We start from the raw sequence: 56313 nt of genomic DNA on the forward strand, positions 1-56313 counted from the left end.
GTCCGGCCAGACTGGAGGCACGCCCATGACGTGGCCATCGATCTTGCTGGCCATTCGCAAGGCCATCCCCGCAATCGTCTTCGGTACCTGCTATGTCAGCCTGTTCGCCATCATTCTGCTGTCCTGACGACTCCGAAAGGAACGCCACATGTATCCCTGTTGCGCATATGATCCGGGACTTCTTCTGTTCGCCATGAGCGAAGACGGGATCGAACACATATCCGAACACGACGCGTTGACCAATGCCGTTGCCTTGCTGGCATCGGTAAGCGCTTTCGTCCTGCTGGCGCTGGTGTCCTGATGGACGGGGCCCCGCAACCGGGCATGGGTCCGCGACCGCATGTCGTGATCATCGGCGGCGGCGCGAGCGGCGTCCTCATGGCCGCGCATCTGCTATGCCTGCCCCCCGGCGATATCCACGTCACCATCATCGAACGCGCGAAACTGCTGGGTTGTGGCATCGCCTACGGCACGGACGATCCCGACCATCTGCTGAACACCCGTGTCTCGCAGATGAGTGCCTTTCCGGACGATCCTTCACATTTCGAGCGCTGGCTGAATGGCAACGATATACTGGTCACGGGTAAGGGCTTCGTCGATCGCCGGACCTATGGGCGCTACCTTGCCAGCCTGTTGGCGCCCTGGTCCAGCGACGCCGAAAACAATCGGCTCCACTGCATTCGGGGCGAATGTCTTCGCCTGATTGAAACGGCGCATGGTGTCGTCGCCGAACTGGATACCGGTCAGACCATCTCGGCGGACCGGGCCGTTCTTGCGACGGGCCATGCGGTTCCCGCCGCGCCAGTGCCGCCACTGCGGGGCGCCTGGGATTTCAGACCACCGCATAACGCCGATGCGACCGTTGCCATCATTGGCACCGGGCTCAGCATGGTGGACCATGTGGCGACGCTACTCAGCGCCGGACATCGTGGCCCGATCTGGTGCCTGTCCCGACGCGGGCTGCTGCCGCGCGAGCACGCGGCCTCGCAGCCGCTGGTTCTGGAGCCGCGCGACATCCCCTTCGGCGTTCCCGTCAGCAAAACGATGCGCTGGCTTCGCGCGCTGGTCCGTCTTGCCGAGGCGCAAGGCGGGACCTGGCGGGACGCAATCGACGGTATTCGCCCTTACGTGGCAGATATCTGGCGGAACTGGTCCCGGGAGGAACGCGCGCGTTTTCTGCGCCATGCCGTCGCCTGGTGGGAGGTCCATCGCCACCGTATGCCGCCGGTTTCGGCGGGGCGCATCTCCCGGGCCGTTGCCAGCGGCCAGCTTCGCATTCTTCGCGGCAACTTTCAGGGCGTGGAGGAGCAAGCCGATGGACGGATCGTGCTGAATATCACTCCCCGGACCGGCGGCAGCACGGAAGAGCTTGTTGCCGATCACGTCATCGACTGCCGCGGAATCCGCAGAGATCCGACCGAACATGCCGCTCCGATGATCCGGGATCTCCTTGCGCGTGGCACAGCGCGGCTCGATCCGCTCGGGCTGGGCCTCGATACCACCACGACCGCCCGGGTGATCGACGCCAGGGGGGTGGCTTCGCAACGCCTTCATGCAATCGGCCCGTCGGCCCGTGGCGCATTGTGGGAGATCACGGCGATTCCCGACATTCGAAAGCAAACCAATGCTCTGGCCCGGACCCTCTTCGGATCAGCCGGGGTGAGCATGCCCACCGAGGTCTGACGTTCTCCAAGGGGTGCCAAAGACACATAATTTCACCTCTTTAACCGCGAATCTTTGGAATGGAGTGAAGCCCCCGATCGCCTTAAATTAAATCTCGATAGAGTTAATCGTGATAGGAATGGATATGACCGGAATCATCGGCTTCGCGGGGAGCCTGAACGCCCCCTCCCGCACCAGGACACTGGTGGAAACGGCAGTACAACGGAGCGCAGCCTTGTCGGAGAGGGCGAGCGCCATTGTCGATCTGGCGGATCTCGGGCAGGGGTTCGGAACCGCAAGGAAGCTGTCCGACCTCACCCCTCAAGCGCGACAATCCGTAGATCGCCTGATCGCGGCCGATGCCCTCGTCATCGGCAGTCCGGTCTACAAGGGCAGCTATACCGGCCTTTTCAAGCATCTGTTCGACATGATCGAACCCGAGGCGCTGAAGGGCAAGCCGGTGCTGCTCACGGCGACAGGCGGCGGGCATCGCCATGCGCTTGTCATCGAGCACCAGTTGCGCCCGCTCTTTGGCTTCTTCGAGGCTGCCGTGGTGGCGACTGGCGTCTATGCCGCAGCAGAGGATTTCGCGGATGGCCAACCAGCCTCGGCGGCGCTGCTGAGCAGGCTGGACGACGCGGCGGCGCAACTGGCCTCAGCCGTTAATGAAGCGGGGCGCCGCAGGCCCCCTGACCTGGCCGCCAGCGCCGCCTGAGGCCGAACAACATTCACCCCCAATTCGTCTTGCACCGGTCCCGCGATGGCCCGGCAACGGCGGAGCCATGCCCGGAGACAGGGCGAACCCATCACCCGACCAACTGTAACAGGACAGGAACCAGACCCATGACCAGACAGACCAAACCCAGGCAGATCAAGCTCGGGGCCTTTCTGCCCGGCGGCGGCCAGCATGTCGCCGCATGGCGCCACCCGGACCACCCCGTGGACGGGGCCACCAGTTTCGAATTCCACAAGCAACTGGCCCAGACGGCGGAGCGCGGGCTTTTCGACGCCTATTTCCTTGCTGACGGGCTGGCCGTTTCCTTCGGCGGCGGGACAGAAGGCGGCAATGCCAAAGTGGCGGGGTTCGAGCCGGTGACGCTGTTCTCGGCGCTTGCTCCGCTGACGAAGAACCTGGGCTTTATCGCTACCGCCTCGACCACCTACGAGGAGCCTTACAACACCGCGCGCAAATTCGCCTCGCTCGACCTGATTTCCGGCGGCCGGGCCGGGTGGAACGTGGTGACGACCGCCACCGAGGCCGCCGCGCAGAACTTCAATCTCGATCAGCAACTTCCCCATGCGGCGAGATACCGCCGCGCACAGGAGCATGTCGAGGTGGTCAAGGCCCTGTGGGACAGTTTCGAGGACGACGCCTTTATCCGCGACAAGGAAAGCGGCGTGTTCTACGACACGGCGAAAGTGCACGATACGGATCACGTGGGCGAGCATTTCAAGGTCAAGGGGCCGCTGAATGTCCCTCGCTCATCGCAGGGTCATCCGGTCATCGTCCAAGCGGGCCAGTCCGAGGACGGGCGCAGGCTGGCGGCGGCAACGGCCGAGGTCATCTTTACCGCGCATCAGCACCTGGACACCGCGCAGGAATTCTATCGCGATATCAAAGCCCGTGCGGTCGCCGCCGGACGGAACCCCGATCATGTGCTCGTCATGCCCGGTGTCTCGCCCTTCGTGGGGCGGACCGAAGCGGAGGCACGCGAGAAATACGATCGCATTACCTCCTACATCCTGGAAGAGGATGGCATCGCGCTCCTGAACGGGCTGACCGGCGGTACGCTGGACCTGAGGGGCCATGACCTCGACGGGCCCTTGCCGCCTGTGCCGGCGACCGAGGGCATGAAATCCCGCCAGGCGCTGATCCGCCAGATTGCGGACGAGAACGGATTCACTATCCGGCAGCTCTATCAATGGGTCGCCTCGGCGCGTGGGCATTACACGGTCATCGGCACGCCTGTGCAGATCGCCGACACGTTGCAGGAGTGGTTCGAGAACGAGGCTGCGGACGGTTTCAACATCCTGCCGCCCTGGTTCCCCACGGCGTTGGACGATTTCGTCGACCTGGTGATCCCCGAGCTTCAGCACCGCGGCCTGTTCCGCACCGCCTACGAAGGGACAACCCTGCGTGACAATCTCGGCCTGCCCGTCCCGGTCAATCGCCATTCGGCGGGTCATCGCACGGTCCAGGCCGCGGAATGACCGGAGGATACATCAATGACCTATCAACTGACTGACACCGCAGAGCAGGCACCTTCGAAGCGCATCGCGGGTATCGTCAATACTCCCCGGCTGCGGCTTTTCCTCGGCAATGCCGTGGCCGACTACGGACTGCTTTTCGCCTTCTTCGCGGGCTGGCAGGTTGCCAGTAGCGCGGGCTGGCTCAACCCGGCGGTGTTTCCACCTCTCGACCACGTGGCGGCGGCGCTCTGGACGGGCATCGTCTCGGGCGCGCTGCTCGACGACATCGCCGTTTCGCTGCAACGCGCCGGCATCACCTTCCTCGCGGCGGTCGGTCTCGGCATCCCGCTGGGCCTCTTCATGGGGCAAATCCGGGCGGTGGAGCGCGCTCTCGACCCGATCCTGCAACTGTTCCGGCAGACCTCGGCGTTGGCGCTCTATCCGGTTTTCATCCTGCTGCTTGGCCTCGGCGAAGCCTCCAAGGTCTTCGTGATCTTCTGGGCGACGCTGTTTCCGATCCTGCTGGCCACGATCGGCGGGGTAAAGGAGGTGGATGCGAAGCTGGTCGAGATGGCGCGCAGTTTCGGTGCCTCACGCACGACGATCTTCCGCCGCGTGATCCTGCCAGCCTCGGTGCCGCCGATCTTCGTCGGGCTGCGCCTTTCGGCGACCACCGCGCTGCTGCTGCTGATCGCCGCCGAGATGATCGGCGCCAACAAGGGCGTCGGCTTCCAGGTGATGAACGCTCAGTACAATTTCCAGATCCCGCTGATGTTCGCCGCGATCTTCCTGCTGGCCTTTCTCGGTCTTGCCGCGAACCGGGTTCTGGTCCTGCTTCAGCGGCGCCTGTGCCGCTGGAGCCTTACCGAACACTGATCCCCAATCAACCCTGAGACAGGAAAAGAAGATGACCTACAGATTCAAGACACTCCTCACCGCAGCGGCCACGACGCTTGCCCTGACCGGCATGGCGCGGGCCGAGACCGTCACCTTGCGTTACCTTGCAAACCACGGCAGCGTTTCGGCGCATGAACTGGCCCAGGAACTGGGATATTTCGAGGGCACCGGCGTGGCGATCGAAACCGTCGGCTTTGCCAGCGGCGGGCCCGAATCCCTTTTCGCGCTGGCCTCGGGCAGCGTCGATATCGGCTCGGCTGCGACCTCGGCGGTGATCAACTCCATCGCCAGCGGCAACGATTTCGTGGCCGCTTACCCCACCAATGGCATCAATGACGACACGCAATCCATCTTCCACGTGCTCGAGGACAGCCCGATCCGGTCAATCGAGGATATCGCGGGCAAGACCATCGCGGTCAACACGCTGGGGGCGCACCTGGACTATACCGTGCGCGAGGCGCTGCATTCCGTCGACCTGCCGCAGGATGCCGCGAACCTTGTTGTGGTGCCGGGGCCGCAGCTTGAACAGGTGCTGCGGTCGGGCCAGGTGGACATTTCGGCCTTCGGTTACTGGCAGACCACGTTCGAGGGCGTTGCACGGGCCAATGGCGGCCTCCGGGCCGTGTTCGACGACACCGACGTGCTGGGTGAGATCGCCGGCGGCTTTACCGTGCTGCGGCGCGACTGGGTCACGGCACATCCGCAGGCGGCCCGCGTCTTCGTCGAACGATCTGCCCGGGCGCTCGACTATGCGCGCGAGCATCCCGACGAGACCCGTGGGATCTTTGCCCGTCTTCTGGAAAAGCGCGGCGAGAATCCCGAGGTCGCGCGGTATTTCGCGGGCTACGGCGTGCGCGAGGGCGGGTTGCCGGTGGAGCGTGACATCCAGTTCTGGATCGACGTCCTGATCCGCGAGGGAGCGCTGGCCGAGGGGCAGTTGACCGCATCCGACATCCTTCTGGTCACCGGCGACCAGAACGTCGGCAACTGAGGGCCGGATCATGAGTGTTGCACAAGTATCCGCCAAGGGAGAGGTCACGGTCCGTGACCTCTCCAAGTCCTTTACCCTCGACGGAGAAACCCTGACGGTCCTGAAGAACCTCGATCTCGACATCGCCGGGGGTGAAAGCCTTGCCATCGTCGGCGCCAGCGGTTCGGGCAAGACGACCTTGCTCAGGGTTCTCGCGGGGCTGGAGGAACCGGACTCGGGCGGCGTGCTGATCGACGGGGCGCCGGTTCACGGCCTCGGCAAGGAGCGTGCGGTAATCTTCCAGGAGCCGCGGCTCCTTCCCTGGCTGACCGTGCTCGGCAACGTGTCCTTTGGCCTCGAAGTTCAGGGGATCTCGCGCAGCGAGGCCGAGGATAAGGCCCGGCATTATATCCGGCTCGTGGGCCTCGGTGAGTTCGAGACGGCATGGCCGCGCCAGCTATCGGGTGGCATGGCGCAGCGCGTGGGGATTGCCCGCGCCCTGACCGTGCAGCCCGAAATCCTGCTGCTTGACGAACCTCTGGGCGCGCTGGACGCGATGACCAAGCTGACCATGCAGGAAGAGCTGACCCGCATCTGGACCGAGGAAAAGGTGACGATGGCGCTAGTCACCCACGACCTGGAAGAGGCGATCTTCCTGGCGGATCGGGTGCTGATCCTGCCGAGGGAGAAGGGCGCTCACCCGCGTCTGATCGACATCGACCTCCCGCGCCCACGCGATCGCAGCGAGACCCGCTTCGTCCGGTTCCGCCAACAGCTCATGGCCGAGTTCGGGCTGCACTGAATCGTACCCGGTTGGCAAACCGCCAGCCGGGCATCTGTTCAGAACGGGAAGAACAGGGGAATGACCAGCACCGCGAGCGCCGCGAAAATGATGTTCAAGGGCAGCCCGACCTTGAGGAAGTCGCGGAACCTGTAGCCACCGGCGCTATAGACGAAAGTATTCGTCTGATAGCCGATGGGCGTTGCGAAACTCGCCGAGGCTGCGAACATCACCGCGATGATGAAGGGCCGCGGATCGAAGCCAAGTTCGAGCGCCAAAGCGATGACGATAGGGCCGATCAGGACCGCAACCGCGTTGTTCGAGATCATTTCGGTCAGCACGCTGGTCAGGACATAAACCGCCGCCAATATGGCCAATGGTCCGATCCCGCCCACGGCACCTACCACGGTTTCCACGATAACCCGCGCGGTGCCGGTCTGTTCCATCCCCATGCTCAGGCCGAGCATCCCGAAAATCAGGAACAGAATGCGCCAGTCTATGGCATCGAACGCCTCTTCCGGATCGACGCAGCGTGTGATCATCACCACGACCGCCCCGATGACAGCAAGCCCGGCAATCGGAAGCACATTCAGTGCAGCAAGCCCCATCACACCGAAGATCGTGGCAATCGCGATTGGAGCCTTCGCCCGGCGCATGGGGCGTTCCGAAGGAGCGGACAGGTTGATGATCCCGCCGTCTTCCATCAGCCGCTGGATGCCCTCGGGCGGTCCCTCCAGCAGCAGCGTATCGGCGAATTGCAGTCGCAGATCGTCGATCCGGTCGGAAATGTTGCGATCGTTGCGGTGCACCGCCATGACGTAGACCCCGTATTTCCGCCGCAGCCGCAGATTGCCCAGTTCCTGCCCGCGCAGATGCGATTTTGGCCCGACACTGGCCTCCATCAGCACCGTCTGTTCGGCGGTCACGGGTTCATAGCCGCGGTCGGCGATATCGCGAAACTCGATCCCGCCATCTTCCTTGAAGCCCAGAATCTCTCCGGTGTCGGTCTTGATGACCACGCGGTCGCCGGCGCGGAGTTCGAGCGTTTTAAGCTCTCGCCGCATCGAGACCTCGCCCCGGATAACGTCGAGCACACGCGACTGCGCGGTGTTGAACGGCAGATCGGCCAGCTTCATGCCGACATAGCGCGACTCGGCCGGGATCAGCAGCCGCGCCATGAATTTCCGCTTGCCCTCCTGTCCCAGAAGGCTCGACAGCGAGGCGCGGTCCGGCAGCAGGAAGCGCCCGGCAAACACCATATAGAGCATGCCGACGGTGGCGAAGATCAGCCCCGGCAAGGTCATCTCGAACATCGAGATCGGTGGCTGGCCGGTATCGCGGGCGACCCCGCTCATCAGGATGTTGGTCGAGGTGCCGACCAGCGTCAGCGTACCGCCGAAGATCGCCGAAAAGGACAGCGGGATCAGCAGCCGCGAGGGCGCCACCCCCACCGAGGCCGCCACGGAAATCATGATCGGGGCGAGCAGAATCACGACCGGCGTGTTGTTCATGAAGGCCGAGGCCGCCATCGTGCCGAACATCATCAGCAGGATGGTCCTGAGATACGATCCCCGCGCCTGCCGTCGCAGGAAATCCCCCAGGATCGTAAGCACCCCGGTGCGTTCAAGCGCGGCGGATATGATGAACATCATCGCGATGGTGATCGGTGCCGAAGAACTGAAGACCGTCAGAAAATCACTGGTGTCGATGATTCCGGTCGCCAAAAGCGCCGCGGACGCCGCGAGCGCAGTCACTTCGGGAGGGTAGACCTCCTTGAAAAAGCTCAGGAACACCGCTCCGAGAAGCACAAGAACGAAGATTTGATCGAGACTCATTGACAGACTTCCAGTTGCGCAGAAGATATTCCGCAATAAACGATAATATTAATCGTGTTTTCAACCGGGAACTGCATTTGAAGCCGGAATAGACATACACCGGACCATTCCGCTCGGAAAATGCGGGGATTCATACCACATACTCCCGATGCGATCTACGGCCGGACGTTGGTTAACCGCGTCTTTGACGTCATTGGATGCGGGTTTGACCGCTTAGAGGCATTCCGGCTCAGCAATAAAACATCCAGCCTGTGCGCATCGGTGGATTGTCATCATGCAGGTATTCGCCTGCCCTTGACATGCAGGTTATTGCCTGCCTATTATCAAGTATGACAGATGACCCATTTGATGACGATAAGGTGTTCAAGGCCCTGGGCGACCCCGCGCGCAGGCGGCTGCTGGACCGGCTGCACCGGAAGAACGGCCAGACCCTGACCGGGCTTTGCGCATCCATGGACATGACGCGCCAGTCCGTGACCCAGCATCTTGGCCTGCTCGAAGACGCCAACCTGATCAGCACCGCGCGCCAGGGACGGGAAAAACTTCATTACATCAACCCGGTCCCGCTGCACGATGTCTATGAAAGATGGGTTCGCAAGTTCGAGACGGATCGTCTCGCACTGCTGCATGACCTGAAACACCATCTCGAAAGGAAAGAGGACATGACCGACAAGTCAGCAAGCTTCGTCTATGTGACCTATATCCGCACGACTCCCGAAAAGGTTTACGAAGCGATCACCACACCCGAAATCGCCCGTCGCTACTGGGGCCATGAAAATGTCTCTGACTGGACGCCCGGAGCGAAATGGGAACATATTCGCGCCAACGACGAAAGGCCGGTCGAACTCGTCGGCAAGGTCGTTGAGACCGAGCCACCCCACCGCCTGATCATCACATGGTCCGCCGCATCCAAGGCGGACGACCCGGATGAGGAAAGCCGCGTCACCTTCGATATCGAAGAGCACGAGAACGGCATGGTCAAACTCACCGTCACGCACGATCAACTCCAGCCGGGCAGCAGCATGGCAAAGGGGATCGGCAAGGGATGGCCGCTGGTTCTGTCCAGCATGAAATCCTACCTCGAAACCGGAACGGGCATGGACCTTTGAACCCCACCTTGCCGACCGGGCAAGGAAACCGCCATGAGCCTGAGGTTCGAGCAGTTCGTACCGGCAGTCGCCACCAAGGCGAGTCCGCACAGAACATATGGCGCCGACCCGCACGTGACCGTCCGCTCAGCGCCGCTCATGGCATCACGCAGCCACACCCCGATCGCGTAATTCCGTCAACACATCGGCAGCGATCCCGAACGAGCGGACCCGCGCGCTGTGGTCGTGGATCATGCCCGTGATCATCAATTCATCTGGCCGGAACGTGTCGATCAGCGTGCCGAGTTGCTCCCTCACGGTCGCGGCCGATCCGGTGGCAGAGCATGACAAGGCCTGCCGCACCTGCTCCATGACCGGCGCGGGAATTTCCTCATCGACGTCATGGGTCGGGTAAGGCAATTTTCCGGGCCGTCCCGTTCTCAGCCGCGCGAAGGCAAGCAGTTGCGAGGAGCGCAGGAATTCCGCCTCGGCATCGCTGTCCGCCGCACAGACCCCGGCGGCCATCATGACATAGGGTTCTTCCAAGTGCTCCGATGGCTGGAAGCTGCGGCGGTAGACCTCCAGCGCCTGCTCCAGCATCGCCGGAGCGAAATGCGAGGCAAAGGCATAGGGCAGGCCCAGATACGCCGCCAGTTGCGCGCCATGGAGGCTGGACCCGAGAATCCAGACCGGGACATGGGTGCCGGTTCCGGGAATGGCGCGCACAGGCGACGTGCCGGTGTCATCGCCGAGATAGCCGATCAGTTCCTGCACGTCCTGCGGAAAGCTGTCTTCGGGCGCCATGTGACGGCGCAGCGCCCGTGCGGTGGCCATATCGGTGCCGGGCGCGCGGCCCAGCCCCAGGTCGATCCGTCCCGGATACAGCGTTGCAAGGGTGCCGAACTGTTCCGCAATGACAAGCGGCGCGTGGTTGGGCAGCATGATGCCCCCGGCCCCGATCCGCATGGTTTCGGTCGCACCGGCCACATGGCCGATCAGCACGGCGGTAGCCGCACTGGCGATCCCCGGCATGTTGTGATGCTCGGCCATCCAATAGCGATGATACCCCGCCCGCTCGGCGGCTTGGGCTAGATCGACGGTTCCCGCCAGGGCATCGGCGGCGGTTTTCCCCTCGGGAACAGGGGACAGATCGAGAAGTGAAAAATGCTGCATTACGGCCTCCGTTGGAACACAGCTAGGCACCACGGACGGCCAGGCCAAGGTTGTATCGGATTTTTCAATGGCCTGGTATTGGCGAGTCCGGGCCATCCGAGGTTTTGGATGTTGTTTGTCTCTGCACGCTGCGAGCCTTTTTGACGTAGCAAGCAAAGAACAGTAACACTCCGCCGTTCCCCATCAGGCCGTCGCTATAGAAACGTCAGCTAGGGCACTTGCTGTTGAGCGACAAATGAACAGGGAGCCACAATGATAAAGAACCTTATCAATATACAAAGCTCACCAGATTTATTAACCGGCAACAGGCCAGTTCGCCACTCTGACCCAAATGGCCGGGCGGCGAACGCAGTTATCTCCTGAACGCCGAAACCAGCAGCATCATGGGGCGCTCCAATTCTTCGGCGAGTTCCGGCATGGCTTGGATCTGCTCGGGCGTTGGTGCGAATTCCTCGATCCGGCGCAAGGTGAAGCCCGCACCGACCAGGGTGTTGAGCGTGGTCGCCAATGTCCGGTGATGTTTCAACACGCCCTTGACGAACCAATCGGTGCGGCGTTCGCCCTCCCTCGAATAGCCGTTGACGGGCCATGTCTTGCGCCCGTCCTCGTCCTGGGTCCAGTGCGGGTGGGCGGCGGCCATGAAGATCGGATGTTCGATGGTGAAAACCAGGTCTCCGCCCGGCGCCAGCGCTCTGTGGATCATACGGATCAGCCGCCCGAAATCCGCGACATAGTGGAAGGTCAGCGCGCTGTAGACCAGATCGAAGGTGGCTTCCGGTAGATCAAGCGTGTCCAGATCGGCGATGCGGTAGGTGATGGCAGCATCTCGGGTATCCGCCTGCGCCCGGTCGATCATGTTCTGTGACAGATCAAGCCCCAGAACCGTTTCCGCCCCCTGTTCACGGAACCAGCGGGATGCCCAGCCGAAGCCGCAACCCAGATCAACCACGCGCTTGCCCGTCATATCAGGCAACAGGGCGCGGATGGCGGGCCATTCGGGTGCACCGTCCAGACCTTGCACTTGCCGGGGAAGCTGGCTGTAGCCTGCGAAGAAATCGGGATTGTCGTAGATATTCTGTGTCATGGTTACTTTCAGCGAAAAAAGTCGAGCTATCGAAGTCCTGTTTCGATGACGTGGCCCTATGTGTCCATAGCTCGATAACATTATCCTTCTTCGCCTGCTCTACGCGCGTTCGTGCATCCGCATGAACCGATATCCCAATTCCGGCCCACCCTTGCCGCCATAGGCAAGGACCGAGACCGCCAGCCCGAACGGCTCCATGTAGCGGGCGGTCCGCAGGTCCCCGAGATCAACCGGGTTGAATCCGCTGTCGCGGATCAATCCGGCCGCGGTGACCTTGGCCTGTGCATCGTCCCCGGCATAGATCAGGTCGGGTCTCTGCCAGTCGCTGCTGCGCCGCTCGAAGACCGGGAACAGGATTTCGCCGGGCACCGTGTTGTAGGCAGCCACCACCTTGGCGCCGGGCAGCTTTTCCGTCAGCGCCTCGGGGCCGGAGGAGGTATGGCCGATGACCAGATGGCTGTCATCCGCGCTCATCGCCAGCGAACAGGTCAGCACCACCTTGCCCGAAAGATCGCCCGCCTGCGCCAGCACGTCGTCCACCCGTGTCCAGTGGACGGCGAGCAGCACGACGTCCGCGTCCCGCACCGCTTCCTCCGGGTTGCCCGCGCGGGCGCCGTTCCCGGCCTCGCGCGCAAGTTCGTCCAGCTTGGCCTGCGTGCGGGCATAGCTGAACACCACCTCATGGCCCGCCTGGGCGTAGATCTTGCCCAACCGGCCGCCCATCAATCCCGATCCGAGTATGCCGATACGCATGGGTTCCCTCCGTCAAATTGCAAAGATCAGAAGCGATCCGGGCCGACTGGCGGCCCGGACGCCCTTTCATGGTCGGTTCTCAGGCAAGATGGTCCTTCAGGAACGGCACCACCCTGTCGAGGGCCAGCTCGACCGGCTCGTCCTTGTCGTAGAGGTCGTAATGCGACCAGTCCTCCAGCGAGACCAGTTGCCGGTCCTTCGAGGCCGTGGCCCGGCCATGAATCTCCAGCCCGTCGCGATAGGCGCCGAACGCGCCGACCTTCTGACCGATCACCACCATCATGGGCTGCGTCATCAACGTCTCGGCGAAGTTGAATGCATCCCAGGCCAACGTCTTCTGGGCATGGCTGAACAGCATCCGCGTCGCCCCGCCCGGCTGCTGGCCGCGCGGCGTCTTGTAGTAATCCGTCGCCTCGAACACATCGCGCTCGGTCAGCCCGTTCGCGCGCGCGACCTCGGGGCAGGGCGGCAGCAGTTCGTTGACCTGCCCCTCACCGCCACGCGCCTCTGCCGTGCGCTGCGCCGCCATCGCGTCCAATGCGCCGCGCGGGTCGAAATTGCTGAAGCCTTCGCGGAACAGGCGGCCGATATTGACCGGCGTGATACCGACCACCGCCTTGATGCGTTTCTCGGTCAGCGCCGCGTTCAGGATATAGCCGCCACCGCCGCAGATCCCGATCCCGCCGATCCGGTCGGCATCGACATATGGCAGGGTTACCGCATAGTCGATGACATGGCTGATATCCTCGACCCGCTGCGCCGGGCTCTCGATCCAGCGGGGCGCGCCGCCGCTTTCACCCTGATAGCTGGCGTCGAAGGCGATCACGACAAAGCCCTGTTCGGCCAGAGCCTTGCCATAGACCGCGCTGGAGGTTTGTTCCTTGCAACTGCCGAAAGGATGGACGGCGATGATGGTCGGCCAGGTCTTGTTTTCGTCAAAACCGGGCGGCGTCAGGATCAGCGCAGCGATGTCCCAGGCCATGTCGGCATTGCGGAATGATACGGGTTTCATATCGGTCTCCTCGATACTCTGTGGGCATCCCGCCCGGACGGGCGGGATGCATTGGGGGGCGGTTTCCAGCAAGGCGCGGCTTACGCGGCCAGCTTGTCCTTGAAGAAGGGGCTGAGGACCGAGACCGCCTCGGCGACGTATGTCTCGCCGTCATAGAGCTCCATGTGATTGGCGCCCTCGACCACGTGCAGGGTCTTGTCGGCGCTGGCGGCCCGCGCGATCAGATCGTCGCTCATCCACTTGCTGCCCGCTTCACTGCCCGCCACGGCCAGCAGCGGCTGGGTCAGGAAGGCTTCGGCCTTGTGATAGGCGTCGTAGGTGATGATCTGGTTCAGGCTGCGGGCCGTGGCGAAGCCCGGCGCGGTGGCGCATTCGGCGCGTGGTGTGTGGTAGTATTCCCAGGCCTGACGCAGTTCCTCGTTCGGGGCCTCTTCCTCTTTCATCGGGGCCAGCGGCATCGGCGCCTTCTCATCGCTGGCCGCATCCGCGGTGCGCGCGCCCGAGCCCATCTCGATCATCGGCAGCGCATCGGCGTCCTTGACGGTGTTTTCCCAGCCGTTGCGGAACATCTGGCCGATATTGACCGCGCTGACCGTGCCCACGGCCCTGATGCGATGGTCCTGGATCGCTGCATTCGCGGTGTAGCCGCCACCCGCGCAGATCCCCATCGCGCCGATCCGGTCGGCATCGACATAAGGCAACGTGGTCAGATAATCGAGTACGGCGCTGACATCTTCGGTCCGCACATGCGGGTTTTCGAGCTGGCGCGGCTCGCCCCCGGATTCACCCTGATACGAGGCATCATAGGCGATGGTGACGAAGCCTGCCTTGGCCAGTTCGCGCGCATAGGTGCCCGCCGTCTGCTCCTTAACGCCGCCGCCGGGATGCGAGACGATGATCGCCGGATATGTTTGGCCCTCGTCGAAGTCCTCGGGGAAGTTGATGACCGCCGACATGGTGATGGTCGGGTTGTTGGTATTGGTAAAACTTATCTTGCCCATGGTCGTTCTCCTTGGTTTGCCGATGCGGCCGCAGGGGCCTGCGGTTCGACTTGGAAGATACGGCGCGGGCGGCTATCATTCTATGGATGATAAATTCTTGCGCTTATAAGCAGGCAGCTTAATGAACCGGGAAGACATGGCAGACCTGACGGCCTTCGTGGCCGTGGCGGAGGAGCGCAACTTCACCCGTGCCGCCACCAGGATCGGGGTGTCACAATCGGCGCTCAGCCAGATCGTGCGGCGGCTGGAAGAGCGTCTGGGTGTTCGTCTGCTCGACCGCACCACCCGCAGCGTCGCGCCGACCCCTGCCGGAGAGCGGCTGGTCGAGCGTATGGCACCCATGCTGCGCGAGCTCGACGAAAGCCTGACCGAACTGGGCGAGTTCCGCGACAAGCCCGCGGGCACCATCCGCATCACCTCGGTCGAACACGCCGCGCGGAAATACATCCGCCCCGCGCTGACGCAGCTTCTGGAGGATAATCCCGACATCACCGTCGAGATCATCATCGACTACGGGCTGTCGGATGTGGTCTCTGATCGCTTCGACGCCGGGGTTCGGCTGGGCGAGCATGTGGCGAAGGACATGATCGGGGTGCGGATTTCGCCCGAGATCCAGATGGCCATTGTTGGGGCACCGGACTATTTCCGGCGGCATCCGGCCCCGGCCGAGCCGCGTGGGCTGGTCGATCACCGCTGCATCAACCTGCGACTACCAACGTCGGATACCTTGAACGCTTGGCGGCTGTTGGAAAACGGCGAGGAGATCAGGATACGCAGCGACGGGCCGCTGATCTTCAATTCCATCGAGCTGATCATCGACGCCGCGCTCGATGGAACCGGCCTGGCCTATCTGCCGCTCGACCAGGTCGTACCGCATCTGGAGGCAGGGCGTCTGACCCGCATCTTCGCCGAGCAGACCCCGCCACTGCCGCCCTATCACCTCTACTATCCCAACCGGCGTCATAGTGCACCGGCCTTCCGGCTGTTCGTCGATGCGCTGCGGCGTCAGGTCAGGCGGCTGTCAATAACAGGCTGAAGCCTGCCGATGGTGCGGGCGGTGCATTTGTCGCCCGCCTCCGCCGATGGCACAAGAGATGCAAACGAAGGAATTGAACCATGAGAACCAACCTGAAAACATCCATCCTCGCGATCTGTACTGCCGGTGCCCTCACTGGCTGCGTCACCGACGAAAACAACACGGAGCAAGGCATGTGCAATCCCGAAAGCATCGAAAAGCTAATTGGGCTCGTCAACCCTACTGACCAGCAGATTATGGAGATCACAGGTGCCACCGCCGTGCGCCGCGCGAACGAAGGTCAGCCGATGACCATGGAGCTGCTTCCCTATCGCGCCACCGTCATCATGGACGCGGAGAGCGGCGAGGTCACGCAGGCGAATTGCAGCTAGGCGCCGTGTTCCGGAAACAATGTTGAGAATGGCTTACCGATGACAATACGGGATGAAGCCCCGGGCGACGAAGCCGCAATCCGTGCATTGACGGAGGCGGCCTTCGCGCCGGTTGAGATGAGCGACGGCAGCGAAGCGCAGATCGTCGATGGGCTTCGCCTGAATGGCGATCTCACCGTGTCGCTTGTCGCCGTCGAGGACGACCAGATTGTCGGCCACGTCGCTTTCTCTCCGGTGACCGTATCGAATTCGGATGGGCGATGGTTCGGCCTCGGGCCGATCTCGGTGCATCCGGACCGCCAGCGATCGGGCATTGGGCGGCAGTTGATTGAGGAAGGTCTGGAACGGCTACGGTCCCTCGACGCCGTCGGCTGCGTTCTTCTGGGTGACCCCGCCTACTACGGGCGCTTCGGTTTCACCTCGTCTGGCGATCTCACATATGGCAATGTCCCGACACAATACGTGCAGGCACTCTCCTTTGGCGGTAGAGATGTCAAAGGCGAAATCCGGTATAGTTCCACCTTTGGGAGCTAGGTGTCTCAGGCTGTATTTCTGGAAGCTCAGCCGAGATTGTCTCAATTCATGGGCGGGCAGTCGGTCGAATGCCAGAAGGTTTCATGCGTCTTGGCTCGATCCTTTGCCCTCGCTTTTGCCAGAGAGGTGCTGTCCACCGCCCCGATCGCGCAGAAAAATCTCAGCACCCACAGCAGGATCGAATACATCCCGGCTCTCTCACCCCGCTTCAAGGGCGGTTGCGGATAACAAAGACCTCCGCCTCCACATCGTCACAATGATTGCGGTTGCTACGAGTTGGACGGATGCAAAGACAATCATCGCGGTCAGCAAGCCCAGCATGTCCGCCAATGCCCCGCTGGCGATCACGGGAAGCGAGAACCCGAAATACGCATAGACGAACAGGCCCGCCGTTGCGCGCGCCCGGTCGTCCGGCGCGCGCAACGAGACCTCTGCCAGTGAGGCGAGATAGGTAAAGCCATAGCTGGCCGCGCTGGTGATACAGGTACCGACGAGAACCAAGGTCAGGAGTTTCAACCAGACACCGGCCAGAAGCACAAGAAAGCCGAGCGGGATCAGAACGAACCCGAGGGCGAGCGCGTGATTGTTGGTCATGCGCCGCGCGATTGGCTGACAGAGGAAACCCACGAAGATTGCCAGGAAGATCACAAGACCCGTCCATCCGCCGAGATCGTTCGCCGCCAGTTCCAGCGGGACAACCGCGATGGTCATGCCAGTCGTGGACCAGGCCAGCGCCATTGCCGCTCCGAACATCCATGTGCCAGCGGGGAAGACCGGCAAGCGCAGAAGGGATACGGGACGCGGCATGTCAAGCCGGGGCAGTCCGAGGGCGATTACCGCGAGGACCGGAGCCACTACGAACAGGGCGATATAGCTGGCCGGCAGGAGCGTCGGTCCCTGCACAGCGAGACTGATGCCGGTCGCCAGAGCGCCGCCGCCGAAACCGAGCGACGTAGCAGAGGTAATGATAAGGGCGGCGCTTTTCGCGCGGTCCGCACCCAGTATTTCCGTCATATAGGCCGTTCCGGCAGTCGTTGCGAGGCCGGTTCCGATCCCGAGCAGGAAGCGTGCGATCACAAGGCTTGTCCAGCTTGGTACCTGCACAAGAAGCGCCGTCGCCATGGCCCCTAGAACCAGCGCCAGCGCGATCGGAATCCGTCGCCCGATCCGGTCCGAAAGCCCGCCGAGCAGCAACAGCGTCGGCATGAGGCCCCCGACATAGGCCGCGAAGGCAACCGTCACCGCCGTCGCGCCGACATCGCTTTCGGCAGCGTAAGCATCGTAGAGCGGAGCCTGAAGATTCACCGCAAACGTGACCGTGAACAGACCAAGGGCAAGCAATGACGCGGGGATCAATTTGGGCATGGACCGAACCTCGAAGATTGACTTGAGACCGGATTGCCATGAAGTATTAAATATGACAATTTTTCTATTGTACTAGATACAGTGAGCGCGTGAGAAAAGCCCGATACATCCGCCTTGCCGACATGCTCGCGACCGCGATCCAGAATGGCAAACTCGCGCCGGGCACAAAGCTGCCCACGCATCGCGCCTTTGCGGAACAAGTCAATGTGGCGCTTGCCACGGCAACGCGCGCCTACGGGGAACTCGAACGCAGGGGCTTGATCATTGGCGAAGCCGGTCGCGGCACCTTCGTGCGCGATCTCGGACTGCCGCCTTCGCTAGGGGTCCGGCAGGCCACCAGCGAAGGCCTCATCGACCTGGTATTCAACATGCCGGGGGATGCGGCCGATGCGGATATGTTGCGAACGGGATTGCGGCGACTCGCAGCGGCCGGCGATCTTGAGGTGATGCTGCGCTACCAGCCACACGGCGGGCGGATGCACGAGCGCCGGATCATTGCCGAAAGCCTCGCTTCGACTCTTGGTTCGATTGACCCCGAAGGCTTGCTGGTCACATCGGGCGGCCAACACGGACTGTCGATCATTGCCCTTAGCCTCTTTCGGCGCGGGGACGCTATCGCGACCGACGCCCTGACTTATCCCGGTTTCAAATCCGTCGCGGCGATGCAAGGTCTCGATCTGGTGCCGGTCGAAGGACAACACGGAGTGATGGATACCGACGGTCTCGAAAGACAGTGTCGCGAACGTAAGGTGCGTGCTGTTTATTTGATGCCCACCGTTCACAACCCCTTGGGCACGGTTATGAGCGAGGCAACGCGCCTGCGGATTGTTGAAATCGCGCGGAAACATGATCTTTTGATCATCGAAGATGCGGCTTATGCCTTCCTTGAACCGGACTCGCCGCCAGCCCTCGTCACCCTCGCACCGGACCGAACGATTCATGTGGGCAGCTTTTCCAAGAGCCTCGCGACAGGGCTGCGCCTTGGCTATGTGATTGCCCCCGTAACCCACAACGACAGACTGCTTGAGGCAATCAGGGCAACGACCTGGAACGCCCCGGCACTGATTTCCGGACTGGTCACAGGTTGGATTGAGGACGGCACGCTGGCTGATTCCGAACAGAACCGGAGACAGGACGGCTCAGAGCGTCAGCAGCTTTGCCGAAACGCTTTTGATGGAATACCGGTCGTTTCCCATCGCAATGCAGGTTTCGCATGGTTACCTCTCGACAAGGGTGTCAGGGCCGAACCAATCGTCACGCGTCTGAAGGAATGCGGTATTTCTGCATGCGGCGCAGAGCCCTTCGCAACCACTGTAGCAATCCCGCAGGCGCTGCGGCTCGCCTTTGGCGGGATTCCGAAAGATGAACTGCCGGGAATTTTACGGATAGTCCGCGAGGCTGTCGAGGAAGCTTAGGTGTTGTAAGGGAACTTTGGCTATCACCGATGACGTAATGGCCTGAGTTTCGGCCGTCACGTAGAGGTAAGAAGCTCTTCGAAGGTCAACCAGAGACTATCTGCAGTTCACGGAGCAGCATGTGTAGCCGGGCTGTTAAAGGTGCGGTTTTGGCAATGATCCCAGTTATGTCTAACTCTTTACAAAAGAAGTGTTTTGTAAAGAGTTTAAGATGAGCGGTCCAAGCAAGACTGGGACTTCGGAAGCGCGATGAAACGGTGACCAAACGGCAAATTGTAAAAAGTTCTGACGGCCGGGCGGCAGATGAGCATGAACACGCTCGTGACTACCTCGGCCAGGCACAAGTCGACCAACTGCTCGCTTCCGCGAAGAAGGGGCGGCACGGGGTGCGGGATCACCTTCTGATCCTGATGATGTTTCGCCATGGGCTTCGGGTGTCGGAAGCCATTGCTTTGCGCCGTTCAGATGTCGATTTAGCCCAGTCACGTGTTTGGATCGCGCGGCTCAAGAATGGTCTTAGTGTCGAACAGCCCGTGCCAGGCGACGAGCTACGCCCAATCCGCAGATGGCTTGCGAAGCGGGACGACGCGCTTACCTGGCTGTTCATCTCGGAGCGCAAGCAACCTCTGACGCGACAAGCGGTCAACTACATCGTCTCGTCTGTCGGCAACGCGGTTCGTCTGGACGTCAGGTTTGGGGAAGCTGCGCCGCAGCCAAGGCGAGGCCCGCGAATGGCCGCAGCGGGCCGTTCGAACTACTTCATGCAGTATATAAGTAAGCTCTACCTCGTCGTCAGCTACCTAAGATAGGTCAACATTGCTGCATCAAAGGAAGCTTATGTGCCCGAAAGGCAAAATATCTCTGCAATCGACATCTGAAATTATTGGTCGGAGTGAGAGGATTCGAACCTCCGACCCCTGCCTCCCGAAGACAGTGCTCTACCAGGCTGAGCTACACTCCGACCGTGGAACAGGCGATTACAGATCGTTGCGGCGCTTTGCAAGGGGGATTCGGGGGTTCTTGTGTTTCGCGGTGGCGATTTGCATTCTGTTATCCGGAGTAACCGGCATGATGGCACAGGCATTGCCCGCTCTCGGTGGGATCGGGCTGTTTCTTCTGGGGATGAAGATCATGACCGACGCCCTGCGCGAGGCCGCGGGCGCCGGGCTGCGCCGTTTGCTGGCGCGCTTCACCACCACGCCCTTGCGCGGTGTCGCGAGCGGCGCACTGACCACCGCGGTTATCCAGTCCTCCTCGGCGACCACGGTCATGACGGTGGGGTTCGTGGGTGCGGGGTTGCTCAGCTTTCCGCACGCGCTCGGGGTCATTTACGGCGCGAATATCGGCACCACGGTGACAGGCTGGATCGTGTCGCTGGTGGGGTTCAAGCTCAGGTTGGGCACGGTGGCGATGGGGCTGTTGTTCATGGCCAGCCTTGCGCTTCTGCTGACCGAAGGGCGCATGGCGCGACTTGGGCGGATCGCGGCGGGGTTCAGCCTTTTGTTCATCGGGCTGGACATGATGCAGGACAGCATGAGTGGCGCGGGGGGCTGGTTGCACCCTGATCGGATGCCTGGTGACGGGATCGGCGGAGTGCTGGTCATGGCCTTCGTGGGGCTGGCGATGACGGTCGTGATGCAATCCTCGTCCGCTGCGGTGGCGGTGGTGCTGGTCCTGCTGGACAGCGGCGCGCTGACGCTGATGCACGCCGCCGCCGCGGTGATCGGGATGAATCTGGGCACGACCTTTACCGCCCTTCTCGCCGTGCTGGGCGGATCGCGGGCGATGCAGCAAACGGCGGCGGCCAACCTGCTGTTCAACTTCGGCACCATGCTGATCGCCTTTCCGTTGCTGATGATCTCGGCGGGTACGTTGCAGGATATCGCGATGCGTACCGGGGCGGATACCGCGCTGGTCCTGTTTCACACCGCGTTCAACCTGCTGGGAACGGCGGTGTTCCTGCCGTTTACGGATCGGTTTGCCGGATTGGTCGCGCGCCTGTTGCCCGAGCCGTCAGCCACCACCCCACCGGAGCTGGACGACAGACTGCTCAGCGACGAAGGCGCGGCCATGCAGGCGGCGCACAGTGTCCTTCACTGGGCGGCGCGGGACGTGCTGAACGCCTATTCCGCAGCCCTTGGCCCGGACCGGGATTTGCGGAGGCTGTCGGCGCTTGAACCGCGTGTCGTGCCGGTTCTGGATCAGCTCAAGGATTACCTCGCGCGGATCGTCCTGCCCCGCGACAAACCGGACGAGGCCGCCACCTATGCCGCGCTCATGCATCAGGTCGATCACCTGACCCGCCTTCTGGAACAAAGCAGCAGGCGCAGTTTTATCCCGATCCTGACGGCAAGGCCGGTCACCCTGCGCCCGGTGCGCTGGTTCGCGCGGTGCATGTCGCCTGAAAAGGACCTGTCCCTGTTCGGGATCGGCACGCGGCTGGCGCGTATGTCCGGAGTGATCGACGGGCGCTTCCGGCGGCAGAGGCGCGCGCTTCTGCTGGGCGAACATGCCGGGATTTATTCGGTGCAGGATACGTTCGACACCACCGATGCGATGCGGTGGCTGGCCCGGATCATGCACAATGTGCAACGCCTTGGGGAATACGACCAGACCGTGCAGAACAAACTGGGGCGGACAGATATGCCCGCCCCGCAGTCATAAGGATCAGAGGCTGGCGTCCAGCGCCGCGACGATGGCATCGCCCATTTCCGAGGTCGAGACAGGCTGCGCACCGTCTTCACCCAGCAGGTCCGCGGTGCGTTTGCCATCGGCCAGCACCTGCTCGACCGCCTTTTCAAGGCGCGTCGCCTCGTCCCCCTGATCGAAGCTGTAGCGCAGCGCCATGGCAAAGCTGAGGATACAGGCAATCGGGTTGGCCTTGCCCTGTCCGGCAATATCGGGGGCCGAGCCATGCACCGGCTCATACAGAGCCTTGGGCCGCCCGTTGGCCATCGGTGCGCCAAGGCTGGCCGAGGGCAGCATGCCGAGGCTGCCGGTCAGCATCGCGGCAGCGTCCGACAGGAGATCGCCGAACAGGTTGTCGGTCACGATCACGTCGAATTGCTTGGGCCAGCGGCACAGTTGCATCGCACCGGCGTCGGCATACATGTGGCTCAGTTCCACGTCGGGATAATCCTCGTCATGGACCTTCTGGACCACTTCGCGCCACAGGATGCCCGATTCCATCACGTTGGCCTTTTCCATCGAGCACACCTTGTTGCTCCGCTTGCGGGCCAGTTCGAACGCGCTGCGCGCAACGCGGTCGATCTCGGATTCGGTATACCGCTGGGTGTTGATGCCCACACGCTCGTTGCCTTCCTCGAAGATCCCGCGCGGTTCACCGAAATAGATGCCGCTGGTCAGTTCGCGCACGATCATGATGTCGAGCCCGGCAACCACATCCTTTTTCAGCGACGAGAAATCGGCCAGCGCATCGAAACACTGCGCCGGGCGCAGGTTGGCAAACAGATCCATTTCCTTGCGCAGGCGCAGCAGGCCGCGCTCGGGCTTCACGCTGAAATCCAGATTGTCGTATTTCGGGCCGCCCACCGCGCCCAGCAGAACGGCGTCCACCTCCTGCGCCTTGGCCATCGTATCGTCATGCAGGGGCGTGCCGTGCTTGTCATAGGCGGAACCGCCGACAAGGTCCTCGCTGACGTCAAAGGACAGGTCGCGCTTGGCGCCGTACCAGTCGATGACCTTGCGCACCTCGGCCATGACTTCGGGGCCGATGCCGTCACCGGGCAGAATAAGAAGCGAGGGGGTGCTCATGGGCGTTTCCTTTGCGTTGTCTGGTGTCTGCTTTCGCCTATCCCGAAGCCCCGCAATGGTCAAGAAAGGCGGCTTGGGCCATAGGCGTACAAACCCGCATCACTGGTTTTGGGCGGATAGGTCTATGGCTCGCGCCGGTCGGTTTCCAGATCGACCCAGACCAACCGGTGCGCGCTGGCGCGAGTGGCCGCCTCATGGCCCGGTGTCCCCTTGGGGGGCCAATGCACCGCCGCCGCGCGCACCGTCCAATCCGCCGAGGGCAAAACGTAATCCACCCGCAACGGGCCGGGGCCGGGCGCGGGCCAGTCCACCGTATGCAGGCGCGGATCGCCTTTCGGTCCGGCCACGGGCGGCACCGGGCCGGGGCGCATCGGGCGCGGGTCGCGCACGCGCGGATCGGCCAGCAGGGCGCGGATCGCACCCTTGCGCCCTCCGCCATCCACCGGGTCCACCGTCGCCCCGCCCAGAATGACGAACCGCGCCCTGGGGCCGGGGCCGAACGCTCCGTCCAGCACATGCTGCCAAAGACGAATTTCATCGTGATTGCGGCGGCCATTGCGATCTTCGGGGCCGTCGAACACATGCGGAGCGGCGTGAAAGGCCATCAGGCCAATGCATCCGCCCGGCGCCTGCACCGGCACGATCCAATGCCCGACCGAAGACAGGCGCTGTATCGCCTGCGCCTCCTCCGACGGGAACGCCTTGCCATCCATCATGGGCAACAGCGCCCCCGGCACGTCCTGCCACAGCAGGCCCGACAGATCGCGCACCGCGGCCCGGTCAACCGGATAGCGCGACAGGATCGCCATACCCCCCTGCCCGGAAAACGCGCCATAGCCCTGCGCATCGCCGCCGCCGCCCAACCGCCCGTCACCGTTCAGGTCCAGCCCCGTGGGCTGGCCGCTGTTGGGCGGCAGGGCAAAGATATGCGGATAGTGCGGCCCGGTCCGCGCAATGGCATCGCGCAGCGCCCGCACTGCATGCAGGTCGTGGTCATGATCGACGCCTTGCAACAACAGGATATCCGGCATCACCTGGGCAATCACCTGCACCACGCCAGCCACCTGTGGATCCTTGCCTGCCAGGATATCGCGCAACAACAGGCCGGGGCCGTCACGTTCCAGACCCGTGTTGAATGTCGCGATGCGCAGGGTGTCCGCCGGGGCACCCCCGGCAACGAGCATCAGGAAAAGCGTCAGGATCAGGCGCTGTGCAACGCCTCGGCCTCGGCCCGCGCATAGGCGCGCTTGCGCTTGTCTTCGATCATCTCGGCGATACGAGACATCGCGACACCGCGCATCAGCATACTTGCCGGCAGAAAGGCCCATGCGGTCATCGTCCAGATCAGCGTTTGCGGATTGGCGATCGAGATCGGGTCGATCAGATCGGATGCCGCCTTGATCGCCGCCGGAATCAAGAATGGCAGCAAAGACCCTAACACAATGTTAAGGCCCGCATCCCGTTTCAGACGATACAGAACATCGCCGCCACCCGTCGGATCGAACAGCGGCAGGTTCACCCAGACATTGAACGCACCGTTACGCAACGGCCAGCCAAACAGGCGCACCGCCGTGATGAACACAAAGATCATCACGATGGAGATCGTATAAGACAGTCCTGCCGCCGTGCGCACCGAGGTAACCAGCGCCTCATCGGCATCGGGCGGCATCATCAGCACCACAAGGCGCACCGGCGAATACGGAAAGTCGATCGCCCGGCCCAGCCCGTCGCCCAGCTGCGTCAGGAACAGGCTCCACCCCGTAGGATCGTGGGCGCCGCGCAGGATGACCGTCAGCAGGAAAACCGTGCTGGCGAGTCCGATGAACTTGATCCGGTTGAACGGCGGGGCGAAACGGAATTCGACGATACTGGGATACTGACCGTAATATTCGATGAAGGTCATGAACGACGCGAGAATGGCCAGCACCACCACAAGCTGCGCCGTGTCCGTTCCCGTATCCGGCAATAGCAACGATGGCGTTGCAACCAGCAACGCAACCAGAATGGCGCGCATCAACGCACTGGTAACTTGTGAAAACACTGCCCGCTTCCCTTCAAACTGGACCGGCACGGTACTTCGCCGCGCCGTTGTGCCAACTTGATTCCGCCAATTGTGGCGGTATGCCTCATTTCTGTCCAATTTTTGCCCACTTTCGCTCTGCGGCTCAAGCTGTACCCGGACAAGACATGGATTTTTCGGCAATTTGATGTATGGGGTGGTGCGGGATTGCATCAATTTCGGTACAGAAATTAGGCAGCCTTGTGGTCCACCACTACATCTTGCGGTTCACCCGAACCCGACAACCAGAGGCATATTTCCCGATCCAAAATGAAAGCACCGCCGGATTGCTCCGGCGGCGCAACATATCAACCTGGCGCAAGGTCAGACCCAAGGGCGCTCCGTACCCGCCTTGGCCTCGAAGGCGTCGATGGCGGGCGCCTTTTCCATGGTCAGGCCGATATCGTCCAGCCCTTCCAGCAGGCAATGCTTCTTGAACTGGTCCACCTCGAACGGAAACACCTCGCCATCCGAGGTGGTAATCGTCTGGTTTTCCAGATCGACGATCATCCGCGCATTCGATCCCTTTTCGGCATCCTTCATCAGAACGTCGATCTGGTCTTGCGGCAGGGCGATGGGCAGAATGCCGTTCTTGAAGCAGTTGTTGAAGAAGATGTCGGCAAAGCTGGGCGCGATGACACAGCGGATACCGAAATCCTTGATGGCCCACGGGGCATGCTCGCGGGACGATCCACAGCCGAAATTGTCGCCCGCGACAAGGATTTCAGACTCGCGATACTGCGGTTTGTTCAGCACGAAATCGGGAATTTCGTTGCCGTCGTCGTCGTAACGCATCTCATCGAACAGGTTGACCCCCAGCCCCGAACGCTTGATCGTTTTCAGGAACTGCTTGGGAATGATCATGTCGGTATCGACATTGATCAGGGGCAGCGGGGCGGCAATGCCGGTGAGTTTTTCAAATTTTTCCATTCTGGTTCTCCTTGGCTCGGTCAGAGCCGGGGTTGTTCATCGAAATCAGGGATCACGGGCCGGGAACGGCCTGTGGCAATTGCAGTGGATCGGACGGCGCGGCTGACATAGACTTTGAAATCGTGAAAGAAAGCGCGCTCATCACCTGGCCCGAACTGAGGCAGATTGCCGATTGCACGTTCAACCGTTGGCATGCCGGTATCGGCGATCCCAGCCTCATCGGCTGGCTGACCGTTGTCGCCTATGCCCTGACCTGCGCCCTCGCATTTTCCGTCCGGCGCAAACTGCCGCCGCACCCTGCCGGCCAGAGGTTTTTCTGGTCCTGCCTGGTGGTTCTGCTGGCGTTCCTGGCGATCAACAAGCAACTGGATCTCCAGTCGCTCGCCACCGCCAGCGCACGCTGCACGGCCAAGGTTCAGGGCTGGTACGCCGACAGGCGCAACTTTCAGATCATGGCGATCCTGTCCTTTATCGCCATCGCCTGCTTTGCGGGCCTGATCCTGCTCTGGGTCATACGCAAGGCCTTCTGGCGGAACGCGCTTGCCCTTGCCGGGCTGACAACGGTGCTGACCTTCGTGATGGTCAGGGCGGTGGGGTTTCACCACATGGATGCCCTGATCAAACGCGAAATAAGCGGTCTCCGGCTGAACTGGATTCTCGAACTGTCCGGTATCGCGCTTATATGTGCCAACGCCGTTTATCATCTTCTCCGCTCCCGGCGCACCAGACCTAGATAAGGTCCCGCACGTCCGTCAGCTTGCCGGTCACCGCGGCGGCGGCGGCCATTTGCGGCGACATCAGATGCGTCCGCCCGCCACGGCCCTGACGGCCCTCGAAGTTGCGGTTGCTGGTGGCAGCGCAGCGTTCACCGGGCGACAGCTGATCGGGGTTCATCGCAAGGCACATCGAACACCCCGCAAGACGCCATTCGAACCCGGCCTCCTTGAAGATGTCGGCAAGGCCCTCTTCTTCGGCCTGCGCCCGCACAAGGCCCGAACCGGGCACCACCATGGCGCGCAGACCGTCCTTGATCTTCTTGCCTTTCAGGATTTCGGCGGCGGCGCGCAGATCCTCGATCCGGCCATTGGTGCAGGAGCCGATGAACACCGTGTCGATCTCGATATCGCTCAGCTTCTGACCGGCGGTCAGGCCCATGTATTCCAGCGCACGCTTGGCCGCGTCCACCTTGCCGCCTTCGAAATCCTCGGGGCTGGGCACGGTGTCGGTGATCGGCAGCACGTCTTCGGGGCTGGTGCCCCAGGTGACGACGGGCGCGATATCCTCGCCCTTGATGGTGATCACCTTGTCCCAATGCGCGTCGTCATCGGAATAGAGCGTCTTCCACCACGTCAGCGCGGCTTCCCACTGCGCGCCTTTCGGGGCATGGGGGCGGCCCTTGATGTATTCGAACGTGGTTTCGTCCGGGGCGATCAGACCGGCGCGCGCGCCGCCTTCGATCGCCATGTTGCACACGGTCATCCGACCTTCCATCGACAGCGAGCGGATCGCCTCGCCGCAATATTCGATCACATAACCCGTGCCACCCGCCGTACCGGTCTTGCCAATCACCGACAGGGTGATGTCCTTGGCGGTCACGCCGGGGCGCAACTGGCCGGTGATCTCGACCTTCATGTTCTTCGACTTGGTCTGGATCAGGGTCTGGGTGGCCAGCACATGCTCGACCTCCGAGGTGCCGATGCCATGCGCCAGCGCGCCGAACGCGCCATGCGTGGCGGTGTGGCTGTCACCGCAGACCACGGTCATGCCCGGCAAGGTCCAGCCCTGCTCGGGGCCGACGATATGCACGATGCCCTGCCGGACATCGTTAACCGGGTAATAGTGGATGCCGAAATCCTTGGCGTTCTTGTCCAGTGCCTCGACCTGGATGCGGCTTTCCTCGTTCTGGATACCGTTCACGCGGTCGGGCGTGGTGGGCACGTTGTGATCCGGCACGGCAATCGTGTTTTCCGGCTTGCGCACCTGACGCCCGGCCATGCGCAGCCCTTCAAAGGCCTGCGGGCTGGTCACCTCGTGCACGAGGTGGCGGTCGATATAAAGAAGGGATGTGCCATCCTCGGCCTCATGCACGACATGCGCATCCCAGATTTTGTCATAGAGTGTCTTGGCAGACATGCGGGGAACTCCCGTTTGGCGGAATGTAGTCAAATAGCTCAACAGGTCTGGTCGCGCCTCATAGGCGCGCCAGCACCGTCATGGTCGCACCGTAAAACCGCCAGGGCAGGCGTGCGCGATCATCCATGTCGAAAATCCGTGTCATACCATGTCAGATACAGCCGATCCCCGAGTCTATCAAGGGGATAGGTCACACAAGGCATGCGGCACGAAAACGGCCCACTCAGTCGGGCACCAGCATATACCCCTCGCCGCGCACCGTTTGCAGGTAGCGGGGCTGCTTGGGATCGGCTTCGATCTTGCGGCGCAGCCGGGTGATCTGCACATCGACCGCGCGTTCCTGCGCCTGTCCCCTGTCGCGGCCCAGATCCTCGACCAGCTTGGTGCGGCTCACCGGCTCGCGCAGGTTTTCCGAGAATATCCGCATCAGCTGCACCTCGGTCGCGGTCAGGCGCACCATGGCGTCGCCCTCAAACAATTCCGAGCGTTCGATATCGAACCGCACCTGCCCCATATGCAGCACCTTGGGCGCCGCCAGCGCCGCGGCGGGTTCGGGCATCCGCCGCAGGATCGCGTTGATCCGCAGCAGCAGTTCCTTGGGTTCGAACGGTTTGGGCAGGTAATCGTCGGCCCCCGCCTCAAGCCCCGCAATGCGCTCTTCGGTTTCGCCTCTGGCGGTCAGCAAGAGGATCGGCGTTTGCATCGTTTCGCGCAAGGATCGGGTCAGCGAAACGCCGTCTTCACCCGGCATCATCACATCCATCACGATCAGGTCGAATTCCAGCCCCGACAGGACACGCCGGGCATGTGCCGCATCCCGCGCGACCGACACCAGAAATCCGTTCCGAACCAGGAACTTGCGCAACAGGCCGCGAATGCGCTCGTCATCGTCCACGATCAGCAGATGGGGAATGGGATCGCTCATACGTCCTTGTCCCTGATGGCGTGATAGCGGCGGCGCATATCGGGGTCCATCATCGCCTCCAGCACCTTGCGGAACCCGGCAACCGCTTCGGGACCCGCGGTGCGATATGCGCCCCGCATCCGGGCGCGTTGCGCATCGCTCAGCTTCTGTTCCAGCGCGTCACCGGCATCTGTCAGGTACAGGTGGCGTTCGCGCTTGTCGGCGGTGCCGACGCGGCTTTCCACCAGACCGTCCTCGATCAGGGTGCGCAGCACGCGGTTCAGCGATTGCTTGGTCACGCCCAGAATGGCCAGAAGGTTGTTCACCGTGGTGCCGGGAATACGCGAAATGAAGTGAAGCGCCCGGTGATGCGCACGGCCATAAGCCATCGTCGCGAGGATGCGGTCGGGATCGGCGGTAAACCCCCGATAGGCAAAGAACATCGCCTCGATTCCCTGCCTCAGCTGTTCATCCGTCAGGAACAGCAGGGTTTCCCCACCTTGTGGTTCAGGCATCGGCTCCTCCGGTCGCATCCTGTGAGCGTTTGAAACACATTACGTCAGCTTTATTGACATTCCAAGGATGAACTGGTAGCGAATCGCAGCTTTGACGCAATTATATGTCCGATATGGACGTTTCTCGCGCAATATATGGAAATCTCTGGCCACAATAAAGGAGATAGGCGATGGCTGGTTATGATGATCGTGATGGTAAGATCTGGATGGATGGCACCCTGGTCGACTGGCGCGAGGCCAACGTACATATCCTGACGCACGCGCTGCACTATGCCAGTTCGGTGTTCGAGGGCGAGCGCTGCTATGACGGCAGGATTTTCCTGTCGCGCGAACATTCCGAACGCCTGCTGAAATCGGGCGAGTTGATGGATATGCAGATCCCCTACAGCGTCGATCAGATCGAGGCCGCCAAACGGGCCGTGCTGAACGCCAACGGGCTGGACAATGCCTATGTGCGCGTCGTCGCCTTCCGTGGCGCGGGCGAAGACATGGGCGTCGCCAGTGCGCGCAACCCGGTGCGCATGGCCGTGGCCGCATGGGAATGGGGCAACTATTACGGCGACGCCAAGATGAAAGGCGCCAAGCTGGACATCGCCAAATGGAAACGCCCCAGCCCCGAAACCATCCCGACCGCCGCCAAGGCCGCCGGTCTTTACATGATCTGCACCATGTCCAAACACGCCGCCGAGGCCAAGGGCTGCTCGGACGCGCTGTTCATGGATTACCGCGGCTATGTGGCCGAGGCGACCGGCGCCAACGTGTTCTTCGTCAAGGACGGCGAGGTGCACACACCCGACCCGGACGCGATCCTCAACGGCCTGACCCGCCAGACCGTGATCAAGCTGCTGGAAGAGCGCGGCATCAAGGTGAACGTCCGCCACATCATGCCCGAGGAACTGGAAGGGTTCGAGCAATGCTGGCTGACCGGTTCGGCCGCCGAAGTCACGCCCGTGGGCCAGATCGGTGACTACACGTTCGAAGTCGGCCAACTCACCCGCGACATCGCCGAAGGGTACGAAAAGCTGGTTCGCAGCTGATACATCCCACCGGCCCGGCGCCCCTAGGTGCCGGGCCGGGTTTCGCGTTCGGCAAGGCCGAGCATGGCCAGCGCGCCCAGCAGGCTGAACCCCGACGTGGCCAGCACCGCTTCCCGCCATCCCGCAAAGAAACTTTGCCCGCCAATACCGGAAATCAGAATCGAGACCAGCGCGATACCAATGGCCGATCCCAGATACCGGGCCGTGTTGTTCACCGCCGACCCCATTGCCGAGCGCTCTGCTGGCACGGTCTGTATCGCCGCCTGACCGAGCGACGCGTTCAGGATACCGTTCGAGACACCGGCGACCAGCAGGGCGGGCAGAAAGATCGTCCAATGCGACCCCGGCTGCGCCACAAGCAGCAAAAGCTGCCCGGCCATGCAGCCCAGAATACTGACGATGATCGCCATGCGGACGGAAAGCGTTCCGGGCAGGAAACGCGCGCCAAGTGCCGATACCATCGTCATACCGGACCAGGCAACCAGCACGACCGCCGCCAGAAGCGGTGTATGGCCCTGCCCCCGAACCATCACTGTGGGCACCATCGACATCAGCGCAAGCACGCCCGCCCCCGAGGCAAAGGCCGCAATCGTCGCACCGGAGAAATCGCTGCGCCGGAACAGATCGACCCGAAGGATCGGGTTGGCCACCCGGCGTTCGACATGAAAGAACAGGATCAGGAGGACAGCGCCACCAGAGGCCAGCGCGACCACCGTTGCGCTCAGGCCGAACCGCACCTCGATCAGCGCCGAAAGCAGACAGGACAGCCCCACCATCAAAAGAAGACTGCCGCCGATGTCCATCCGCTCCCCGATCCTTCGGCTTTCGGGAAGCGACAGCGCCACAAGCGCCAGCACCGCAGAGCCCACCGCACACAGCCAGTGGATGGCCTGCCAGCCGCCGAAACCGAGCAGGAGCGAGGCAAGGATCGGCCCCGCCGCCACCCCCGCACCGATCGCCGCGGCCCAGATGCCCGCCGCCTTCCGAAAACCGTCACCGCCGTAAACCTGGCCCAGAAGCCCCAGGCCGCAGGCCATGATTCCCGCCGTGCCAAGCCCCTGGGCAATCCGGGCGGCAATCAGCAACGGCCCGGTCGGAGCGAGCGCGGCAATGACCGAAAACAGGGCGGTGACCCACAAACCGCCGACGAAAGTCCGTTTGCGCCCCAACGTATCGCCAAGCGCCCCCGCGGTCAGCAGACCGGCGGCGGCACCCAGCGGCGTGCCACTCATCACCCAGGCCTGAACACCCGGCGACATGCCGAAATCCGCCGTCATCGCCTCCAGCGTGGTCAGCGGGGCCGTGAAAACCACCAGCGACAGAAGCGTCGACAGCGCCACGACCGTCAGCGGCCCGTTGGAGGTTTCATCCTGCGTGGAAATCTGCATCTGTCCTGTCCATGATTGCCGGTACACCCTGCGGTAAAGAAAGAGATAAACGCTTCGCACCGGCACCGGAATGCACCGCGTCTTACAAGCACTCATGACGCCCCCTCATGAGTGGGCCGATTACCGGTCCGGACGGCATTGATGATCCTGTCTCATGTCCGGTTTCGGGATTGCGGGGCTAATCCGGGGCCTGTCCGGCTGTTACTTTTGCACGGATACAAAAGGAGACACGCCATGCGGATCGCAACATGCATACCGGTGATCGGGGGATTGATCCTTGCGACGCCGCTGATTGCCCAGGTGCTGAACGACGATGTCGCCTTGCGGCCCGACTATCGCGAAGGCGCGCATTACACCACCGTCACAAGGGGCGGCATCACCGAGGAGCTTTATACCTCCGCCGACGCCATCGAAGCGGCCCGCGCGGGCGATCCTTTTCCCGAAGGGACTGTCATCACCATGGACGATTTCCGGGGCGGAGAACTGACCCGCATCCTCGTCATGGAAAAGCGCGCCGCATGGTCTGACCGCTCCGACTCCGGAAGCTGGCTGTTCCGCGAGTTCGCCCCCGACGGCACGCCGAACATGCAAGAGGACGGCACGCGGTGCCAGTCCTGCCATGCATCGCAAGGGGCGAATGATTACGTCTTCACCCGCGACAACATGATGGAGTGAAGGCCGGGCATTGCCGCCCGGCCCGCCCGCTTCAGCCCTGATAATCCTCGTCCGAAACCTTCTCCATCCAGGTGACGGGACTGCCGTCAATGCTTTCCTGAATGGCGATATGGCTCATCGCCGTTTCGGGCAAGGCGCCGTGCCAGTGCTTTTCATCGGCGGGGAACCAGACGACATCGCCCTGGCTGATTTCCTCGATCGGCCCGCCTTCCCGCTGGACCCGGCCACGCCCGAAAGTCACGATCAGGGTCTGGCCCGCCGGATGAGTGTGCCACGCGGTGCGCGCGCCGGGCTCGAACGTGACATGCGCGCCGCCTGCGCGCCCCGGCTCCTCGGCGGTGAACAGCGGATCGACGCGCACGGTGCCGGTGAAATACTCCTCCGGGCCGGGGGCCGAAGGGGTGGTGCCTGAACGAATGATTTTCATGGATCAACTCCTCGATTTGGACACGGGGCTCAATCCCGCAGCTTTTCAAAACGATAGGTAAGCGCCGGGCCACCGGGCTGACCATAGGCCAGTTCCGCCGTGACCATGGCAAAAGGTTCGACGAAACGCGCGGTGTGCAACCCACCCGCCTCCAGCGGTTCGAAACCGATGTCGCGGATAAGCCCGTTCGCGATATCCTTGGCCCCCGCATCGTCCCCATAGATCAGCAGATGCGGGCGCGGTGCCTGCTCTTTGCGGGCGAAAACGCCCGCAAAGCTTTCCGACGGGCTGGTGTTGAAGCACGACACCCAGCGGGCATCGGGGCGCATCCCGGCCAGTTCTTCGGCCCCCGAGGTGGTGGTGCCCACCACCAGATCGGTGTTGCTCTCGTCCAGCGGCACGCAGCAATTCAGCACAACCTGCCCGGCAAGATCGCCCGCCTGCTCCAGCACATCGCCGATCCGCGACCAATGGACCGCCAGCAATACCGCGTCCGCATCCCGCACGGCATCGGCGACCGATCCGCTGGCAGCCCCGGCCCCGGCGTCACGGGCCAGCCGCTCCAGCTTCGCCATGCTGCGCGCATAGGCAAAGGTCACCTCATGCCCGCAACGCGCCCAGAGCGTGCCCAGCTTGGCCCCCATCAGGCCCGATCCCAGTATGCCGATCTTCATCGTGGTTCTCCTTCACGTCATGCGGCGCGCGCCGGGCAGATCATTCAGCGCGGGCTTCAAAGACCTGTTTCGCCACCGGCAGGGCCGAAAACACCTTGGGCCACCCGGTATAGAACGCCAGATGCGACAGCACCGCGCCCGCCTCTTCCTGTGTCAGGCCGTTGTCCATCGCCCGGTTGAGGTGAAAGGTCATCTGCTCGGGCTGGCCTGCCGCAATCAATGCCGCGACGGTCACAAGGCTGCGGTCGCGCGGCTCGAGTCCCGGACGCAGCCACAGATCGCGAAACAGCAATTCGCGGGTGTTGTCCACGACGCCCATGCTGACATCACCGAAATTGCCGCGCACGTTTTCCTCCCGCGCATCCTCGGCGGCTTCGTCCAGCGGCAGCAATTCGGGATCGGTGGCAGGCAGGTCTTCGGCAGTCACACCGCGCGCCTCAAAGACGGGGGCGGCGGCACGGACGGCCGCGGTGGCATTGCCCCATCCGGTGTAGAAGGCAAGATGAGTGATGGTTTCCGAAATCTCCGCCGGGGTCACACCCGCATCCAGCGCCAATGCCACATGATCGGGCAGGTTGCCGGTTTCGTGGCGTGTCGTCAGGGCGACAAAGGTGACAAGCGCCCGGTCGCGGGCCGAAAGTTCCTGCCCCTGCCAGACGGACCCGAACAGATCGTCATTGGAATAGGACTCCAGCGCCGGGGCCACACGGCCAACGGCCTCGGGCAGTGTGCCGGACAGGTCTTGCGCGGTTGCGGTGGTGGCGGTCATTGCAATGGCCGAGGCGGCGAGAAGGGTTTTCATCTGGAACTCCTTTGTGTTGCGGCTACTTCATCTATGTGGCGCCTCCCGGCCCGGCCTTAATGGCCGATCGCGTCACGCCACTCATGATTACGCCTCATGAATGCTCAGCCCCGCTCGCGCAAAGCGTCCAGCACCACCTGAAACGCCGAGGACGGGCGCAACCGGCTGGGATAGTAAAGATGGAAGCCGGGGAAATAGGGCGAGTAATCTTCCAGGCAGGTCCGCAAGGCGCCCGAGGCCAGATGATCCGCCGCCAGCCGCTCGGGGATCAGCGCCAGCCCGTGCCCGTCCAACGCCCCGCGCAGGACAAGGTTTATCGTGTTGAAGCGGGCCTGCCCCTGCACCTTGACGCGGATTTCATTGCCTGTGTCATCCTCGAATTCCCAGGCATAAAGCGCCCCGTGATTGGACAGCCGCAGATTGATGCAGTGATGATCGCCAAGGTCTTGCGGCGATTGCGGGATGCCCTGCGCGTCGAAATATTCGGGCGCGGCGACACAGATCATGCGCTCTTCCGGGCCGATCCGCATCGAGATCATCCCGTCGCTCACCTGATCGCCATACCGCACCCCGGCATCGCATTGCGAACTGGCCAGATCGGTATAACCGTAGTCGATCATGAGCTCGATATTGATCGCCGGAAACGCCTTGAGCACCGGAGACAGCTTGGGCCAGAGCAATGATTCGATGGCATATTCGGTCGCAACGATCCGCACCGTCCCGGTCGGATGGTCCCGCGATTCGTTTAGCGCCTCGAGCCGCGCCTCGATCTTCTCGAAACACGGTGCGAGCGTGGCAAGCAGGTCTTCGCCCTCGAGTGTCGGGGCAACAGACCGGGTCGTGCGGGTCAGAAGCCGCAGGCCAAGCCGCTTTTCCAGCCCCTTGATCGTATGGCTCAGCGCCGATTGCGACACGTTCAGGCGCGCGGCGGCACGGGTAAAGCTGCGCTCTTCCGCCACCGTGGCCAGCGCGATCAGGTCGTTGATGTTTTCGCGAAGCATACGGGAGGCCCTGACCTGCCAATCGAGGATCATGGTTGGTTTCCCTCATGATATATGCGCAGGGCTCATCAGTCCACGCATTGTGCAGTCGCACATCGTGATGTCCCGCAAATTGGGCAATCTTTCGCGCGACCGCCGCGATATGCATCATCCCGTCGGGGATGCGGGTCGGATGCGGCCTGCCAGAACAGGCCGCGATCCGGTTCACTGCGCGAAGTCCTCATCCGAAACCGGGTCGCCCCAGGTCACAGCCGAGTCGTCGACCGCCTCCTGAACGGCGACATGCGTCACCGCGTGCTCATCGGTCGCGCCGTGCCAGTGATCGACATCGGCGGGGAACCAGACAACATCGCCGGCATTCATGACCTGCTTTTCTTCGCCACGGACCTGATACCAGCCCGTCCCGGACGTCACGACGAGCCATTGCCCCACCGGGTGCGTATGCCAGTGCGAGCGCGCGCCGGGCATGAAGGTGACGGAGCCCGCATTGACGTTGCCCATCCGGGCATCGAACACGGGCTGGACATAGACCGTACCGGTAAAGAAATCGGCGCTGCCGGCAGTGCCTGCGCGCTGCTCGGCGCTGGTGATTTCGGCGGTTTGCGCGAATGCCATCGGGGCTGTCAGAGCCATGACAAGTGTCGTTGCGAAAACATGTTTCATATCTGGTTGTCTCCTTCCTTGATCGAAAGCCGGCCTTGGCGACCGGCGGCAAGGACGCATTCCTTGCTGGATCAGACCTAGTGCGTGCCGTCCGGGCGATCATGGTCGGTGGACGGGATGCGCTCATGAGGCAGCCTCATGAATTCAGCCAGTTAACGTCACGCGGGCAAACGCAGAATGTCGCCATTCATGAAGCTGCCTCATGACTGATTGTAGGATCAGGGGGCTTAATAAACCGGCAACACGACCCCAGTTTTCTGTGCATGAAGTTCACTTTGTAAGGAGAACAAGAAATGGCCGATATCATCGTTCCCGCCACCACAGGCGACGTGCCGAACCAGGGCCGCCGCGATCTGCTCAGAATGGCGGGGATCAGCGCCGCCGCCCTCGGGGCCGTTTCCGCCGCCGGAACGCCCGTTTTTGCACAAATCACCGATAACTGGGACAAGACCTTTGCCCAAAGCGACGCCGTCGATCACCAGAAGGTGTCGTTCACCAACCGGTATGGCGTTCCCCTCGTGGGTGACCTCTACATGCCTGCGGACCGGCCCGCAGGGGCGCTTCCCGCCCTTGCCGTCGCGGGGCCGTTCGGCGCGGTAAAGGAACAGGCCGCCGGTCTTTATGCACAGACGATGGCCGAACGCGGCTTTGTCACGCTGGCCTTCGATCCGTCCTTTGTCGGGGAAAGCGGCGGCGATGTGCGTGACGTGGCCTCGCCCGACATCAACACCGAGGATTTCATGGCGGCGATAGACTTCCTCGGTCTGCACGACGCCGTGGATCGGGAACGGATCGGGATCATCGGCATTTGCGGTTTCGGCGGCATGGCCCTGAACGCCGTCGCTGCCGACAAGCGCGTGAAAGCCGTGGCAACCACAAGCATGTATGACATGTCCCGCGTGATGGCCAAAGGCTATTACGACGCGATGACCGACGAACAGCGCGCCGAAGCGCTGGAACAGATGAGCCGTCAGCGCTGGACCGATGTCGAAAACGGCCAACCGGCGATGGCGGGCGGTCTGCCCGACAGTCTGGACGGGATCGACGATCCGGTAATCCGCATGTACCACGGTTATTACAAGACCGACCGGGGCTATCATGAACGCTCGCTGAACTCCAACGGCGGCTGGACCGTGACCAACCCGCTGTCCTTCATGAACATGCCGCTTTTGACCTATATTGACGAGATTTCGCCGCGTCCGGTGCTTCTTGTCGCCGGGTCCGAGGCCCATTCGCGCTATTTCACCGAAGATGCCTATGCGGCGGCGGCGGAACCCAAAGAGATGATGATCATCGACGGTGCGGATCACGTCGATCTTTACGATCAGGTGGACATCATTCCGTTCGACAAGCTGCAATCGTTCTTCGATCAGCACCTCGTCTAAGCGGTAACAAAGCCGAAACCGGCAAGACCGGGGGATCGGGCGGCGGCCTTTGCAGGCCGTCGCCCGCTTCGCCTCAGGGGCGGCATCGGTCGTGACTGGTCAGCGTTGCGAGCCGGAGCAACAGGATCGAACGCCGGATAAGATACGGGCAATTCATGACCCACACTCATGAGTGATAGAAAGCTTCAGCCGGTTATCCCGCGCGCATGAAGGTTTAAATTGCAAGGCAACCGAAACCGGACAGGAAAGGGGTATCACGATGACCGCCCGAGGCATGACACATATCAGGGCCGCCGCGGTGGCATTGGGTCTTCTGTCCGGCGTTGCCCCGGCACATTCCGAAACAGGAGAAACCGCCATGACCAGGATTCACGTAATCGTCGGGAACGAGACACTTGAGGCGACGCTGGACGACACACAAGTCGCCCGCGACTTTGCCTCGCTCCTGCCGCTCGACCTGACGCTGAGCGATTATCACGCCACCGAAAAGGTCGCCGACCTGCCGCGCAAGCTCGATATCAGCGCCGCGCCCGACAGCTACACCCCCAAAGCGGGCGATATCACCCATTACGCCCCCTGGGGCAATCTGGCGATCTTCTACAAGCCGTTCCAGACCTCGCGCGGCCTTGTCCGGCTTGGCGAATTCGACGGGCCGATGGACGCCCTGATGCAGGATGGCGCCTTTCCGGTCCGCATCGAACTGGCCGAATAGACCCAAAGCAAGCAGGTGCGCCTGCACCAAATTCCAAGGAAAATATCATGACAAACAATATCACCGGCAAGACCGTCATCATCACCGGCGCCTCCTCCGGCATCGGCGAGGCGAGTGCCAGGCTGCTTGCCGCGAAGGGCGCCAATGTCGTTCTCGGCGCGCGCCGCGCGGACAGGCTCAGGCAGATCGCCGACGAGATCGAAGCCGCCGGCGGCAAGGCGGCCTGGCAGGAACTGGACGTCACCGACCCGTCGGAAAACGAGGCCATCGTGAAGCTTGCCAAGGACAGGTTCGGCGGCGTCGACGCCATCTTTCTCAACGCCGGGCTGATGCCCAGCAGCCCGGTTTCGGCGCTCAAGACCGACGAGTGGAACCGGATGGTCGATGTGAACATCAAGGGCGTGCTGAACGGGGTCGCGGCCGTCATGCCGACATTCACCGCGCAGAAATCCGGCCATGTCCTTGCCGTGTCCTCTGTTGCGGGTCTCAAGAACTATCCCGGCGCAGCGGTTTATGGCGGCACCAAATGGTTCGTGCGCAACTTCATGGAAGTCCTGCGCATGGAATCCGCCACCGAAGGCACGAACATCCGCACCGCAACGCTTTACCCGGCAGCAATCAACACCGAACTTCTGGGCACGATCACCGATCAGCAGACCGCCGAGGGCATGCAGGGCCTTTACGATACATTCGGCATCTCGCCCGACCGGATCGCCGATGTCGTCGCCTTCGCGCTCGACCTGCCGGCAGACACCACGGTTAACGAATTCACCGTCGGCCCGGCCAACCAGCCCTGGTAACGACACGGGCGGTCAATCCGCCTGGGGACCCGCCATGAAAAAGGACCAGCCGGGGACGAATGTTCGCGCCCGGCTGGTTCGTCATGAAACACCGCATGCGTGTCGTCGTCCGATCAATACGCGGCTCGGCAATGGTCCGGATGTGGCATCACAGGATGCCATGACGGGATTCGTACAAAACCCGGGTCGGTTTCGTACGTTTTGTACGAAACGCGCCGCCCGGATGGGCGGCGCGGGTTGGGGTCAGCCGGGGCTCATGCCGCGCAATCGCTCGGACCGGCGGCGCAGCAGTTCGACCGTCGTCAGCAGGGCAATCGAGATCACCACGAGGATCGTCGCAACCGCCAGAATGGTCGGAGAGATTTGTTCGCGCAAACCGATAAACATCTGCCACGGAAGGGTTTTCTGCCCTGCCGAACCGACGAACAGAACCACCACCACCTCGTCAAACGACGTGATGAAAGCAAACAGCCCGCCCGAAATCACCCCCGGCAGGATCAGCGGCATCTGCACCCGGAAGAACGTGGTCACCGGATTCGCCCCCATATTCGCCGCCGCGCGGGTCAAGGAGCGGTCGAAGCCGACCAGAGTTGCCGTTACCGTGATGATAACAAAGGGAATTCCCAGTGCCGCATGGGCCAGAACAACCCCCCAATACGTCCCCTGAAGCCCCAGCCGCGAGTAGAAGAAATACATCCCCGCCGCCGAAATGATCAGCGGCACGATCATCGGCGAGATCAGAACCGCCATGATCGCACGCCGGAACGGCACGTGTTCAGAACTCAGGCCAATGGCCGCCAAGGTCCCGAAACCAACCGATAAAATCGTCGCCATCGGCGCAATCGACAATGAATTCCACATCGCCTGTTGCCAGTCGCTGTTGGTAAAGAAATCTCGGTAATGCTTGAGCGAATACCCCTCGGGATCAAAGCGCAGCATCTCGGGCGTGAAGGTAAAGAAATTCTCGGCATTGAAGCTCAGCGGCATCACCACAAGAATCGGCGTGATCAGGAAGATAAAGATCGCCCCGCAAAGCACCCGGAACAGGAAATGCAGAAACACCTGCATTCCCGTGCTGTAAGGCGGCAGTTTGGCGCGGTAGCGTCCCTCGCCCAGCCAGAAAATGAACCACCCAAAAAACGCGCCAAAGGCAAGGCCGATCACAACGCCAGGCACACCGGCATAGGCAAACCCGACCGCGCCGAAGCCAAGAAAGGTAAGCCAGCGCGCAGCCCGTTCGTTCCGGAACACCGAGAGCCACACAAAGGCCAGCACCGCCGTCAGCACCGCGCCAATCGCCACACCCAGCAAGGGATTGTCATGGGCCGTTCCCACCAGCAGCCCGCAGAAGGCCCCGGCAACCGCCACGACAGGCGCGACAAAGGAAACAGGTTTCGGTTCGATGATAGTGAGTGTCATCCGTCTTACCCCAGCTTCACGTTGTCGATGCCGACAATCTTGTCATAAGCCCAATAGAGGATCAGCACCGCCGCCAGCAGGATCGAGCCAAGCGCCGCCGCCAGACCCCAGTTGAGCGAGATCGAAATGTGATAGGCGATCCGGTTCGAGATGAAGGTACCGGTGGTGCCGCCCACGATTTCGGGCGTGATGTAGTACCCGATGGCAAGGATGAACACGAGGATCGACCCCGCCCCGATGCCCGGCACCGATTGCGGGAAATAGACCCGCCAGAACGCCGTCCAGTTCGTCGCGCCAAGCGATTTCGCCGCACGTACATAATAGGGTGGAATGGTCGACATGACCGAATACATCGGCAGGATCATGAACGGCAGCAGGATATGCGTCATCGCCACGATCGTACCGAACTGGTTGTTGATCATCACCAATCGGCTGGCATCGTCCACCAGCCCCAGCCAGACCAGCGTATCGTTGATCACGCCTTGTTGCTGCAACATCACCTTCCAGGCTGACGTTCGCACCAGAAGCGACGTCCAGAACGGCAACAGCACCAGAATCATCAGCAGGCTCGACGTGCGCATCGGCAGGTTCGCGAGCAGGAACGCCACCGGATACGCCAGCAGGATGCAGGACCCCGTGATCATCAGCGACATGAACAACGTCCGTTTGAACAGCTTGATGTAAATCTGTTCGGATTCGGGACGCGCCTGAAAGCCTTCGGGCGTTTTCTGCATGTCTATGGCATTCAGGAAATAGCCCTCGGTGAAGGGCGGGGCATACATCTTGATGGTTTTCCAATTGTCCAGATCGCCCCAATCCTCGTTCATGTCGAGGAAAGCCTGCTTGTAATCAATGGCGGGTTGATCGGCCATGCCTTCCTGCGCTGCGCGCAGTTCCTCCGCACCGGGGCCATCATAGCCGGACAGATCGGCACCATTGCGCAAATCCTCGATCAGCGCGACCTTGACAGTCTCCCACGGTTCTTCTTCGGCAACCACGTCTCCGTCGGCAATGGCCGTGAATACCGCAAAGGCGCTATAGGCCCGCACCGTGCGCGGCAGAAGATCAGCGATCTCTTGCGACGGCGCAAAGCCCACCTCGCCGGAAAAGCCGGTTTCGTTCAGCCTGGACAGGCGCGTGCGCTGAGCCTCAACGATGTCGTCCGCCTTCGCTGCGCCGTCAGCGCCGCTCATCAGCGCGAACCAGAAAGCCTCGTCGCCCCAGGACTCGTCGATATCCTCCAGGGCGTCGATCTGATCTTCGCCGACATCGTCCACCCTGCGTCCCGAGGTACGGAACATCGAGGAAATCCCGGCCTCTTCATAGTTCAGACGCGACCCGAGGCGCGTGTGGCGCTTGGACTCGGCGGCCAGAAACATATCGTAGTAAAGCGCCTCGAACGTCTCTTCTCCGGGCATCGTATCGCCGGTGCCGTCCCAATCGTTCAGCGTTGCAACCGTATTGGGCAGGGTGTTCGAAACGATCTGGTTCTCGACCGAACGGAACAGCATGTCCGCGATCGGTGCGATGAACGTCACGAGAACGAAGATCAGCAAGGGCGCGATCAGGGCCAGCGCCCGCATTTTCTGGGCCCGTAACGCGCGGTTCAGGCTGCGCTTGAGTGGCGTCCCGTCAGCGGCCAGCACCGGGCCGGAATCGGTGGTATCGCTCATCTTGTCCCCGTTGGAATTCTTTATGTTTTTGTCGAGAGGGCCGCGCGCGGCCCTCTCGGGTCATTTTCAGTCAGACAGACCGATCAGTTGGCCAGCCATGCCTGGAATTTCGCATCCAGATCGTCGCGGTTGTCCGCCCACCATTCATAGTCATACAGGTGAGTGTTCTCGGCATTTGCCGGATCGGTCGGCATGTGCGGCGCCATGTCGATGCCCAGTTCAGCATGTTGACCGACCAGCGGTGCCGAGGACTGACGTGCCGGACCATACGAGATATACGCAGCCTGATCCGCCAGACGCTGCGTGTCGGTTGCGAACTTCAGGAAATCGAGCACACGGGCCAGACGATCCTCGGGCAGACCGGCGGGAATGACCCAACCGTCCAGATCGAACGACTGCATGTCCCACATCATTTCGATAGGCTGATCCTGCTCGGCAATCGCCGAGAACAGACGACCATTATAGGTCGACCCCATGAAGACTTCGCCATCGGCCAGCAGCTGCGGCGTTTCGGCGCCGGCGGTCCACCAGACGACCTGATCCTTGATGCTGTCCAGCTTGGCCAGCGCGCGGTTCACGCCCTCGTCGGTGCTCAGAACGTCATAGAGTTCGTCCTTGGCCACACCGTCGCAGTACAGCGCCCATTCCATGTTGTCGATCGGACGCTTCTGAAGCGAACGCTTGCCCGGATAGGTTTCCAGATCGAACACGTCGCAAACGGTGCTCGGCGGCTCGACGCCATCGGGCACCATGTCGGTGCGATAGCCGAAGGTGGTCGAATAAACGATCTGCGGAATAAAGCAATCGCTGACAATCAGATCGCCAAAGTCGTCGCTGGCATCCGTGCCGTCGGGGGCAGGCGCCAGTATCTCGTCGTGGTCCAGCTCCATTGCCAGACCTTCGTCGCACAGACGCATCGCGTCCGAGGCCACGACATCGACCAGATCCCAGGTCACGTTACCGGCTTCGTTCATGGCGCGCATCTTGGCAACGGCTTCGGCCGAGCTTTCGTCCCATGTGGCGGTCACGCCGGGATTTGCGGCCAGGTACGGCTCGACATAGGCTTTTTGCTGGCTGTTCTGATACGCGCCGCCCCAGGAGACGAGCGTCATCGAATTGGCCATATCCTGCGCCTGAGCCGACACGGCGGCTACAGTCAGCGCGGTCGAGGCCAGAAGAGTTGTCTTGAAGGTCATTTCATACTCCCAACTAACGTCCCGTTTTGGTTTCAGGGCTTCGGGTTACGGGCAAGAACCTCAAAGCCTCAGGGTGACCGCACCCCGTTATCGAGGGCGCGAAGACACATGACTTATACCGCGTCCAGTGCGCGGCAATCGCGCGGCAACCATCCGATCTGAATCTGCTCGCCCGGTTGCAGGCGCCGCTGATCCGCCGAATTGCGGGTCTTGATGATGAAATCATCCTTCCCGGCCACGCGCAGGCGGGTGCGGAACACATCGCCCATATAGATGAATTCCATCACCTCGGCCTTCAGGGTGTGGGCATTCTCGCCCAGCTTGGCGGTGTCCACCTCGACACGCTCGGGGCGGATCGAGATGGTCGTGCGATCCCCGACCTTGCTCACATTGACCGGCTTGGCGTCAATCAGTTCGCCATCGTCCAGTTCGACAAGGCAGATATCGTCACCAATCTCCTTGATCGTCCCCTCCAGCGTATTGTTCTCGCCGATGAACTGCGCAACGAAGCTGTTTTCAGGGCTTTCATACAACTCGTCGGGCGGCGCAAGCTGCTGAATGCGACCATCGTCGAACACGGCCACGCGATCCGACATGGTCAGCGCTTCGGTCTGGTCATGCGTCACATAGACGGTGGTGATGCCCAACTCATGCGCCAGATTGGTGATTTCGAACTGCATGTGCTCGCGCAACTGCTTGTCGAGCGCGCCCAGGGGTTCGTCCATCAGGACCAGCTCGGGCTCGAACACCAGCGCCCGAGCCAGTGCGATCCGCTGCTGCTGGCCGCCCGAGAGCTGCGCCGGACGCCGCCCACCGAAAGCGCCCATCTGGACCATGTCCAGCGCACGTTTCACCTTGGCCTCGCGGTCGGCCTTGCCGATCTTGCGCACTTCCAGCGGGAAGGACAGGTTTTCAGCCACGGTCATATGCGGGAACAAGGCGTAGTTCTGGAACACCATGCCGATCCCGCGCTTGTGCGGCGGAATGTTGTTGATCGGGCGTCCGTCCAGCTTGATCTCGCCATGCGTGGCGGTTTCGAACCCCGCCAGCATCATCAGGCAAGTTGTCTTGCCGGAGCCCGACGGCCCGAGCATCGTAAGAAACTCGCCCTTGGGCATGGAAAGGTTGAGGTCTTTGACGACAAGATTTTCGCCATCATAGCTTTTCTGCACACGCTCAAATTCAACGAACGCATCGCCGGTCGTGGTGTCGGCCAAGTTAGGCTCCCTGTTATTGTTACTCGCGGATTTTCCCGCGTTTCATTGAACTAAAACGCCATTGAATTTGTGTTGCAACCCGATTCCGCGACATTTTGCATCGAATAACGGCATCGCGGGAAGATTGGGCAATTTATATGGGCAATTCAGGCGTTTCGCCTGCGTCTGAATACTGAGCACACGCCGGGCCGCTACCTTTACGGACAGGAGCCCGGCGCCAGATCAACTCAGCCCAGCACCTGCTGAACCGCCTTGACGGTCTTGCCGACCACCTCGTCGGCCTCTTCCCGAGTCAGGCAGAACGGCGGCGCGAAACCCAGGATATCGCCCTGCGGCATGGCGCGGCCGATCACGCCCTGTGCGGCCAGCGCACCAGCGATCTGCGGCCCGACCTTATCAGCACCGTCAAAGAATGTGCGGCTGTCCTTGTCCTTGACGAACTCGACCGCACACAGCATCCCTTCACCACGCACATCACCGACATTGCCGTGCCCGGCCAGCGCATCGGACATGGTCTTGTTCAAATAACCGCCCACCTCACGGTTGTTGGCGATCAGGTCCAGTTCGTCCAGCAGCTTGAGGTTGGCCACACCGGCCGCCGCCCCGATGGGATGGGCCGAATAGGTCCAGCCGTGGCCGATGGGGCCGTTTTCATCGGTGCCCTGTTCCAGAACCTTCCACATCTTGTCGCCCACGATGGACCCCGACAGCGGCGCATAGGCACTGGTCAGGCCCTTGGCGATGGTGATCAGGTCGGGTTCCAGCCCGTAATGATCCGAACCGAACATCGTTCCCAGACGACCAAAGCCGGTGACGACCTCATCGGCCACCAACAGAATGTCATGCTTTTTCAGAACCGCCTGAATGGCCTGCCAGTACCCGGCAGGCGGGGGAACGATACCGCCGGTGCCCAGAACGGGCTCACCGATGAAGGCGGCGATGGTATCCGCACCTTCGCGCTCGATCAGCGCCTCCAGCTCGTCCACGCAATGCTGCACGAACTGCTCTTCGCTCTGGTCCAGATCGTCGCGACGGAAGTAATACGGCGCTTCGGTGTGGATCACCTGCGTCAGCGGCAGGTCGAATTTCTTGTGGAACAGTTCCAGCCCGGTCAGCGAGCCGGTCATCAACCCCGAACCGTGATACCCGCGCCAGCGCGAGATGATCTTCTTCTTCTCGGGGCGGCCAAGGATGTTGTTGTAGTACCAGATCAGCTTGACGTTGGTTTCGTTCGCATCCGAACCCGACAGGCCGAAATAGACCTTGCTCATGTTTTTGGGCGCACGATCCATGATCATCTTGGACAGCGTGATGCTCGCCTCGGTGCCGTGCCCCACATAGGCATGGTAATAGGCCAGTTCCCTGGCTTGCTCCGCGATGGCGGCGGCAATGTCCTGACGGCCATAACCCACGTTCACGCAATAAAGCCCGGCAAAGGCATCCAACAGCTTGTTGCCGTCGCGGTCTTCGATATGGCAGTTGGTGCCGCCGGTGATCACGCGGTTCGGGGCCTCGCCACGGGCGAATTGCGCCAGATGCGTCGAGGGGTGGAAAAAATTGTCACGATCCCATTGATCGAGTTGATCGTTCTTCAGCATGTTTTGTCCTTTCGTTTGTTCGCTGGCCCGGAATTTCTGAAAATTCCGGGCCGAAATCTATTCAGGATCTCGCCCGCTCACGCCCAATCGCGGCAGACGTATTTGATCTCCATGAATTCTTCCATGCCCTTGCGGGCTCCTTCGCGGCCAAGGCCCGATTGCTTGACCCCGCCAAACGGGATCGGCGCGCCGGTGACCTTGGTGCGGTTCACCGCCACCATGCCGAATTGCAACGCACGGGTCACGCGGTAGATGCGCCGCGGATCGTGGCTGTGCAGATAGGCGACAAGGCCATATTCGGTGTCGTTGGCGCGCGCCACGACCTCGTCCTCGGTGTCGAACGGCGTGATCGGCGCGACAGGACCGAAGGTCTCGTCCTTCATGATCGCCGCCTCGTCGGGCACGTCGGTCAGAACCGTAGGCTGATAAAACAGCGGCCCCAGATCGTCACGCTTGCCGCCACAGGCCAGCTTGGCGCCTTTTTTCAGGGCATCGGCAACGTGTTCCTCCTGCTTCTGCACCGCCTTTTCGTTCATCAGCGGCCCGATCTCGGGGTCATCCATGCCCACGCCAAGGCTCAGCGCCCGCGTGGCCTCGGTAAAGCGGCGGCAGAACTCGTCGTAGACCGGACGTTCCACATAGATGCGGTTTGCGCCCAGACAATCCTGCCCGGATGTGGCGAACTTGGCCTTGATGGTTTCCTCGATCGCGGTGTCCAGATCAGCGTTCTTGAACACGATCACCGGCGCGTGGCCGCCCAGTTCCATCACCAGCCGCTTTACCGTGTCAGCGGACTGGCGATACAGCAGCCGCCCGATCTCCGTGGACCCGGTGAACGACAGGGCGCGCACGCGGTTGTCTTGCGTCCAGGGCTCAACCAGCGTTCGGGCCTGCCCCGTCAGCACGTTGAACACGCCCGCCGGAATACCGGCGCGTTCGGCCAGTTCGGCCAGCGCAAGGGCGGAATAGGGCGTTTCGCTCGACGGATGCGCCACGACGGTACAGCCCGCCGCCATCGCCGCTGCGGCCTTGCGCGTCAGCATCGCCGCCGGAAAGTTCCACGGCGTGATCAGGGCCGCGACCCCCACGGGTTCCAGCCACAATTCCACCTCGGCATCGGGCAGGTGGCTGGTGACGCCCTCGATATTCGGGCGCTTGGCCTCTTCGGCATAATACTCGACAAAGCTGGCGGCATAGTCGATCTCGCCGCGCGCCTCGGACAGGGGCTTGCCCTGTTCCAGCACCATGATGCGGGCCAGGTCCTCTTTGTGCTCCAGCATCAGATCGAACCAGCGGCGCAGGATGGCCGAGCGATCCTGAGGCAGAGTCATCGACCAATCGGCAAACGCCGCCTGGGCGGCATCCACCGCCCCGCGCGCCTGAGCGGCAGACAGGCTGGCCACATCGCCCAGCAAACGCCCATCGGCAGGGTTGGTGACAGCAATCGTGGCGCTGTCGTCGCCAGCCGTCCACTTGCCGTTCACATAAGAAAAACTGCGCACAAGGCGCGTATCGGTGACACCATTACGGGTCCAGATCGCAGTATCGGACATAAAAGGCCCTCCTTTCCCCCGAAGATTTAGAGGGTCAGGGCCATGAGTTGAGGCTGAACAATTTGCAGTTACCAGAAGATTCTTCTGCCTCGCGCCAGCTAAACAGACGATTCACCCGATCAAGGCTTCCAACGGCGGCAAAGCCGGGGATTTGACGGGTTTCGTGACGATATAGGTGAAGTACCGCGCCAGCCCGATCCGGGCCTCCAGCATCTCGTCGATCAGGCGTTGGTACGTGTCGATATCGGTGGTCACGATCTGCATCAGGTAATCGAACCCACCCCCGAGCGCCCAGCAGGCGGTGATCTCGTCATAACGCTGCACACTGTCCTCGAAAGCGCGGAAACTGGCCGGGGTGTGATCGGCCAGTTCGGCAGCCACGAACACCGTCACATGCGGCCCCAGCTTGCGCAGGTTGATGCGCGCGTTATAGCCTTCGATGATCCCGGCCTGTTCCAGTTTTTTCAGGCGCTCCCAGCACGGGCTGGCCGACAGGCCGACCTTGGTCGCCAGTTCGGCCTTGGTGATCCGCCCTTCGGTGGACAGCACACGCAAAATGGCCATGTCACGGGCATCGAGTTTCAACATGCCGGCTCCGTTCTACAGTTTCACGCAGTCGCGCAGATAAGGCAGGCGGCTTCGGGCCGCGGCGACACGCGCCGGATCAAACGGCGCCGCGATCAGCCCCGCCTTGCCCGGCACCGCCACGGCGGCGTCTTGCCCATCAGGGGCCACGATCCGGCTGCCGCCGTAAAACGACAGCCCTCCACAGTCCCCTGCATGATCCGCATACGCGATCCAGACTCCGTTTTCAAAGGCGCGGGTCGGCACCAGTTTCTCGGCCACGATCCCCCACTCGGCCCCCAACGCCGTTGGCACCAGAACCACATGCGCACCGCCTTGCGCGGCGTGTCGCAGGTTTTCGGGGAACTCCACCTCGTAACAAATGATCATCGCCAGCCGCAGATCGCCAAGATCGGCAAAAGTCACGGCCCCGCCCCGGCCAAAGGCCCGCTCTTCGAAACTGTACGGCGAGGGCAGGCGCTTGCGATGATTGGCCAGCAAGCGGCCCGATGCGTCAATCAAAGCCGCGGAGTTGTAAATCGTATCCCTGGCCCGTTCCGCATACCCATAGGCAATCGCAGTATCGTGCTTGCGCGCAAGCGCGGCGATCCCTTGCGCAAACGGCCCGTCCGGCGCTTCGGCCACGTCGCCATAATCGGCCCCCTGATCGTACCCTGTCGAGAACAGCTCGGGGCATAACAACAAATCCAGCCCCTGCCCCGCGATATGGCGCTCAAGCTCAGTCAGGCGTTCATCCTGCGTCCCGCCCGAGGCCGGGCATTGATACACGCCCAGCTTCATGCAGAGATCACCGTACCGGCCTTGCTGTCCCTGATCATCGCGAAAACGTGGCTGGCGATGGCCGTATCCTGCGCGCCGGTGCCCGTCAGGTCGGCAATGGTGATATCTTCGTCGCTGCGCCGCCCCGGTGCATCCCCGGTGATGACATTGCCCAATTCCGCCGGAATGCCATGCGCCCAAAGTCCGGCCTGCTTGGCGCTGCGTAACTCGCCCAGAATTTCCGTCTGGCTGACACGATCCGCCACATAGAGATCGGCCAGCGCCAGGGCACGCGGATCGATCTCGTTCTTGCCTTCCTGATCCGATCCCATCGCGGTGATATGCAGCCCCTTGTGCAGCCACTCGGCCTTGACCACGGGTTCACGCGCCGGGGTCGTCGTGACCACCAACTGACTGAGCGAAACCAGCTCAGAGGCGTCCGCCACCGGCTGCACCTCGATCCCCAGATCCGCCGCCAGATCATCGGCGCAGGTTTGCGCCTTGGCCGCGTCCCGCCCCCAGACCAGCAGCTTGCTGAAGGGCCGCACCAGATGGGCGGCCTTCATCTGCAACCGCGCCTGTACGCCGGTGCCGATCACGCCCGCCGTTTCCACCACCTCGGGCGCCAGATGCCGCGCGGCCACGGCGCCCGCAGCCGCCGTGCGGATGTCGGTCAGATACCCGTTGTCCAGAAACAGAGCCTGAACCAGCCCGGTTTTGGCCGAAAACAGGATCATCAGCCCGTTCAGCGACGGCAGGCCCAGCTTGGGATTGTCGAAGAAACCGGGGCTGACCTTGATCGCAAACCCGTCGAACCCCGGAATATAGGCGGTTTTCACATCGACCTCGCCATTGGCGGCAGGCAGGTCCATCGACAGGATGGGCGGCATCACCACCTCGCCGCTCGCAAGCGCGGTAAAGGCCTGCTCGATCACATCCACGGTTTCGATATCAAGGCCGACCACCTGACGCAGTTCCGCCTCGGTTAGAATCTTGATGTCATGAGACATAGGGTTTTCCTTTCACCGTCACATCGCCCAAATCCACATCCTGCCCGGTCACGATGCGGGTGAATGTGGGCATGTCCAGATTGCGGCCCGTCACGATGGTGGCGCTCGGGCCGTCCAGTGTGACCTTGCCGTTCAGCACGGCGGCCAGCCCCACCACGCAGGCCCCTTCGGCCACGATCCTGTCTTCGTAATACAGCACCTGCATGGCGTGATAGATTTCATCCTCGCTGACCAGAACGACTTCGTCCAGCAGGTCGCGGCACATCGCAAAGCTCAGCCTGTTGTTCAGCCCGATCCCCCCACCAAGGGAATCGGCAAGGCTGGCGACCTCTTCGACTTCGACGGGTTTCCCGGCCCTGATGCTTTCATACATCGCCGCCCCGCGATCCATGGTGATGCCCACCACGCGAATGCCCGGATTGATCGCCTTCGCCGCCAGCGCCACGCCCGCCGCCAGACCACCACCCGACAAGGGCACCAGCAACGTGGTCACATCGGGCCGCGCCGACAGGATTTCCAACCCGATCGTGCCCTGACCCGCAATCACCAGTGGGTCGTCGAAGGGCGAGATTTCAACCAGCCCCTCCTCGCGCACCAGACGCAGGGATTGTGCCAGCGCATCGTCCTGACTGCGGCCCTTGATATGCACCTCGGCCCCGAGGGCGCGAATACCGTCCACCTTGGCCTGCGGCACCAGTTCGGACATGCAGACAACCGCCCGCATCCCCCGTGCCCTTGCCGCATAAGCCACACCGCGCCCGTGATTGCCGGTGGAACAGCAGGTCACACCCGCCGCATCGCCCACCCCGGCCACGGCGTTCAGCGCACCGCGCAGCTTGAACGCGCCGATGGGCTGCATGTTTTCGAGCTTCAGCAGAAACTCGGCCCCGGCGCACTCGCTCATGAAAGGCGAAGGCACCAGGGGCGTGGCATCGGCGATCCCGCGGATCGTGTTCGCGGCGGCATGAATATCGGCCAGCGTCGGTTGCATTACGGCTCCTCGATGTATTGTGGCAGCTTTGCCTCGCTACAGGCTATCGTCAATTGTGCGACATGGAATTTCCCAAAAACGACATTTCTTGCCGTTTTCCTTGGGGCAGCCCCCATTTCAAGACCGTAAGGCAGAAAGGTCCGACTACAGCAGGAAACATCATGATCGAAAAGAACCTTCCCTTTTCCGATGCCGAATTCCAGCGCCGCCTGACCAAGACGCGCAACGCGATGGAGACCGCGGGCATCGACGTTTTGTTCGTTACCGACCCCTCGAACCAGAACTGGCTGACGGGCTATGACGGATGGTCGTTCTATGTGCATCAGGGGGTTGTCGTACTACCCGATGCCGATCCGGTCTGGTGGGGCCGCAATCAGGATGCCAATGGTGGGCGGCGCACCGTCTGGATGACCGATGACCGGGTCATGGGATACGCCGACAACTACGTTCAGTCCACCGAACGCCACCCCATGCAGGATCTGGCAGAGCGCCTGCGCGGCATGGGGATGCAGGACAAACGCATCGGCGTCGAGATGGACAATTACTATTTCTCGGCCAAGGCCTACGCGGTGCTTCAGGCCGAACTGCCTGACGCCACCTTCGTCGATGCCACGGCGCTGGTGAACTGGCAGCGGGCGGTCAAATCCGACGAGGAACTGGTCTTCATCCGCAAGGCCGCCGCAATTTCGGAAAAGATCATGGACGGCCTTCTGGACCGCGTCGAACCGGGCATTCCCAAGAACGAGGTCGTGGCCGAGATTCTCCGCGACGGCATTCGCGGCGTGGACGGCGCCTGGGGCGATTACCCGGCCATCGTACCGCTGTTGCCCTCGGGCTCGGACGCCGCCGCACCGCACCTCACATGGGACGGGCGCGACTTTGCCAGCGGTGAGGCGACTTTCTTCGAGATTTCAGGTTGTTACCGCCGCTATCACGCCCCGTTTTGCCGCACTCTCTTTCTGGGCAAACCGCCGCAGTTCATCCTTGATGCGGAAAACGCACTGGTCGAGGGGCTGGAGGCCGGGCTGGACGCCGCCCGCGCCGGCAACCGCGCCTGCGACATCGCCAATGCGCTGGCCGCGCCGCTGGAGCGGGCAGGTATCGAACGCGGCGCGCGCTGCGGCTATCCCATCGGCCTCAGCTATCCGCCCGACTGGGGCGAACGCACCGTCAGCCTGCGCGCCGAGGACGAAACCGTGCTGGAGCCGGGCATGACCTTCCACTTCATGCCGGGGCTGTGGATGTCCGACTGGGGTCTCGAGATCACCGAATCGGTGCTGATCACCGAGGACGGTCCGGCGGAAACCTTCTGCAACCGGCCCAGAAAGATGTTCGTCAAGGATTAAGCCGCGAATCGCCGCCAAAGCCCGGTTAACAAGGGAAAACCGGCTTCGGCACCGCGTCGGTATCATGTCGGTATCGCGTCGGTGCCGGGGTCGGCGGCATCCGTGGTAAACGGTGCGCACGCAAACAACACCACAATCCCCCGGTTCTGCCGGTGACATTCGCCTCACCGCTTGCTAAAGCCTTGATCCGTTGATCGATGCGAGGGAGTGCGTGTTTTGAAAGTCACTGAAACGAAACTGCCCGGTGTCCTGCTGTTGGAGCCGCGCCGCTTTGGCGACGAACGCGGCTTCTTCTCGGAAAGCTGGAACCGCAAGACCTTTCTGGACCACGGGATCGACATGGATTTCGTGCAGGACAATCATTCGCTGTCCGCCACCGTGGGCACCGTGCGCGGCCTGCATTTCCAGTCCCCGCCCCACGCACAGGCCAAGCTGGTGCGCTGCGGGCGCGGGCGGCTGTTCGACGTGGCGGTGGACATCCGCAAGGGCAGCCCCACCTTCGGGCAATGGGTGGGCTACGAACTCAGCTTCGAGAACGGTCTGCAACTGCTGATCCCCGCCGGATTCCTGCACGGGTTCGTCACGCGCGAACCCGATACCGAAATCATCTACAAATGCTCGGATTACTACGCGCCCGACTGCGACGGCGCGGTGCGCTTCGACGATCCCGACCTGGGTATCGACTGGGGCCTCGGCGGCGATCCCGTCCTGTCCGAAAAAGACGCCAACGCGCCGCTGATGGCCGATTTCGACAGCCCCTTCACCTACGGAGACACGGCATGAAGATTCTTGTGACGGGCGGTGCGGGGTTCATCGGGTCCGCCGTGGTGCGGCTGGCGGTGGCGCGCGGGCATCAGGTGATCAACCTCGATGCGCTGACCTACGCGGGGCGGCTGGAAAACGTGGCCGAGGTGGCCGACAGCCCGAACTACACCTTCGTGCAGGCCGATATCCGCGACCGCGCGGCCCTGACCCGCATTTTCGAAACTCACAACCCCGACGCGGTGATGCATCTGGCGGCTGAATCCCATGTGGACCGCTCGATCGACGGGCCCGGCGATTTCATCGAGACCAATATCACCGGCACCTACAACATGCTGGAAGCCGCCCGCGCCCAATGGGTGGCCAATGGCCGCCCCGAAACGTTCCGGTTTCACCATATCTCGACCGATGAAGTATACGGATCACTGGGCGATGAAGGGCTGTTCACCGAGGACACGCCCTATGACCCGCGCAGTCCCTATTCCGCCTCAAAGGCGTCCTCGGACCATCTGGTGCGGGCGTGGTTCCATACCTACGGGCTGCCCGTCGTGCTGACCAATTGCTCGAACAATTACGGCCCCTACCATTTCCCCGAAAAACTGATCCCCAAGGTCATCCTGAACGCGCTGCACGGCAAGGAGCTGCCGATTTACGGGCAGGGCCTGAACGTGCGCGACTGGCTTTTTGTCGAAGATCACGCCGACGCGCTGTTGCTGGCGGTGGAAAAGGGCACACCGGGGCGCAGCTATAACGTGGGCGGCCATAACGAACGGCGCAACATCGACCTCGTGCACGCGATCTGCGATATCCTCGACGCCAGGCGCCCGCGCGACAGCGGCAGCTATCGTGACCAGATCGCCTTTGTCACCGACCGGCCCGGCCACGATGCACGCTATGCCATCGACCCCGAGCGGATCATGAACGAACTGGGCTGGAAACCGTCTGTTACGGTGGAACAGGGTCTGGAAAAGACGGTGCAATGGTATCTGGACAACCCCGAATGGTGGCAGCCGCTGCTGGAGATTGACGGCGTCGGCACACGGGTGGGCAAGGCATGAGCCTGCTGATCTTCGGCAAAACCGGCCAGGTGGCCACCGAACTGGCGCGGCTGGCGCCCGAGGCCATCTTTCTGGGCCGCGATCAGGCCGACCTGAGCGATCCCGCCGCTTGCGCCGCCGCGATCAAGACCCATGCACCCGAGGCCGTGATCAACGCCGCCGCCTATACGGCAGTGGACCGCGCCGAAGAGGAAGAGGCCCTCGCCACCGTGATAAACGGCGAAACCCCCGGTGCGCTGGCCCGTGCCTGCACCGATCTGGGCATCCCTCTGGTGCATATCTCGACCGATTACGTGTTCGACGGGTCGGGTAGCGATCCGCGCGCAATAACAGACCCTGTTGCACCGCAAAACGCCTATGGTCGCAGCAAACTGGCTGGCGAGCAGGCGGTGGCGAAGGCCGGCGGCACCTATGGCATCCTGCGTACAAGCTGGGTGTTCTCGGCCCATGGCGGGAACTTCGTCAAAACCATGCTGCGCCTGTCGGACACCCGCGATGCGCTGAGCATCGTGAACGACCAGATCGGCGGGCCGACTCCCGCCGCCGACATCGCACGCGCCTGCCTGACCATGGCCGGACAGTTGCAGGCCGATCCCGATAAAACGGGCATCTATCACTTTTCCGGCGCACCCGATGTCAGTTGGAAAGACTTCGCCGAGGCGATATTCGAGCTTGCCGGGCGGTCCGTGACAGTCAGCGGGATACCCACCGCCGACTATCCCACCCCGGCTATACGTCCATTGAATTCGCGGCTGGATTGCGCTGCGACAGAGACTGTTTTCGGCATAGCCCGCCCCGATTGGCGCACGGGCCTGAAGGCGGTTTTGACAGACCTGGGAGTAACCAAAGCATGACCCAACGCAAAGGCATCATTCTGGCCGGCGGGTCCGGCACGCGGCTGTACCCGATCACCATGGGGATTTCGAAACAGTTGCTGCCGATCTACGACAAACCGATGATCTACTATCCGATCTCGGTGCTGATGCTGGCGGGTATCCGCGACATCGCCATGATCACCACGCCACAGGATCAGGCCCAGTTTCAGCGGATGCTGGGCGATGGCAGCCAGTGGGGCATTTCCCTGACCTATATCGTGCAGGAGTCGCCCGACGGGCTGGCGCAGGCCTATTTGCTGGCCGAGGATTTCCTGAACGGCGCGCCGTCGGCGATGGTTCTGGGCGACAACATCTTTTTCGGGCATGGCCTGTCCGAACTGCTGGCCGATGCCGACCGTCAAACCACCGGCGGCACGGTGTTCGGCTATCACGTCGCCGACCCCGAGCGCTATGGCGTGGTCAGCTTCGATTCCGAAGGCCGCGTCAAAGAAATCATCGAAAAGCCCGAGGTTCCGCCGTCGAACTATGCGGTCACGGGCCTTTATTTCCTCGATGGCGATGCGCCGAAACTGGCGCGCGAGGTCAAGCCCTCGGACCGGGGCGAGCTGGAAATCACCACCTTGCTGGAAATGTATCTCCACGCCGGTAAGCTGGAGGTCAAACGCATGGGCCGGGGCTATGCCTGGCTGGACACGGGCACCCATGCCAGCCTGCTCGACGCCGGTAATTTCGTGCGCACGCTGGAAAAACGGCAAGGGCTGCAAACCGGCTGTCTGGACGAGATCGCCTATGATCGTGGCTGGATCAGTGCCGAGGCCCTCGCCGAACGGGCCGAAATGTTCAGGAAAAACGACTATGGCCGCTATCTGAAAAGCCGCCTCAAATAAGAGGCGGCTTTCGTAGAGTCATGGATGTCGGGCGGGGTCAACTGACCGCCTTCATCAGCCCTTCGTCTTTCAGGCGGGCATGGGCCTGATCCAGCGACCTCCAGGCGCGTTCGATCATCGTGTCGATCTCGGGCTTCGTGATCACCAGAGGCGGCGAGATTACCATGCGATCCCCGACATGGCGCATCACCAGGTTGTTGCCGAAACACGCCTCGCGGCAGATCAGCCCCGCCGTTCCGGCATCGGCGGCAAACGCCGCGCGGCTGGATTTGTCGGGTGTCAGCGCGATCGAGCCCATCAGCCCGGCAATCTTGGCCTCGCCCACCAAGGGGTGATCTGTCAGCAAGTCCCATTTCTCTTTCAGATAGGGCGCTGTT

Annotated in this window: 56 protein-coding genes and 1 tRNA gene (1 of these 57 only partly in view); 25 read left to right on the forward strand and 32 right to left on the reverse strand. The window is 62.2% G+C overall.

Features of this window, described 5'->3' with window-relative positions:
* Window positions 1-148: 148 nt before the first annotated feature.
* The 7 genes from BUB53_RS22770 to BUB53_RS11600 all read left to right on the forward strand — a co-directional run bounded on the left by BUB53_RS22770 (window position 149) and on the right by BUB53_RS11600 (window position 6521).
* The gene (locus BUB53_RS22770; RefSeq protein ID WP_159437817.1) at window positions 149-301 is read left to right on the forward strand and encodes a hypothetical protein; all 153 of its coding nucleotides are present in this window, start codon (window positions 149-151) and stop codon (window positions 299-301) included.
* A complete protein-coding gene (locus tag BUB53_RS11575) occupies window positions 301-1683 on the forward strand; it encodes an FAD/NAD(P)-binding protein (protein ID WP_073034936.1) in 1383 nt (460 codons plus the stop codon). Before BUB53_RS22770 ends, BUB53_RS11575 begins: the two co-directional genes overlap by 1 nt.
* A 124-nt stretch (window positions 1684-1807) precedes the next feature.
* On the forward strand, window positions 1808-2377 hold the full coding sequence (msuE, locus tag BUB53_RS11580) for an FMN reductase (protein WP_143163202.1): 570 nt from the start codon (window positions 1808-1810) through the stop codon (window positions 2375-2377).
* Between the two features lie 128 nt (window positions 2378-2505).
* Window positions 2506-3873 (forward strand): LLM class flavin-dependent oxidoreductase, encoded by a 1368-nt coding sequence (locus tag BUB53_RS11585; protein ID WP_073034938.1) that lies wholly within the window; start codon window positions 2506-2508, stop codon window positions 3871-3873.
* A gap of 15 nt (window positions 3874-3888) precedes the next feature.
* The gene (locus tag BUB53_RS11590) at window positions 3889-4728 is read left to right on the forward strand and encodes an ABC transporter permease (protein ID WP_073034939.1); all 840 of its coding nucleotides are present in this window, start codon (window positions 3889-3891) and stop codon (window positions 4726-4728) included.
* A gap of 31 nt (window positions 4729-4759) precedes the next feature.
* The gene (locus BUB53_RS11595) at window positions 4760-5740 is read left to right on the forward strand and encodes an ABC transporter substrate-binding protein (protein WP_073034940.1); all 981 of its coding nucleotides are present in this window, start codon (window positions 4760-4762) and stop codon (window positions 5738-5740) included.
* Window positions 5741-5750: 10 nt separating this feature from the next.
* The gene (locus BUB53_RS11600) at window positions 5751-6521 is read left to right on the forward strand and encodes an ABC transporter ATP-binding protein (protein ID WP_073034941.1); all 771 of its coding nucleotides are present in this window, start codon (window positions 5751-5753) and stop codon (window positions 6519-6521) included.
* A gap of 38 nt (window positions 6522-6559) precedes the next feature.
* Here BUB53_RS11600 and BUB53_RS11605 read toward each other — a convergent pair whose 3' ends face one another.
* Window positions 6560-8335 (reverse strand): SLC13 family permease, encoded by a 1776-nt coding sequence (locus BUB53_RS11605; RefSeq protein ID WP_073034942.1) that lies wholly within the window; start codon window positions 8333-8335, stop codon window positions 6560-6562.
* A gap of 329 nt (window positions 8336-8664) precedes the next feature.
* Here BUB53_RS11605 and BUB53_RS23180 point away from each other — a divergent pair, with 329 nt between their 5' ends.
* Entirely contained in the window at window positions 8665-9444 is a 780-nt protein-coding gene (locus BUB53_RS23180; RefSeq protein ID WP_073034943.1) for an ArsR/SmtB family transcription factor, read from the forward strand.
* A gap of 144 nt (window positions 9445-9588) precedes the next feature.
* On the opposite strand, the gene BUB53_RS11615 is transcribed toward BUB53_RS23180, so the two are convergent.
* The 5 genes from BUB53_RS11615 to BUB53_RS11635 form a co-directional block, all read right to left on the reverse strand.
* Window positions 9589-10596, reverse strand: a complete 1008-nt coding sequence (locus BUB53_RS11615) for an LLM class flavin-dependent oxidoreductase (RefSeq protein WP_073034944.1) — start codon at window positions 10594-10596, stop codon at window positions 9589-9591.
* A 352-nt stretch (window positions 10597-10948) separates the two neighbouring features.
* Window positions 10949-11680: a class I SAM-dependent methyltransferase gene (locus BUB53_RS11620; protein ID WP_073034945.1), complete on the reverse strand. Its 732-nt coding sequence runs from the start codon at window positions 11678-11680 to the stop codon at window positions 10949-10951.
* A gap of 99 nt (window positions 11681-11779) precedes the next feature.
* Window positions 11780-12433, reverse strand: a complete 654-nt coding sequence (locus BUB53_RS11625; RefSeq protein ID WP_073034946.1) for an NADPH-dependent F420 reductase — start codon at window positions 12431-12433, stop codon at window positions 11780-11782.
* A gap of 79 nt (window positions 12434-12512) precedes the next feature.
* Window positions 12513-13445, reverse strand: a complete 933-nt coding sequence (locus BUB53_RS11630) for an alpha/beta hydrolase (protein ID WP_073034947.1) — start codon at window positions 13443-13445, stop codon at window positions 12513-12515.
* Between the two features lie 80 nt (window positions 13446-13525).
* Entirely contained in the window at window positions 13526-14446 is a 921-nt protein-coding gene (locus tag BUB53_RS11635) for an alpha/beta hydrolase (RefSeq protein WP_073034948.1), read from the reverse strand.
* A 121-nt stretch (window positions 14447-14567) separates the two neighbouring features.
* Here BUB53_RS11635 and BUB53_RS11640 point away from each other — a divergent pair, with 121 nt between their 5' ends.
* The 3 genes from BUB53_RS11640 to BUB53_RS11650 all read left to right on the forward strand — a co-directional run bounded on the left by BUB53_RS11640 (window position 14568) and on the right by BUB53_RS11650 (window position 16387).
* Window positions 14568-15482 carry a LysR family transcriptional regulator gene (locus BUB53_RS11640; protein WP_073034949.1) on the forward strand — a complete coding sequence of 305 codons (915 nt, stop codon included), beginning with the start codon at window positions 14568-14570 and terminating at the stop codon, window positions 15480-15482.
* 80 nt (window positions 15483-15562) lie between these two features.
* Window positions 15563-15853 (forward strand): hypothetical protein, encoded by a 291-nt coding sequence (locus BUB53_RS11645; protein ID WP_073034950.1) that lies wholly within the window; start codon window positions 15563-15565, stop codon window positions 15851-15853.
* Window positions 15854-15892: 39 nt separating this feature from the next.
* Window positions 15893-16387, forward strand: coding sequence for a GNAT family N-acetyltransferase (locus BUB53_RS11650; RefSeq protein ID WP_073034951.1), 495 nt, complete (start codon window positions 15893-15895; stop codon window positions 16385-16387).
* A 198-nt stretch (window positions 16388-16585) separates the two neighbouring features.
* Here BUB53_RS11650 and BUB53_RS11655 read toward each other — a convergent pair whose 3' ends face one another.
* The gene (locus tag BUB53_RS11655; protein ID WP_073034952.1) at window positions 16586-17752 is read right to left on the reverse strand and encodes an MFS transporter; all 1167 of its coding nucleotides are present in this window, start codon (window positions 17750-17752) and stop codon (window positions 16586-16588) included.
* An 89-nt stretch (window positions 17753-17841) separates the two neighbouring features.
* Here BUB53_RS11655 and BUB53_RS11660 point away from each other — a divergent pair, with 89 nt between their 5' ends.
* Entirely contained in the window at window positions 17842-19167 is a 1326-nt protein-coding gene (locus BUB53_RS11660) for an aminotransferase-like domain-containing protein (RefSeq protein ID WP_073034953.1), read from the forward strand.
* A gap of 257 nt (window positions 19168-19424) precedes the next feature.
* A complete protein-coding gene (locus tag BUB53_RS11665; protein WP_073034954.1) occupies window positions 19425-19976 on the forward strand; it encodes a tyrosine-type recombinase/integrase in 552 nt (183 codons plus the stop codon).
* A 75-nt stretch (window positions 19977-20051) separates the two neighbouring features.
* On the opposite strand, the gene BUB53_RS11670 is transcribed toward BUB53_RS11665, so the two are convergent.
* Window positions 20052-20128, reverse strand: a tRNA-Pro gene (locus BUB53_RS11670).
* A 107-nt stretch (window positions 20129-20235) separates the two neighbouring features.
* Here BUB53_RS11670 and BUB53_RS11675 point away from each other — a divergent pair.
* Window positions 20236-21831 (forward strand): Na/Pi cotransporter family protein, encoded by a 1596-nt coding sequence (locus BUB53_RS11675; RefSeq protein WP_073034955.1) that lies wholly within the window; start codon window positions 20236-20238, stop codon window positions 21829-21831.
* A gap of 3 nt (window positions 21832-21834) precedes the next feature.
* Here BUB53_RS11675 and leuB read toward each other — a convergent pair whose 3' ends face one another.
* From leuB to leuD, 4 genes are all read right to left on the reverse strand, one after another.
* Window positions 21835-22941 (reverse strand): 3-isopropylmalate dehydrogenase, encoded by a 1107-nt coding sequence (leuB, locus tag BUB53_RS11680; RefSeq protein WP_073034956.1) that lies wholly within the window; start codon window positions 22939-22941, stop codon window positions 21835-21837.
* 122 nt (window positions 22942-23063) lie between these two features.
* Window positions 23064-24125 (reverse strand): endonuclease/exonuclease/phosphatase family protein, encoded by a 1062-nt coding sequence (locus BUB53_RS11685; protein ID WP_073034957.1) that lies wholly within the window; start codon window positions 24123-24125, stop codon window positions 23064-23066.
* Window positions 24126-24142: 17 nt separating this feature from the next.
* Window positions 24143-24982 (reverse strand): hypothetical protein, encoded by an 840-nt coding sequence (locus BUB53_RS11690; protein WP_073034958.1) that lies wholly within the window; start codon window positions 24980-24982, stop codon window positions 24143-24145.
* Between the two features lie 342 nt (window positions 24983-25324).
* Window positions 25325-25930, reverse strand: coding sequence for a 3-isopropylmalate dehydratase small subunit (gene leuD / locus BUB53_RS11695; protein WP_073034959.1), 606 nt, complete (start codon window positions 25928-25930; stop codon window positions 25325-25327).
* A gap of 32 nt (window positions 25931-25962) precedes the next feature.
* On the opposite strand from leuD, the gene BUB53_RS11700 reads away from it, so the two are divergent.
* On the forward strand, window positions 25963-26667 hold the full coding sequence (locus tag BUB53_RS11700) for a hypothetical protein (RefSeq protein WP_084729103.1): 705 nt from the start codon (window positions 25963-25965) through the stop codon (window positions 26665-26667).
* On the opposite strand, the gene leuC is transcribed toward BUB53_RS11700, so the two are convergent.
* From leuC to BUB53_RS11715, 3 genes are all read right to left on the reverse strand, one after another.
* A complete protein-coding gene (gene leuC, locus BUB53_RS11705; RefSeq protein WP_073034960.1) occupies window positions 26660-28063 on the reverse strand; it encodes a 3-isopropylmalate dehydratase large subunit in 1404 nt (467 codons plus the stop codon). The genes BUB53_RS11700 and leuC overlap by 8 nt on opposite strands.
* A gap of 223 nt (window positions 28064-28286) precedes the next feature.
* Window positions 28287-28988 carry a response regulator gene (locus tag BUB53_RS11710; protein WP_073034961.1) on the reverse strand — a complete coding sequence of 234 codons (702 nt, stop codon included), beginning with the start codon at window positions 28986-28988 and terminating at the stop codon, window positions 28287-28289.
* Window positions 28985-29482, reverse strand: a complete 498-nt coding sequence (locus BUB53_RS11715; RefSeq protein WP_073034962.1) for a MarR family winged helix-turn-helix transcriptional regulator — start codon at window positions 29480-29482, stop codon at window positions 28985-28987. Before BUB53_RS11715 ends, BUB53_RS11710 begins: the two co-directional genes overlap by 4 nt.
* Before the next feature lie 170 nt (window positions 29483-29652).
* Here BUB53_RS11715 and BUB53_RS11720 point away from each other — a divergent pair, with 170 nt between their 5' ends.
* Window positions 29653-30519, forward strand: a complete 867-nt coding sequence (locus BUB53_RS11720; protein ID WP_073034963.1) for a branched-chain amino acid aminotransferase — start codon at window positions 29653-29655, stop codon at window positions 30517-30519.
* 23 nt (window positions 30520-30542) lie between these two features.
* Here BUB53_RS11720 and BUB53_RS11725 read toward each other — a convergent pair whose 3' ends face one another.
* The gene (locus BUB53_RS11725) at window positions 30543-31907 is read right to left on the reverse strand and encodes an MFS transporter (protein WP_073034964.1); all 1365 of its coding nucleotides are present in this window, start codon (window positions 31905-31907) and stop codon (window positions 30543-30545) included.
* A gap of 234 nt (window positions 31908-32141) precedes the next feature.
* Between BUB53_RS11725 and BUB53_RS11730 the strand changes: the two genes are divergently transcribed.
* The gene (locus BUB53_RS11730; protein WP_073034965.1) at window positions 32142-32582 is read left to right on the forward strand and encodes a cytochrome P460 family protein; all 441 of its coding nucleotides are present in this window, start codon (window positions 32142-32144) and stop codon (window positions 32580-32582) included.
* A 31-nt stretch (window positions 32583-32613) separates the two neighbouring features.
* Here BUB53_RS11730 and BUB53_RS11735 read toward each other — a convergent pair whose 3' ends face one another.
* The 5 genes from BUB53_RS11735 to BUB53_RS11755 all read right to left on the reverse strand — a co-directional run bounded on the left by BUB53_RS11735 (window position 32614) and on the right by BUB53_RS11755 (window position 36149).
* Complete coding sequence (locus BUB53_RS11735) at window positions 32614-33009, reverse strand: (R)-mandelonitrile lyase (RefSeq protein WP_073034966.1); 396 nt, start codon at window positions 33007-33009, stop codon at window positions 32614-32616.
* Window positions 33010-33038: 29 nt separating this feature from the next.
* A complete protein-coding gene (locus BUB53_RS11740; RefSeq protein WP_073034967.1) occupies window positions 33039-33683 on the reverse strand; it encodes an NADPH-dependent F420 reductase in 645 nt (214 codons plus the stop codon).
* A gap of 40 nt (window positions 33684-33723) precedes the next feature.
* The gene (locus BUB53_RS11745; RefSeq protein WP_073034968.1) at window positions 33724-34485 is read right to left on the reverse strand and encodes a carboxymuconolactone decarboxylase family protein; all 762 of its coding nucleotides are present in this window, start codon (window positions 34483-34485) and stop codon (window positions 33724-33726) included.
* Between the two features lie 104 nt (window positions 34486-34589).
* Window positions 34590-35519, reverse strand: a complete 930-nt coding sequence (locus tag BUB53_RS11750) for a LysR family transcriptional regulator (RefSeq protein WP_229709538.1) — start codon at window positions 35517-35519, stop codon at window positions 34590-34592.
* A 171-nt stretch (window positions 35520-35690) separates the two neighbouring features.
* Entirely contained in the window at window positions 35691-36149 is a 459-nt protein-coding gene (locus tag BUB53_RS11755; RefSeq protein ID WP_084729109.1) for a (R)-mandelonitrile lyase, read from the reverse strand.
* Window positions 36150-36442: 293 nt separating this feature from the next.
* Here BUB53_RS11755 and BUB53_RS11760 point away from each other — a divergent pair, with 293 nt between their 5' ends.
* From BUB53_RS11760 to BUB53_RS11770, 3 genes are all read left to right on the forward strand, one after another.
* Window positions 36443-37534 carry an alpha/beta hydrolase gene (locus tag BUB53_RS11760; protein WP_073034969.1) on the forward strand — a complete coding sequence of 364 codons (1092 nt, stop codon included), beginning with the start codon at window positions 36443-36445 and terminating at the stop codon, window positions 37532-37534.
* 358 nt (window positions 37535-37892) lie between these two features.
* Complete coding sequence (locus tag BUB53_RS11765) at window positions 37893-38246, forward strand: cyclophilin-like fold protein (RefSeq protein ID WP_073035120.1); 354 nt, start codon at window positions 37893-37895, stop codon at window positions 38244-38246.
* Between the two features lie 47 nt (window positions 38247-38293).
* Window positions 38294-39046, forward strand: a complete 753-nt coding sequence (locus tag BUB53_RS11770) for an SDR family oxidoreductase (RefSeq protein WP_073034970.1) — start codon at window positions 38294-38296, stop codon at window positions 39044-39046.
* Between the two features lie 243 nt (window positions 39047-39289).
* On the opposite strand, the gene BUB53_RS11775 is transcribed toward BUB53_RS11770, so the two are convergent.
* From BUB53_RS11775 to eutB, 10 genes are all read right to left on the reverse strand, one after another.
* Window positions 39290-40465, reverse strand: a complete 1176-nt coding sequence (locus tag BUB53_RS11775; RefSeq protein ID WP_073034971.1) for an ABC transporter permease — start codon at window positions 40463-40465, stop codon at window positions 39290-39292.
* Window positions 40466-40470: 5 nt separating this feature from the next.
* The gene (locus BUB53_RS11780; protein WP_073034972.1) at window positions 40471-42138 is read right to left on the reverse strand and encodes an ABC transporter permease; all 1668 of its coding nucleotides are present in this window, start codon (window positions 42136-42138) and stop codon (window positions 40471-40473) included.
* A gap of 83 nt (window positions 42139-42221) precedes the next feature.
* Complete coding sequence (locus BUB53_RS11785) at window positions 42222-43334, reverse strand: extracellular solute-binding protein (RefSeq protein ID WP_073034973.1); 1113 nt, start codon at window positions 43332-43334, stop codon at window positions 42222-42224.
* 113 nt (window positions 43335-43447) lie between these two features.
* A complete protein-coding gene (locus BUB53_RS11790; protein ID WP_073034974.1) occupies window positions 43448-44551 on the reverse strand; it encodes an ABC transporter ATP-binding protein in 1104 nt (367 codons plus the stop codon).
* A 227-nt stretch (window positions 44552-44778) separates the two neighbouring features.
* Window positions 44779-46149, reverse strand: a complete 1371-nt coding sequence (locus BUB53_RS11795) for an aspartate aminotransferase family protein (RefSeq protein ID WP_073034975.1) — start codon at window positions 46147-46149, stop codon at window positions 44779-44781.
* 77 nt (window positions 46150-46226) lie between these two features.
* Window positions 46227-47702 carry an NAD-dependent succinate-semialdehyde dehydrogenase gene (locus tag BUB53_RS11800; protein WP_073034976.1) on the reverse strand — a complete coding sequence of 492 codons (1476 nt, stop codon included), beginning with the start codon at window positions 47700-47702 and terminating at the stop codon, window positions 46227-46229.
* A 111-nt stretch (window positions 47703-47813) separates the two neighbouring features.
* Window positions 47814-48287, reverse strand: a complete 474-nt coding sequence (locus tag BUB53_RS11805; protein ID WP_073035121.1) for an Lrp/AsnC family transcriptional regulator — start codon at window positions 48285-48287, stop codon at window positions 47814-47816.
* A gap of 15 nt (window positions 48288-48302) precedes the next feature.
* Entirely contained in the window at window positions 48303-49067 is a 765-nt protein-coding gene (locus tag BUB53_RS11810; RefSeq protein ID WP_073034977.1) for a nitrilase-related carbon-nitrogen hydrolase, read from the reverse strand.
* Window positions 49064-50056, reverse strand: a complete 993-nt coding sequence (locus tag BUB53_RS11815; protein ID WP_073034978.1) for a cyclodeaminase — start codon at window positions 50054-50056, stop codon at window positions 49064-49066. Before BUB53_RS11815 ends, BUB53_RS11810 begins: the two co-directional genes overlap by 4 nt.
* Window positions 50046-51047, reverse strand: coding sequence for a hydroxyectoine utilization dehydratase EutB (gene eutB, locus BUB53_RS11820; protein ID WP_073034979.1), 1002 nt, complete (start codon window positions 51045-51047; stop codon window positions 50046-50048). The genes BUB53_RS11815 and eutB overlap by 11 nt, the downstream gene beginning before the upstream one ends.
* 161 nt (window positions 51048-51208) lie before the next feature.
* Between eutB and doeA the strand changes: the two genes are divergently transcribed.
* The 5 genes from doeA to rfbA all read left to right on the forward strand — a co-directional run bounded on the left by doeA (window position 51209) and on the right by rfbA (window position 55936).
* The gene (gene doeA / locus BUB53_RS11825) at window positions 51209-52393 is read left to right on the forward strand and encodes an ectoine hydrolase DoeA (RefSeq protein WP_073034980.1); all 1185 of its coding nucleotides are present in this window, start codon (window positions 51209-51211) and stop codon (window positions 52391-52393) included.
* 216 nt (window positions 52394-52609) lie between these two features.
* Entirely contained in the window at window positions 52610-53176 is a 567-nt protein-coding gene (gene rfbC, locus BUB53_RS11830; protein WP_073035122.1) for a dTDP-4-dehydrorhamnose 3,5-epimerase, read from the forward strand.
* Window positions 53173-54213, forward strand: coding sequence for a dTDP-glucose 4,6-dehydratase (rfbB, locus tag BUB53_RS11835; protein WP_073034981.1), 1041 nt, complete (start codon window positions 53173-53175; stop codon window positions 54211-54213). The genes rfbC and rfbB overlap by 4 nt, the downstream gene beginning before the upstream one ends.
* Window positions 54210-55067, forward strand: coding sequence for a dTDP-4-dehydrorhamnose reductase (gene rfbD, locus BUB53_RS11840; protein WP_073034982.1), 858 nt, complete (start codon window positions 54210-54212; stop codon window positions 55065-55067). The genes rfbB and rfbD overlap by 4 nt, the downstream gene beginning before the upstream one ends.
* Window positions 55064-55936, forward strand: coding sequence for a glucose-1-phosphate thymidylyltransferase RfbA (gene rfbA, locus BUB53_RS11845; protein ID WP_073034983.1), 873 nt, complete (start codon window positions 55064-55066; stop codon window positions 55934-55936). The genes rfbD and rfbA overlap by 4 nt, the downstream gene beginning before the upstream one ends.
* A 37-nt stretch (window positions 55937-55973) precedes the next feature.
* On the opposite strand, the gene BUB53_RS11850 is transcribed toward rfbA, so the two are convergent.
* Window positions 55974-56313, reverse strand: partial view of an aspartate aminotransferase family protein gene (locus BUB53_RS11850; protein ID WP_073034984.1) — the final stretch only. 1058 nt of this gene lie beyond the right edge of the window; 340 of the gene's 1398 nt are visible here — the last part of the coding sequence; its start codon lies off the right edge, out of view — the gene reads right to left on this strand; it ends in the stop codon at window positions 55974-55976.

Source organism: Roseovarius pacificus, assembly GCF_900142665.1.
Taxonomy (GTDB): Bacteria; Pseudomonadota; Alphaproteobacteria; order Rhodobacterales; family Rhodobacteraceae; genus Roseovarius; species Roseovarius pacificus.

What these genes read in the sequence shown, in the direction of transcription:
- rfbB (WP_073034981.1), top strand. Translation starts at nt 53,173, where the DNA reads ATGAAGATTCTTGTGACGGGCGGTGCGGGGTTCATCGGGTCCGCCGTG.
- BUB53_RS11600 (WP_073034941.1), top strand. Translation starts at nt 5,751, where the DNA reads ATGAGTGTTGCACAAGTATCCGCCAAGGGAGAGGTCACGGTCCGTGAC.
- BUB53_RS11795 (WP_073034975.1), bottom strand. Translation starts at nt 46,149, where the DNA reads ATGCTGAAGAACGATCAACTCGATCAATGGGATCGTGACAATTTTTTC.
- BUB53_RS11620 (WP_073034945.1), bottom strand. Translation starts at nt 11,680, where the DNA reads ATGACACAGAATATCTACGACAATCCCGATTTCTTCGCAGGCTACAGC.
- BUB53_RS11815 (WP_073034978.1), bottom strand. Translation starts at nt 50,056, where the DNA reads ATGTCTCATGACATCAAGATTCTAACCGAGGCGGAACTGCGTCAGGTG.
- BUB53_RS11785 (WP_073034973.1), bottom strand. Translation starts at nt 43,334, where the DNA reads ATGACCTTCAAGACAACTCTTCTGGCCTCGACCGCGCTGACTGTAGCC.
- BUB53_RS11720 (WP_073034963.1), top strand. Translation starts at nt 29,653, where the DNA reads ATGGCTGGTTATGATGATCGTGATGGTAAGATCTGGATGGATGGCACC.
- BUB53_RS23180 (WP_073034943.1), top strand. Translation starts at nt 8,665, where the DNA reads ATGACAGATGACCCATTTGATGACGATAAGGTGTTCAAGGCCCTGGGC.
- BUB53_RS11605 (WP_073034942.1), bottom strand. Translation starts at nt 8,335, where the DNA reads ATGAGTCTCGATCAAATCTTCGTTCTTGTGCTTCTCGGAGCGGTGTTC.
- eutB (WP_073034979.1), bottom strand. Translation starts at nt 51,047, where the DNA reads ATGCAACCGACGCTGGCCGATATTCATGCCGCCGCGAACACGATCCGC.
- BUB53_RS11640 (WP_073034949.1), top strand. Translation starts at nt 14,568, where the DNA reads ATGAACCGGGAAGACATGGCAGACCTGACGGCCTTCGTGGCCGTGGCG.
- rfbA (WP_073034983.1), top strand. Translation starts at nt 55,064, where the DNA reads ATGACCCAACGCAAAGGCATCATTCTGGCCGGCGGGTCCGGCACGCGG.
- BUB53_RS11645 (WP_073034950.1), top strand. Translation starts at nt 15,563, where the DNA reads ATGAGAACCAACCTGAAAACATCCATCCTCGCGATCTGTACTGCCGGT.
- BUB53_RS11780 (WP_073034972.1), bottom strand. Translation starts at nt 42,138, where the DNA reads ATGAGCGATACCACCGATTCCGGCCCGGTGCTGGCCGCTGACGGGACG.
- BUB53_RS11775 (WP_073034971.1), bottom strand. Translation starts at nt 40,465, where the DNA reads ATGACACTCACTATCATCGAACCGAAACCTGTTTCCTTTGTCGCGCCT.
- BUB53_RS11760 (WP_073034969.1), top strand. Translation starts at nt 36,443, where the DNA reads ATGGCCGATATCATCGTTCCCGCCACCACAGGCGACGTGCCGAACCAG.
- BUB53_RS11615 (WP_073034944.1), bottom strand. Translation starts at nt 10,596, where the DNA reads ATGCAGCATTTTTCACTTCTCGATCTGTCCCCTGTTCCCGAGGGGAAA.
- BUB53_RS11575 (WP_073034936.1), top strand. Translation starts at nt 301, where the DNA reads ATGGACGGGGCCCCGCAACCGGGCATGGGTCCGCGACCGCATGTCGTG.
- BUB53_RS11750 (WP_229709538.1), bottom strand. Translation starts at nt 35,519, where the DNA reads ATGATCCTCGATTGGCAGGTCAGGGCCTCCCGTATGCTTCGCGAAAAC.
- BUB53_RS11625 (WP_073034946.1), bottom strand. Translation starts at nt 12,433, where the DNA reads ATGCGTATCGGCATACTCGGATCGGGATTGATGGGCGGCCGGTTGGGC.
- doeA (WP_073034980.1), top strand. Translation starts at nt 51,209, where the DNA reads ATGATCGAAAAGAACCTTCCCTTTTCCGATGCCGAATTCCAGCGCCGC.
- BUB53_RS11765 (WP_073035120.1), top strand. Translation starts at nt 37,893, where the DNA reads ATGACCAGGATTCACGTAATCGTCGGGAACGAGACACTTGAGGCGACG.
- leuB (WP_073034956.1), bottom strand. Translation starts at nt 22,941, where the DNA reads ATGAGCACCCCCTCGCTTCTTATTCTGCCCGGTGACGGCATCGGCCCC.
- BUB53_RS11725 (WP_073034964.1), bottom strand. Translation starts at nt 31,907, where the DNA reads ATGCAGATTTCCACGCAGGATGAAACCTCCAACGGGCCGCTGACGGTC.
- BUB53_RS11590 (WP_073034939.1), top strand. Translation starts at nt 3,889, where the DNA reads ATGACCTATCAACTGACTGACACCGCAGAGCAGGCACCTTCGAAGCGC.
- BUB53_RS11655 (WP_073034952.1), bottom strand. Translation starts at nt 17,752, where the DNA reads ATGCCCAAATTGATCCCCGCGTCATTGCTTGCCCTTGGTCTGTTCACG.
- BUB53_RS11730 (WP_073034965.1), top strand. Translation starts at nt 32,142, where the DNA reads ATGCGGATCGCAACATGCATACCGGTGATCGGGGGATTGATCCTTGCG.
- BUB53_RS11585 (WP_073034938.1), top strand. Translation starts at nt 2,506, where the DNA reads ATGACCAGACAGACCAAACCCAGGCAGATCAAGCTCGGGGCCTTTCTG.
- msuE (WP_143163202.1), top strand. Translation starts at nt 1,808, where the DNA reads ATGACCGGAATCATCGGCTTCGCGGGGAGCCTGAACGCCCCCTCCCGC.
- BUB53_RS11710 (WP_073034961.1), bottom strand. Translation starts at nt 28,988, where the DNA reads ATGAGCGATCCCATTCCCCATCTGCTGATCGTGGACGATGACGAGCGC.
- BUB53_RS22770 (WP_159437817.1), top strand. Translation starts at nt 149, where the DNA reads ATGTATCCCTGTTGCGCATATGATCCGGGACTTCTTCTGTTCGCCATG.
- BUB53_RS11755 (WP_084729109.1), bottom strand. Translation starts at nt 36,149, where the DNA reads ATGAAACATGTTTTCGCAACGACACTTGTCATGGCTCTGACAGCCCCG.
- leuD (WP_073034959.1), bottom strand. Translation starts at nt 25,930, where the DNA reads ATGGAAAAATTTGAAAAACTCACCGGCATTGCCGCCCCGCTGCCCCTG.
- BUB53_RS11675 (WP_073034955.1), top strand. Translation starts at nt 20,236, where the DNA reads ATGATGGCACAGGCATTGCCCGCTCTCGGTGGGATCGGGCTGTTTCTT.
- BUB53_RS11735 (WP_073034966.1), bottom strand. Translation starts at nt 33,009, where the DNA reads ATGAAAATCATTCGTTCAGGCACCACCCCTTCGGCCCCCGGCCCGGAG.
- BUB53_RS11800 (WP_073034976.1), bottom strand. Translation starts at nt 47,702, where the DNA reads ATGTCCGATACTGCGATCTGGACCCGTAATGGTGTCACCGATACGCGC.
- BUB53_RS11770 (WP_073034970.1), top strand. Translation starts at nt 38,294, where the DNA reads ATGACAAACAATATCACCGGCAAGACCGTCATCATCACCGGCGCCTCC.
- leuC (WP_073034960.1), bottom strand. Translation starts at nt 28,063, where the DNA reads ATGTCTGCCAAGACACTCTATGACAAAATCTGGGATGCGCATGTCGTG.
- BUB53_RS11810 (WP_073034977.1), bottom strand. Translation starts at nt 49,067, where the DNA reads ATGAAGCTGGGCGTGTATCAATGCCCGGCCTCGGGCGGGACGCAGGAT.
- rfbD (WP_073034982.1), top strand. Translation starts at nt 54,210, where the DNA reads ATGAGCCTGCTGATCTTCGGCAAAACCGGCCAGGTGGCCACCGAACTG.
- BUB53_RS11685 (WP_073034957.1), bottom strand. Translation starts at nt 24,125, where the DNA reads ATGCTCGTTGCCGGGGGTGCCCCGGCGGACACCCTGCGCATCGCGACA.
- BUB53_RS11740 (WP_073034967.1), bottom strand. Translation starts at nt 33,683, where the DNA reads ATGAAGATCGGCATACTGGGATCGGGCCTGATGGGGGCCAAGCTGGGC.
- BUB53_RS11630 (WP_073034947.1), bottom strand. Translation starts at nt 13,445, where the DNA reads ATGAAACCCGTATCATTCCGCAATGCCGACATGGCCTGGGACATCGCT.
- BUB53_RS11715 (WP_073034962.1), bottom strand. Translation starts at nt 29,482, where the DNA reads ATGCCTGAACCACAAGGTGGGGAAACCCTGCTGTTCCTGACGGATGAA.
- BUB53_RS11595 (WP_073034940.1), top strand. Translation starts at nt 4,760, where the DNA reads ATGACCTACAGATTCAAGACACTCCTCACCGCAGCGGCCACGACGCTT.
- BUB53_RS11745 (WP_073034968.1), bottom strand. Translation starts at nt 34,485, where the DNA reads ATGAAAACCCTTCTCGCCGCCTCGGCCATTGCAATGACCGCCACCACC.
- BUB53_RS11635 (WP_073034948.1), bottom strand. Translation starts at nt 14,446, where the DNA reads ATGGGCAAGATAAGTTTTACCAATACCAACAACCCGACCATCACCATG.
- BUB53_RS11650 (WP_073034951.1), top strand. Translation starts at nt 15,893, where the DNA reads ATGACAATACGGGATGAAGCCCCGGGCGACGAAGCCGCAATCCGTGCA.